Annotated in this window: 51 protein-coding genes and 1 pseudogene (2 of these 52 running past the window's edge); 27 read left to right on the forward strand and 25 right to left on the reverse strand. The window is 63.1% G+C overall.

The features are described 5' to 3' along the window. On the forward strand, positions 1-99 hold the 3' portion of the coding sequence (locus ACH79_RS30415; RefSeq protein WP_161854229.1) for a hypothetical protein. It extends 429 nt beyond the left edge of the window; 99 of the gene's 528 nt are visible here — the last part of the coding sequence; its start codon lies beyond the left edge, outside the window; it ends in the stop codon at positions 97-99. A gap of 20 nt (positions 100-119) precedes the next feature. Here the strand turns inward: ACH79_RS30415 and ACH79_RS30420 are convergent, their stop codons facing one another. From ACH79_RS30420 to ACH79_RS30425, 3 genes are all read right to left on the reverse strand, one after another. Further along, positions 120-1,982 carry an ABC-F family ATP-binding cassette domain-containing protein gene (locus tag ACH79_RS30420; RefSeq protein ID WP_161854230.1) on the reverse strand — a complete coding sequence of 621 codons (1,863 nt, stop codon included), beginning with the start codon at positions 1,980-1,982 and terminating at the stop codon, positions 120-122. Between the two features lie 70 nt (positions 1,983-2,052). Then, positions 2,053-2,196, reverse strand: coding sequence for a hypothetical protein (locus tag ACH79_RS43245; protein WP_202639371.1), 144 nt, complete (start codon positions 2,194-2,196; stop codon positions 2,053-2,055). 236 nt (positions 2,197-2,432) lie between these two features. Beyond that, a complete protein-coding gene (locus tag ACH79_RS30425) occupies positions 2,433-2,687 on the reverse strand; it encodes a sulfur globule protein precursor (protein WP_161854231.1) in 255 nt (84 codons plus the stop codon). Positions 2,688-3,008: 321 nt separating this feature from the next. Here ACH79_RS30425 and ndk point away from each other — a divergent pair, with 321 nt between their 5' ends. Beyond that, positions 3,009-3,431, forward strand: coding sequence for a nucleoside-diphosphate kinase (ndk, locus tag ACH79_RS30430; RefSeq protein WP_161854232.1), 423 nt, complete (start codon positions 3,009-3,011; stop codon positions 3,429-3,431). 64 nt (positions 3,432-3,495) lie between these two features. Continuing rightward, positions 3,496-4,335: a TerC family protein gene (locus ACH79_RS30435; protein WP_161854233.1), complete on the forward strand. Its 840-nt coding sequence runs from the start codon at positions 3,496-3,498 to the stop codon at positions 4,333-4,335. 134 nt (positions 4,336-4,469) lie between these two features. Here the strand turns inward: ACH79_RS30435 and ACH79_RS45215 are convergent. Continuing rightward, positions 4,470-4,586 (reverse strand): annotated as a pseudogene (locus ACH79_RS45215) (PEPxxWA-CTERM sorting domain-containing protein); the annotation flags it as partial. 1,492 nt (positions 4,587-6,078) lie between these two features. On the opposite strand from ACH79_RS45215, the gene ACH79_RS30445 reads away from it, so the two are divergent. Continuing rightward, positions 6,079-8,427 (forward strand): xanthine dehydrogenase family protein molybdopterin-binding subunit, encoded by a 2,349-nt coding sequence (locus tag ACH79_RS30445; protein ID WP_161854235.1) that lies wholly within the window; start codon positions 6,079-6,081, stop codon positions 8,425-8,427. Positions 8,428-8,456: 29 nt separating this feature from the next. Here ACH79_RS30445 and ACH79_RS30450 read toward each other — a convergent pair whose 3' ends face one another. Together ACH79_RS30450 and ACH79_RS30455 are read right to left on the reverse strand one after the other, a co-directional pair. Then, on the reverse strand, positions 8,457-9,725 hold the full coding sequence (locus ACH79_RS30450) for a DUF892 family protein (RefSeq protein WP_161854236.1): 1,269 nt from the start codon (positions 9,723-9,725) through the stop codon (positions 8,457-8,459). An 809-nt stretch (positions 9,726-10,534) separates the two neighbouring features. After that, complete coding sequence (locus ACH79_RS30455; RefSeq protein ID WP_161854237.1) at positions 10,535-11,512, reverse strand: LysR family transcriptional regulator; 978 nt, start codon at positions 11,510-11,512, stop codon at positions 10,535-10,537. A 121-nt stretch (positions 11,513-11,633) separates the two neighbouring features. Here ACH79_RS30455 and ACH79_RS30460 point away from each other — a divergent pair, with 121 nt between their 5' ends. From ACH79_RS30460 to ACH79_RS30475, 4 genes are all read left to right on the forward strand, one after another. Next, positions 11,634-12,590, forward strand: a complete 957-nt coding sequence (locus ACH79_RS30460) for a hydroxymethylglutaryl-CoA lyase (protein WP_161854238.1) — start codon at positions 11,634-11,636, stop codon at positions 12,588-12,590. Next, on the forward strand, positions 12,587-13,804 hold the full coding sequence (locus ACH79_RS30465) for a CaiB/BaiF CoA-transferase family protein (RefSeq protein WP_161854239.1): 1,218 nt from the start codon (positions 12,587-12,589) through the stop codon (positions 13,802-13,804). The genes ACH79_RS30460 and ACH79_RS30465 overlap by 4 nt, the downstream gene beginning before the upstream one ends. Before the next feature lie 64 nt (positions 13,805-13,868). After that, on the forward strand, positions 13,869-14,855 hold the full coding sequence (locus ACH79_RS30470) for a tripartite tricarboxylate transporter substrate binding protein (protein ID WP_161854240.1): 987 nt from the start codon (positions 13,869-13,871) through the stop codon (positions 14,853-14,855). Between the two features lie 14 nt (positions 14,856-14,869). Continuing rightward, on the forward strand, positions 14,870-16,828 hold the full coding sequence (locus ACH79_RS30475) for an aconitase family protein (RefSeq protein WP_202639067.1): 1,959 nt from the start codon (positions 14,870-14,872) through the stop codon (positions 16,826-16,828). Positions 16,829-16,849: 21 nt separating this feature from the next. Here ACH79_RS30475 and ACH79_RS30480 read toward each other — a convergent pair whose 3' ends face one another. The 5 genes from ACH79_RS30480 to ACH79_RS30500 are packed head-to-tail and all read right to left on the reverse strand — an operon-like array spanning position 16,850 to position 18,830. After that, positions 16,850-17,299 (reverse strand): DUF1801 domain-containing protein, encoded by a 450-nt coding sequence (locus ACH79_RS30480; RefSeq protein WP_161854241.1) that lies wholly within the window; start codon positions 17,297-17,299, stop codon positions 16,850-16,852. Positions 17,300-17,316: 17 nt separating this feature from the next. Beyond that, entirely contained in the window at positions 17,317-17,802 is a 486-nt protein-coding gene (locus tag ACH79_RS30485; protein ID WP_161854242.1) for a DUF1801 domain-containing protein, read from the reverse strand. Positions 17,803-17,825: 23 nt separating this feature from the next. Further along, positions 17,826-18,032: a hypothetical protein gene (locus ACH79_RS30490; RefSeq protein ID WP_161854243.1), complete on the reverse strand. Its 207-nt coding sequence runs from the start codon at positions 18,030-18,032 to the stop codon at positions 17,826-17,828. A 43-nt stretch (positions 18,033-18,075) separates the two neighbouring features. Beyond that, complete coding sequence (locus ACH79_RS30495) at positions 18,076-18,510, reverse strand: SRPBCC domain-containing protein (protein WP_161854244.1); 435 nt, start codon at positions 18,508-18,510, stop codon at positions 18,076-18,078. Further along, positions 18,507-18,830: a helix-turn-helix transcriptional regulator gene (locus ACH79_RS30500; protein ID WP_161854245.1), complete on the reverse strand. Its 324-nt coding sequence runs from the start codon at positions 18,828-18,830 to the stop codon at positions 18,507-18,509. Before ACH79_RS30500 ends, ACH79_RS30495 begins: the two co-directional genes overlap by 4 nt. Positions 18,831-19,070: 240 nt before the next feature. Here ACH79_RS30500 and ACH79_RS30505 point away from each other — a divergent pair, with 240 nt between their 5' ends. After that, positions 19,071-19,706: a trans-aconitate 2-methyltransferase gene (locus tag ACH79_RS30505; protein WP_161854246.1), complete on the forward strand. Its 636-nt coding sequence runs from the start codon at positions 19,071-19,073 to the stop codon at positions 19,704-19,706. A gap of 19 nt (positions 19,707-19,725) precedes the next feature. Here the strand turns inward: ACH79_RS30505 and ACH79_RS30510 are convergent, their stop codons facing one another. Next, a complete protein-coding gene (locus ACH79_RS30510; RefSeq protein ID WP_161854247.1) occupies positions 19,726-20,130 on the reverse strand; it encodes a four-helix bundle copper-binding protein in 405 nt (134 codons plus the stop codon). Positions 20,131-20,346: 216 nt separating this feature from the next. Between ACH79_RS30510 and ACH79_RS30515 the strand changes: the two genes are divergently transcribed. The 11 genes from ACH79_RS30515 to ACH79_RS30565 all read left to right on the forward strand — a co-directional run bounded on the left by ACH79_RS30515 (position 20,347) and on the right by ACH79_RS30565 (position 32,917). Continuing rightward, complete coding sequence (locus ACH79_RS30515) at positions 20,347-20,718, forward strand: hypothetical protein (protein ID WP_161854248.1); 372 nt, start codon at positions 20,347-20,349, stop codon at positions 20,716-20,718. 80 nt (positions 20,719-20,798) lie between these two features. Continuing rightward, positions 20,799-21,206, forward strand: coding sequence for a FixH family protein (locus ACH79_RS30520; protein ID WP_161854249.1), 408 nt, complete (start codon positions 20,799-20,801; stop codon positions 21,204-21,206). Further along, positions 21,203-22,606, forward strand: coding sequence for an efflux RND transporter periplasmic adaptor subunit (locus tag ACH79_RS30525; protein WP_161854250.1), 1,404 nt, complete (start codon positions 21,203-21,205; stop codon positions 22,604-22,606). Before ACH79_RS30520 ends, ACH79_RS30525 begins: the two co-directional genes overlap by 4 nt. Further along, positions 22,603-25,764: an efflux RND transporter permease subunit gene (locus ACH79_RS30530; RefSeq protein ID WP_161854251.1), complete on the forward strand. Its 3,162-nt coding sequence runs from the start codon at positions 22,603-22,605 to the stop codon at positions 25,762-25,764. Before ACH79_RS30525 ends, ACH79_RS30530 begins: the two co-directional genes overlap by 4 nt. A 254-nt stretch (positions 25,765-26,018) precedes the next feature. Continuing rightward, entirely contained in the window at positions 26,019-27,299 is a 1,281-nt protein-coding gene (locus tag ACH79_RS30535) for an NAD(P)/FAD-dependent oxidoreductase (RefSeq protein WP_161854252.1), read from the forward strand. 22 nt (positions 27,300-27,321) lie between these two features. Then, complete coding sequence (locus ACH79_RS30540; protein WP_161854253.1) at positions 27,322-28,275, forward strand: alpha/beta fold hydrolase; 954 nt, start codon at positions 27,322-27,324, stop codon at positions 28,273-28,275. Positions 28,276-28,597: 322 nt separating this feature from the next. Then, positions 28,598-29,704, forward strand: a complete 1,107-nt coding sequence (locus ACH79_RS30545) for a TRAP transporter substrate-binding protein (RefSeq protein WP_161854254.1) — start codon at positions 28,598-28,600, stop codon at positions 29,702-29,704. 104 nt (positions 29,705-29,808) lie between these two features. Continuing rightward, positions 29,809-30,372 (forward strand): TRAP transporter small permease subunit, encoded by a 564-nt coding sequence (locus ACH79_RS30550; protein WP_161854255.1) that lies wholly within the window; start codon positions 29,809-29,811, stop codon positions 30,370-30,372. Continuing rightward, on the forward strand, positions 30,369-31,793 hold the full coding sequence (locus ACH79_RS30555; RefSeq protein ID WP_161854256.1) for a TRAP transporter large permease subunit: 1,425 nt from the start codon (positions 30,369-30,371) through the stop codon (positions 31,791-31,793). The genes ACH79_RS30550 and ACH79_RS30555 overlap by 4 nt, the downstream gene beginning before the upstream one ends. A gap of 378 nt (positions 31,794-32,171) precedes the next feature. After that, positions 32,172-32,630 carry a YidB family protein gene (locus tag ACH79_RS30560; RefSeq protein ID WP_161854257.1) on the forward strand — a complete coding sequence of 153 codons (459 nt, stop codon included), beginning with the start codon at positions 32,172-32,174 and terminating at the stop codon, positions 32,628-32,630. A gap of 26 nt (positions 32,631-32,656) precedes the next feature. Further along, positions 32,657-32,917, forward strand: a complete 261-nt coding sequence (locus ACH79_RS30565) for a GlsB/YeaQ/YmgE family stress response membrane protein (protein WP_161854258.1) — start codon at positions 32,657-32,659, stop codon at positions 32,915-32,917. Between the two features lie 51 nt (positions 32,918-32,968). Here ACH79_RS30565 and ppx read toward each other — a convergent pair whose 3' ends face one another. From ppx to ACH79_RS30585, 4 genes are all read right to left on the reverse strand, one after another. Then, entirely contained in the window at positions 32,969-34,468 is a 1,500-nt protein-coding gene (gene ppx, locus ACH79_RS30570; protein ID WP_161854259.1) for an exopolyphosphatase, read from the reverse strand. A 12-nt stretch (positions 34,469-34,480) separates the two neighbouring features. Beyond that, a complete protein-coding gene (locus tag ACH79_RS30575; RefSeq protein WP_161854260.1) occupies positions 34,481-36,679 on the reverse strand; it encodes an RNA degradosome polyphosphate kinase in 2,199 nt (732 codons plus the stop codon). 151 nt (positions 36,680-36,830) lie between these two features. Further along, positions 36,831-37,508, reverse strand: a complete 678-nt coding sequence (locus ACH79_RS30580) for a DnaA ATPase domain-containing protein (RefSeq protein ID WP_161854261.1) — start codon at positions 37,506-37,508, stop codon at positions 36,831-36,833. Positions 37,509-37,605: 97 nt separating this feature from the next. Then, complete coding sequence (locus ACH79_RS30585; RefSeq protein WP_057839971.1) at positions 37,606-38,148, reverse strand: CDP-alcohol phosphatidyltransferase family protein; 543 nt, start codon at positions 38,146-38,148, stop codon at positions 37,606-37,608. A gap of 150 nt (positions 38,149-38,298) precedes the next feature. Here ACH79_RS30585 and purM point away from each other — a divergent pair, with 150 nt between their 5' ends. The 3 genes from purM (at position 38,299) to ACH79_RS30600 (ending at position 40,819) form a co-directional block, all read left to right on the forward strand. Further along, on the forward strand, positions 38,299-39,372 hold the full coding sequence (gene purM, locus ACH79_RS30590; protein ID WP_161854262.1) for a phosphoribosylformylglycinamidine cyclo-ligase: 1,074 nt from the start codon (positions 38,299-38,301) through the stop codon (positions 39,370-39,372). Continuing rightward, complete coding sequence (gene purN / locus ACH79_RS30595) at positions 39,369-40,022, forward strand: phosphoribosylglycinamide formyltransferase (RefSeq protein WP_161854263.1); 654 nt, start codon at positions 39,369-39,371, stop codon at positions 40,020-40,022. Before purM ends, purN begins: the two co-directional genes overlap by 4 nt. A 65-nt stretch (positions 40,023-40,087) precedes the next feature. After that, positions 40,088-40,819, forward strand: coding sequence for a glutathione S-transferase family protein (locus ACH79_RS30600; protein ID WP_161854264.1), 732 nt, complete (start codon positions 40,088-40,090; stop codon positions 40,817-40,819). 59 nt (positions 40,820-40,878) lie between these two features. On the opposite strand, the gene ACH79_RS30605 is transcribed toward ACH79_RS30600, so the two are convergent. Beyond that, positions 40,879-41,082 carry a cold-shock protein gene (locus ACH79_RS30605; protein ID WP_057857829.1) on the reverse strand — a complete coding sequence of 68 codons (204 nt, stop codon included), beginning with the start codon at positions 41,080-41,082 and terminating at the stop codon, positions 40,879-40,881. A 373-nt stretch (positions 41,083-41,455) separates the two neighbouring features. Here ACH79_RS30605 and ACH79_RS30610 point away from each other — a divergent pair, with 373 nt between their 5' ends. Beyond that, positions 41,456-42,595, forward strand: coding sequence for an autotransporter outer membrane beta-barrel domain-containing protein (locus ACH79_RS30610; RefSeq protein WP_161854265.1), 1,140 nt, complete (start codon positions 41,456-41,458; stop codon positions 42,593-42,595). 47 nt (positions 42,596-42,642) lie between these two features. On the opposite strand, the gene rnd is transcribed toward ACH79_RS30610, so the two are convergent. After that, positions 42,643-43,791, reverse strand: coding sequence for a ribonuclease D (gene rnd, locus ACH79_RS30615; RefSeq protein ID WP_161854266.1), 1,149 nt, complete (start codon positions 43,789-43,791; stop codon positions 42,643-42,645). A gap of 534 nt (positions 43,792-44,325) precedes the next feature. After that, positions 44,326-45,798, reverse strand: coding sequence for a YdiU family protein (locus ACH79_RS30620; RefSeq protein WP_161854267.1), 1,473 nt, complete (start codon positions 45,796-45,798; stop codon positions 44,326-44,328). A gap of 192 nt (positions 45,799-45,990) precedes the next feature. Between ACH79_RS30620 and aspS the strand changes: the two genes are divergently transcribed. Then, positions 45,991-47,763 (forward strand): aspartate--tRNA ligase, encoded by a 1,773-nt coding sequence (gene aspS, locus ACH79_RS30625; RefSeq protein ID WP_161854268.1) that lies wholly within the window; start codon positions 45,991-45,993, stop codon positions 47,761-47,763. Position 47,764: 1 nt separating this feature from the next. On the opposite strand, the gene ACH79_RS30630 is transcribed toward aspS, so the two are convergent. After that, on the reverse strand, positions 47,765-49,747 hold the full coding sequence (locus tag ACH79_RS30630) for a hypothetical protein (protein WP_161854269.1): 1,983 nt from the start codon (positions 49,745-49,747) through the stop codon (positions 47,765-47,767). Positions 49,748-50,007: 260 nt separating this feature from the next. On the opposite strand from ACH79_RS30630, the gene ACH79_RS30635 reads away from it, so the two are divergent. Both ACH79_RS30635 and ACH79_RS30640 read left to right on the forward strand, forming a co-directional pair. Beyond that, positions 50,008-52,317, forward strand: coding sequence for an NADP-dependent malic enzyme (locus ACH79_RS30635; protein WP_161854270.1), 2,310 nt, complete (start codon positions 50,008-50,010; stop codon positions 52,315-52,317). A gap of 290 nt (positions 52,318-52,607) precedes the next feature. Next, a complete protein-coding gene (locus ACH79_RS30640; RefSeq protein ID WP_161854271.1) occupies positions 52,608-53,060 on the forward strand; it encodes a DoxX family protein in 453 nt (150 codons plus the stop codon). A gap of 7 nt (positions 53,061-53,067) precedes the next feature. Here the strand turns inward: ACH79_RS30640 and ACH79_RS30645 are convergent, their stop codons facing one another. The 5 genes from ACH79_RS30645 to ACH79_RS30665 form a co-directional block, all read right to left on the reverse strand. Further along, complete coding sequence (locus ACH79_RS30645) at positions 53,068-54,486, reverse strand: TRAP transporter large permease subunit (RefSeq protein ID WP_161854272.1); 1,419 nt, start codon at positions 54,484-54,486, stop codon at positions 53,068-53,070. After that, positions 54,483-55,076, reverse strand: coding sequence for a TRAP transporter small permease subunit (locus ACH79_RS30650; protein ID WP_161854273.1), 594 nt, complete (start codon positions 55,074-55,076; stop codon positions 54,483-54,485). The genes ACH79_RS30645 and ACH79_RS30650 overlap by 4 nt, the downstream gene beginning before the upstream one ends. A 73-nt stretch (positions 55,077-55,149) precedes the next feature. Beyond that, on the reverse strand, positions 55,150-56,271 hold the full coding sequence (locus ACH79_RS30655) for a TRAP transporter substrate-binding protein (RefSeq protein WP_371419297.1): 1,122 nt from the start codon (positions 56,269-56,271) through the stop codon (positions 55,150-55,152). Between the two features lie 125 nt (positions 56,272-56,396). Beyond that, positions 56,397-56,906 (reverse strand): dihydrofolate reductase, encoded by a 510-nt coding sequence (locus tag ACH79_RS30660; RefSeq protein WP_161856651.1) that lies wholly within the window; start codon positions 56,904-56,906, stop codon positions 56,397-56,399. 63 nt (positions 56,907-56,969) lie between these two features. Then, positions 56,970-57,050 carry the final stretch of a polysaccharide deacetylase family protein gene (locus ACH79_RS30665; protein ID WP_161854275.1) on the reverse strand. It continues 876 nt past the right edge of the window, so only the last 81 of its 957 coding nucleotides appear in the window; its start codon lies beyond the right edge, outside the window; it ends in the stop codon at positions 56,970-56,972.

The following is a 57,050-nucleotide window of genomic DNA, read 5'->3' on the forward strand; positions in this document are numbered from 1 at the left end:
TACACCTTCACCGCGGGACGCCTGACGTCGATCGAGCGTGCACCGGAAGCGGCGGCGCCGGCAAAGGGCGCCAAGCCGAAGAAGAAGCCGGCGGCGTAGCTCGCCGGCATCGACTGATTTCAACCCGCCGCTTCGTCGAATTCCGAACTGGCTTCCAGCCAAGCTTCCTCGGCGCGCCGCAGCGCGCTTTCGGCGCCGGCGCGGGCCTTGCTTAGTTGTGCGGCCTGCTTGGGATCGCGCGTAAAGATATCCGGCAAGGCGAGGGCAGTGTCGATCTTGGCGATGATGCCGTTGATGCGCTCGATTTCGGCCTCGGCTTCGGCGATCCGCTGCTTCACCGGCGTTCGTCTCTCGCTTCTGGCGCGCTCGGACTTTGCGGTCTCTTTGGATCGCTCGCGCGAACCGTTGCGCGTATCGCCGATCGACAACACCAGTCGCCGGTAATCGTCGAGGTCACCGTCGTAACTCGTCACGGTCTGATTGGCGACGACCCACAATTGGTCGGCGCAGGCTTCGATCAGATAGCGGTCGTGCGAGACCATGATGACGGCGCCGGGAAAGTCGTTGATCGCCTCGGCGAGCGCCGCGCGGCTGTCGATGTCGAGATGGTTGGTCGGCTCGTCGAGGATGATCATGTTCGGGGCGAAGAAGGTGGCGAGCCCGAGCAACAGCCGCGCCTTCTCGCCGCCCGAAAGACTCTTGACCAGCGTGTCACCGGCCTTGCCGGAAAACCCGATCGCGCCGGTGCGGCCGCGCACCTTGGTTTCGGGCGCGTCCGCCATCAGCCTGCGGACGTGATCGTAGGGCGATGCATCGAGGTTGAGTTCGTCGACCTGATGCTGCGCGAAATAGCCGACCGAGAGTTTTTCCGCGCGCGTGACCCGGCCGGAAAAAGGCTGCAGCTTGCCCGCCAGCAGCTTGACCAGCGTCGATTTGCCGTTGCCGTTGGAGCCGAGCAGGGCGATGCGGTCGTCGGTATCGACGCGCAGCGTCACGCGATGGAGCACCGGCTTTTCCGGATCGTAGCCGACCGAGACGTCATCGACGGCGATGATCGGCGGCGACAGCATTTTCTCTGGCGTCGGGAACGTGATTTCGCGCACGTCCTGGGTCACCAGCGCCGTGACCGGCTTCATCCGTTCCAGCATTTTCACGCGGGATTGTGCCTGGCGCGCCTTGGAAGCCTTCGCCTTGAAGCGGTCGACGAAGGCCTGTAGCCGCTTGCGCTCGTCGGCCTGGCGCTTGGCATGCTTGGCGTCCAGCATTTCGCGCATGGCGCGCTGTTCCTCGAACGAGGAATAGGTTCCCTTGTAGAGCGTCAGCTTGCCGCGATCGAGGTGGAGGATCTGGTCGACCGAGGTATCGAGCAGGTCGCGGTCATGACTGATGACGATGACGGTGCGTGGATAGTTCGCCAGATGGTCTTCCAGCCACAGCGTGCCTTCGAGATCGAGATAGTTGGTCGGCTCGTCCAGCAGCAACAGATCGGGCGCGGAAAACAGCGTCGCCGCCAGCGCCACCCGCATGCGCCAGCCGCCGGAGAAATCCGAACACGGCCGCGTCTGGTCCGCAGCGGAAAATCCGAGGCCGCTCAGGATCGCCGCGGCGCGCGCCGGCGCCGAGTGCGCGTCGATGTCCACAAGGCGGGTCTGGATTTCAGCGATCCGGTGTGGATCGGTGGCGGTTTCCGCTTCGTGGAGCAGCGCGTCGCGCTCCAGGTCCGCCTTCAGCACGACATTGATGAGGCTCTCCGGTCCATCAGGCGCTTCCTGCGCCAGGCTGCCAATGCGCCACCGCGGCGGTAGGGTAATGCTACCGGACTCGGTTGGGAGGTCGCCGCGAATCGCATGAAACAGCGTCGATTTGCCGACGCCGTTGCGGCCGACGAAGCCGACGCGCGCGCCGGGCACGATCTGCACCGTGCTATCGTCGATCAGGAGCCGCCCGGCAATCCGGACCGAAATATCCGTGATGGAAAGCATGCGGCCTTGTCACCGGAGCGGCCGCTAAACGCAACTCCTTTATCGGTAAAATTCGGCTGTGCAGCGGCCCTCAATGCAACTCGTTGTCGCGGCGGCTCAGCTCGTCGACGAGCTCCCGCAGACGCGGTGGCAGTTCGGTTTCGGTACGCATGCTTTGCTGCAACCGTTCACCAATGGCGTCGCAGATCGACACGCAGGTTTTGTGATCGATCAATTCGGAATCGTTATTGATTCGTACATTCATGGGCGGCCTCTGCCGAGTTCCACCTCGCAGTGCTCGCAAGGCTTGAGTTATATTTGATGGATCAAGTCACAACGGCGAAATTGGTTTCCCGTGCAGATCCCCATGCGTTCGCGTGAAAGTAGTCGAATCACCGAAGGGCTGTTGGTTCCGCATAAAAAAGCCCCGGCGCGGCGGCCGGGGCTCAGTCAGGGGGAGCTCAAATCAGGTCAGTAGCAGCGGTTCACCAGCCGCCAGCGCGGGCCCCAGGGGGTCGGAACCAGACGCCGCACGTAACAGCCGCCATAGCCGCCGGCGTAATAGGCCGGGCCGCCGATGAAGACGCGGGGGCCACCCCAACCGTGATGATGATGATGATGCCAGCCGCCATGGTGCCAGCCGCCGGCCGATGCCGCTGTCGGCGCCAGCGCGGCTGCACCCAGCGACGCCGCGGCCGCTGCAACGAGCAAGAGTTTGCGTAACATGATCGTCTCCTCAAAGTTTCGGCGCCAGTTGGCACCATCAGTGAGATCGGGTCCCGCGACGCCCGGGGCCGGCGGATGCGCGTGCCCTGCGTTCGATCGTCGGTAAGTCTATGGCCGCGAAGCTGAATGAAGGTGCCACAACCGTTTCAGACAGGGTTCACCTCCATGAAATTGCAGCAATCTTTGCCCCACGGGGCGAAGTGCCGCACAAAAAGGCGCCCAAAAGGGGTGGCAGGCGCGTCACCGGTCGCTTGCCGTCGTGAGGTGGCGCCGATATAAGCCCCGCAACCCACTTATCAGCGTTTTGTAAGGACGTAAGCAATGGCGATTGAACGCACTTTCTCGATCATCAAACCGGACGCGACCGCGCGCAATCTGACCGGCGCGGTCAACGCGCTGATCGAGAAGGCTGGCCTGCGGATCGTCGCCCAGAAGCGCATTCGCATGACCCGCGACCAGGCGGAAACCTTCTATGCCGTCCACAAGGCGCGTCCGTTCTTCGGCGAACTGGTCGACTTCATGACCTCGGGGCCGGTCGTGGTGCAGGTGCTGGAAGGCGAGGGCGCCATCGCCAAATACCGCGACGTGATGGGAGCCACCGATCCGTCGAAGGCGGCGGACGGCACGATCCGCAAGGTCCATGCGAAATCGATCGGCGAGAACTCGGTGCATGGTTCGGACGCGCCGGAGACCGCCGCGATCGAAATCGCGCAGTTCTTTTCCGGCAACGAAATCGTCGGCTGATTTTATCGAAACGGCGGCCGCAATAGCCGCGAGCAACGGCTGAAGAGGCCGAGGGGGGAACGCTGTGAACTGGCTGTGGCAAATCTTCGATCCTGCGACGATCTCGGCATTCTTCACCCAGTTCAATGCCGAGATGCAGACGCCGGCCTTCTGGGTCGCGCTCGGCAAGATCATGTGGATCAACATCCTGCTGTCGGGTGACAACGCGCTTGTCATCGCGATGGCGTGCCGCAGCCTGCCGCCACGCCAGAAGTTCTGGGGCATGATCCTCGGCGCCGGCGTCGCCGTTCTCTTGCGCATCATCTTCACCGGCATCGTCGTCACCTTGATGGGGCTGCCGTTCCTCAAGCTGGTCGGCGGTCTGGCGCTGCTCTTCATCGCAGCGAAGCTGCTGGTGCCTGAACACGAGGGCGAGGGCGATGTCGACGCGGCGGCGCATCTATGGGCGGCCGTGCAGATCGTGGCGATTGCCGACATCGTCATGAGCCTCGACAACGTCATCGCGGTCGCCGCCGCCGCCAATGGCAGCATTCCGCTGCTGGTCATCGGGCTTGCGATCAGCGTTCCCTTGATCGTCGCAGGCGCAGCGTTGATCATGGCGCTGCTCTCGCGTCTGCCCGCTTTGGTATGGGCCGGCGCCGCCTTGCTTGGCTGGATCGCGGGCGAGGTGATGGCGACCGACCCTGTCATCCAGCCGTCGATGCACGCGTTCTTCAACGGCCCGGTCGGTGTCGGACTCGATGGCGTGCTCAAATCGATCGGCATCGGGCCGCAGTTCACCAATGGCGGACACGGCGGCGAGATCGTGCTCGGGCTCGTCGGCATCGCCGTCGTGCTGGTCGTGGGATCGATCTGGCGCAAGCGCAAGCTCGAGGGTGCGGCCGAGCATTCTGCTGCGGCATAACGCAACCGCTTCGATTGCAGATAGCGGCGCGGCAGGAGCCCGCGCTCGCGGCGCCCGAAGCGACAGCTCAGCTAAAAAAGGTCCCAGCGTTGCCGCTGGGGCCTCTTCTATGGGTTTCTCAGTGAGATTTAGATTTAGGCAGTCGCAAGCGCGGCTGCCCGGTTGCGGCGGCGATAGGCCAGGAAGCCGATCCCGGCAAAGCCCAGGATCATCATGGCCCAGGTGGAGGGCTCGGGAACGGCAGTAATTGCCGTCATCGTGCCTGTGAAAAGACCGTCGCCGGTGAAGGTCACCTTGGTCACAAACGCCGTCGAGTTGTTGGGATCGAGTCCCAGGCTTTCGTCGATACCCAGGACTTTGAACTTGCTGACGCCGCCCGGGCCGAAATCGTACAGCGTGTTTGCCAGAAGATCGGCTGCGTGGACGTAGGTGCTCCCGTTCCAGATGTAGAGGCCGTAGGGGTGCCCCAGGCCCAATTCCGGTAATATCACGCTCGCGAAATTCGGACCGGTCGCGCCGACCGAAAAGATGTAACCCAGCGCGGCGGCCGGATCCAAATTGTAGGACTGGCCGTGAGTGACGTCGATATGGAAGCTGTAGACCGTCTCACCCACAGCATTCAAAGACGAGACCGGCACGTAAACCGGACCATTGAACTGTGAAATCGCGGTAGGATGAAAATCGAAGAAGCTGTGCGAGCTGGCGCCGGTGGTCGCGTTGCTTTGGATCCGGTAGTCGTCCCGGATCACGATGCCATAATGACCGTTAGCCGAGAGGTTGGCCGCCGCCGGAATGGTGTAGCTGGTCTGGCTCGACGGCAGGTCCGCCCTCCAGATCGTCTGCTTGTTGTTGTTGAGATCGACAATGAAGATTCTGGTCGCCTGATTGTAGCCGCTCGGCGGGGTGAAGGCCGGCGCGTTCCAGGTAATCGTCGGAGTCGTTGTCGCATTCGAGGCGCCGCTGATCGCAATTCCCGTGATGAAGGGAGGCGCTCCGATGTTGGGATTGATGGCGGCTGTATTAACGACGAGCGGCGAGTTGCTGTAGTTCGGGTTGGTGACGGTGAGCTGCCACGATCCGAGAAGGTTCGGATTATAGGCAATCCTTCGGTCAAAAAGATTGGGGTCGGGGATCGAATTGCCAGCGGGGACATTAAACGTGACGCCGTTCTGCGTTGCAGTGACGGTGGTGCTGGCCAGGAAGGCTGCATCTGCATTCGATCCCTGCGGATGAAACCGTCCGCCGAACTCCAAGAATTTGGATGCAACGGGCTGTCCGAATGCCACGTTCGAGGAATTGTATCCGATGAAGTTGAAGGTGCCGGGGAAACCGGTCACCCCGGTGTTCTGTACGATGACGTCTGCTCGGGCGGCAGCCGGAGCGGCGATCGCAACGGCCACTGCAAGGATCTTCGGATTGTGGAATAGCTTCCCAAGCGGTGATTTAAATAGCCGCATAACATCCCCCATGATATAAATTTTATTAAAACTTAATCAGGCTAACACGCGCATTTAGAATTTGCCAAGCCGCATTTTAATGCTCGATGGTCGTGCGGTACGTTGTCACCGGCATAAGCATTCACGTAGCGATGACAACTTTTGGTAGCGGCCTCTGGCGCGCCTCCTTGTAGGCGCCGGTCAGGCGGCTTTACTCGGCGGGGCGCTTCAACCAGCGACGGGACGCCCAGTGCACTGACGCGGCTAGCGATTGCCTTTGCCGCCGCCCGGCTCCATACAGTTTCACATGACCGAACCGTTATTGGGGCGCAGCATCGACCGCCTTGAAGACGCGCGCTTCGTGCAGGGGCGCGGGCGCTATGTCGCCGATCTCGCGGCGCCAAATGCACTTCATGGCGTCGTCGTTCGCTCGCCGCACGCCCATGCCCGCATCGCCGCGATCGGCGCCGAGGCGGCGCGGAAGATGCCGGACGTTGCCGCCGTGCTGACGGGGGCCGAACTGGCCGCCGACAAGATCGGCCCAATGCCGTGCGCGGTGACGGCCATCCCGATGACGACGCCGCTGTTGGTGCCGCCCTATCACGCGCTCGCGCAGGGCGTCGTTCGCTACGTCGGCGAGCCGGTTGCGTTCGTGGTCGCGGCAAGCGCGGAAGCCGCGCGCGATGCCGCCGAGGCCGTGGTCGTCGATTATGAGCCGCTGCCGCCGGTCGTCGCGATCGCAGATGCCATCTCGCCGGACGCGCCGTCGATCTGGCCGGAGGCAAGCGGCAATTTCGCGTTCCAGTTCAACCGTGGCGAGATCGGCCCGGTGCAAACGGCGCTCCGCGACGCCGCCCACGTCGTCGAATGCGAACTGATCAACAACCGCGTCGTCGCTGCGCCGATGGAGACACGCGGCGCGATCGGGGAATTCGACGCCGCGAGCGGCCGGCTGCATCTGACCGCCTCGGCCGCCGGCGCACATGCGATCCGCGACCTGCTTGCCCACGGTGTCTTTCGCATCGATAGAGAAAAGCTTCGCGTCAGCATTCCCGACGTCGGCGGCGGCTTCGGCATGAAGAACGTGCTCTATCCGGAATGGGTGCTGGTGCTGTGGGCGGCGCGTCGCCTCGGCCGTCCCGTCAGGTGGATCGGCGACCGCAGCGAGGATTTCACCGGCTCTGCACATGGCCGCGACAGCCTGATCCGCGTTCGCCTTGGGCTTGATCGCGACGGCCGCTTGCTGGCACTCGAGACAAAAGTGTTCGCCAATCTCGGCGCCTATGTCTCCACGGTTGCGCCGGCCGTGCCGACCATGGCGATGGCAAGCGCGATGGGCGGAGTCTACGACATTCCGCTGATCGCATTCGAGACCAGGGGCGTGTTCACCAACACGACGCCGGTCGACGCCTATCGCGGCGCCGGCAAGCCGGAGGCGAACTATCTGATCGAGCGCTGCATCGACATCGCAGCTCACCAGCTCGGGATGGATGCGCTGAAGCTGCGGCGCAAGAACATCATGCGGCGTTTTCCTTACGCGAGCGCGATGGGACTTAACGTCGAGCAGGGCAGCTTTGCCCACGCGATCGATCACGCGGCCACGGCTGCGGAGGGCTTCAAGGCGCGCGCGAGAAGTTCGCGCAAGCAGGGGCGGCTGCGCGGTCTTGGGCTTGCCTGCTTTCTTGAAACGGCGCGCGGCCAGCCCAATGAAGTGGCGAAGGTAGGTTTTGGCGAGGACGGGCTGATCGACCTGAAAGTTGGCACGCATTCGAGCGGCCAGGGGCACGAGACCACTTACGCCCAGATCGCGGCCGATGCGCTCGGCCTGCCGCTGGATCGCTTCCGGTTTCGCCAGGGCGATACCAACGATCTCGATTCCGGTGGCGGCCATGGCGGGGCGCGCTCGATGCACCAGGGCGGCACGGCGCTGTTGATGGCGGCGGAAGGGTTGATCGACAATGCGCGGCGCCTTGCCGCCCGCCTGCTGCAGGCCGGCGTGGATGCGATTCAATACCAGGCAGGAATGTTGCGCGTGGCCGCGACGGGGCAGGAGATCAGCCTTGACGAGGTGGCGCGCGCCTCCTTTCAGTCGGCCGGCGACGACGTTGCGCCCGGCCTGGCGCACAAGGCGACGCATCTATGCGACCGCTACACCTTTCCCAACGGCTGCCATGTCGCCGAAGTCGAGATCGATCCGGCGACCGGCGAGGTCAGGCTCGATCGTTATGTCATCTTTGATGATTACGGTCGCCTGCTCGATCCGCGCCAGACGCTGGGACAGGTCCATGGCGGCGTCGTACAGGGCATCGGCCAGGCCTTGTTTGAGCAGGCGCTGTTCGATGCCGAGACGGGGCAGATCCTATCGGGCTCGCTGATGGATTATGCGCTGCCGCGCGCCGGCGATCTCCCCGCGTTCGAGGGCGATCTCACGCCTGATTTTCCGAGCCGCGCCAACCGCCTCGGGGTCAAGGGAAGCGGTCAGGCCGGCGCTATCGCAGCACCCGCGACCATCATGAACGCCGTGATGAACGCACTGGCGCCGCTCGGCGTGCAGCATCTCGACATGCCGGCCACGCCCTCCCGCATCTGGCACGCGATCCAGACGGCGGCGCGCTCACCGAAAGCCAGAGTGGATGCGGCCGCGTCGGCGGACTGACGTGATGTCCGCCGAGCTCTTGCGGACAGTTAGACCCGCTCGATCGCAGCAGGCATCCTGGCGACCGACATCAGCGACCGCGCCACCTGATTGAGAAGCTGGTCGGCGTTTTCTTCTTCCGCCAGCGATTTCGACAGCAAGGCGACGATGGCGCTGTGGCGTAATTGCTGGGCCAGATTCTTCGCCGTCGTATATCCCGACATCTCGTAATGCTCGACGCGTTGCGCGGCGCCGATCAATGCGAGATCGGCGGCGGCATCTTCCTTCTCTTCGCCTTCGGCCATGATCTCCCGGCCTTCCTCGACCAAACCCATCATGCCCTTGCAGGGCTTGGCGCGGGCGGTCTTGCCGAGCAGCTCGAAGCACTCGTTGATGCGCTCGATCTGATTTTCCGTCTCGACCAGATGCTGCTCGAACAGTTCGCGCAGTTGATCGAACCGTGCCGCCTCTGCCATCTTGGGCAATGCCTTGGTGAGCTGTTTTTCCGCATGCAGGATGTCGCGCAATTCGTCGATGAGCAGCTCATTGAGTCCGGCTTCATCGACCGGCGGCGAGCTTTCGGTGACGATCGCGGTCGCTGCTCCCGGGTCGCCAGCCTGGATGGCCGGAGATTCCGTGAATACCCAGCCGTTGCCTTCGTTCCAGGGGCCACGCGTGTCGATCTCGCCGTGTTCTCCGGTTCCTGTGGAATCGTTGAAGAACTGCTCGACAAGGCCGGGCGTCGGCGCGATGCGTCCGATGCTGAAGGCCGGCTTGCTCATGCTTTCGAGCGCCAGCGCAAACGCTTTCATATGGGTGATTTCACGCGTCATCAGGAATTGCAGGGCATCCTTTGAGCCGGCGTCGTCGCAGAAATTGATCAGGCGCTCATAGACGATCTTGGCTCGTGCCTCGGCCGCGATGTTGCTGCGGAGATCGACGTCCAGCTCCCCGGTGATCTTGAGATAATCGGCGGTCCAGGGATTGCCTTGCGAGTTGAACAGGTTAACTCCGCCTCCGCCGGCGATGGCGATCAGCGGATCAGCTTCGGCGGCCTGACGGTCGAACTTGGAAGGCTTGAGGTGCATGCGCGCGAGGCAGCCGACGACTTCGAGATGGCTTAGTTCCTCGGTGCCGATGTCCATCAACAGATCCTTGCGGGCGGGATCCTCGCAATTAAGGCCCTGTATCGAATATTGCATCGCGGCCGCCAACTCGCCATTGGCGCCGCCGAACTGCTCGAGCAGCATGTTGCCAAAACGAGGATCGGGTTCGTCGACTCGAACGGTGAACATCAGTTTCTTGACATGGTGGTACATGGGAGAGCCTCGCGAGGTTGAGAGATCTCGAACGGCACGCCATGTGGTTTGTTCCTAATTCGCGTGCTGGCTCGTCGCGTCGGACCAGAACAGAGAAAGAGCTCGGGCTCTTACAGCGCGGTCGGTGGGGCATCCTGCCGCAAGGCACAGAAGGCCGACAGTTTCGGCGTCAAAGTCGACGATGCATCTCGAAATCATCTGGCCGATCGGCGCGATGACTATCACTGTGGTCGGGTATGGCCGGCAGTGGGCAGATGATTGTCGGAAGGGCGTCCATCCAGGGCAACAGAACCGACGATGTTTGTATCGGCTGGGGCGAGCCCTGTTCTTGCGCCAATGGCTATGTTTGCTGCATTTGAGCCGATCGTTATCCGTTCCCCGAAGGCGCGGCATTACGCGCAATTAAAGGTGTACGGCTAAGTAATCCACCGGACAGACCGTACGATTATGGCTGATACCGTTTTGTCGTCGCCGCGCGGCCCCTGAGGACAATCGGTGATGAGAACGCCCGATGCGCTCTCGCTGTCCTCCAACCGGAAACGAGCGGATCATGCAAAAGCGGCGCCGTTTTAAACAGACAACCACTCTCGAAGAGCGCCTGGCCGAAGAAGCCAAGCAGTTGCGCGCGGAAGCAGGGATGCTGCCGCCAGGTCCCGTTCGGGACGGGTTGTTGCGGAGAGCCCGTCAGGACGAGACGGCCGCGCATATGACCGAGTGGTTGAACTCGCGGGGTTTGCAGCCCCCAAGAGGTTAATGCTGTTCAAGCGAACGGCTTTGCGTACCGTTGCAGCACTTACGACGCCCGCAGATCAATGGCGGGGCCGGTGGGCTCGCGTCGCCGCCTGTTGGTCGCGCCGTCCGTCTGCTTTTGTCGGCCATCGCTTGTCGCTGATGGCGGCATGGACGACCTCGATCATGGTCTTGCGCACCTCGAGGAAAGCTTTTGTCAGTGGCCGGTCCGCCAGCGAAACCAGCGCGAGTGCGCGCGTCAGCGGCGGATCGATAATGCGGCGCGCGTGATATTTCTCCGCTTCGAGGTCGGCAAGCACGCTGGCGCGGGCGAGGATGGCGCAGCCTAATCCGGCCTCCAGCGCCATGCGCAGCGCAGACAGGGAACCGACTTCGAGCGTGTCGCTCGGGATGATTTGATTGCGCAGAACCTGGGTCTGGATGATGGCGCGCGAAGCCGGCATCGGCGCCAGTCCGAGCACGCTTCGTTGCGGAATGGCGGAGAAGGCGACCGGACCGGATGATCGGCCGATCAGACTCGGATGCCCGACGAGATAGAGGTCTTCTTCCCCGAGCAACTCGACGTCCAGGCGGGCGTCCCTCGGCGGGTTATAGGCGAGCGCGAGATCGACGGTCCCTGAGAATACGCGCTCGATCAGCGCCGGCGACAGCGCCTCGACGACCGTCAGGTGCACGCCCGGAGATTTCGTTCGCACCGCCTTCATGACATCGAGCGCGACCATGGAGATCGCGGTGTGGCTGAGGCCGATGCAGACCGGACCGGCCGCGGCCTCGTTATAGGTCCGCACATCCTCTTCGGCCTTGCCGAGCGCCGACAGCACGGCGCTGGCGTGCTCGTAAAGCCGCCGGCCGGCCGCAGTCAGTGCGATGCCGCGCGGCCGTCGCTCCAGCAGCTTGACGCCAAGATCGGTTTCGAGCGCGGCGATGTGGTGGCTTAGCGCCGATTGGGCGACATTGAGCGCCTCCGCGGCGCGCGACAATACGCCGGCGTCGGCGATGGCGATGAAATAGCGAAGCTGCCGCAATCCGAGCGCCATTGAACCGCTCCTGCCATCGAATTATCAGAACAGAATGATCTTCATATTATATTTGTCAGATGTCTAGGCGCGCGGCAAGCTGGCCGGCAACCAAAGGGACTTTCAGGAGGAGCGCCGGCACATGGATCTGCCCGATAGTGTCGTGATCACCGAGGAGGGGCCCCGCGAAGGCTTTCAGATCGAGCCCGGCCCGGTGGCCACCGCCGACAAGATCGCGCTGATCGACGCGCTCTCCGCCTGCGGGCTTCGCCGGATCCAGGCCGGCTCCTTCGTCAATCCTAAGCACGTTCCGGGCTGGGCCGACGCCGAGGCTGTGATGGAAGGATTCACTCCGCGTGAAGGCGTCGAATACTCCGCGCTGTGGTTCAACGAGAGCGGACTGCAGCGCGCGCTTGCCTTCAGGAGGAAGCTGACCCTTGCCGGCTTCATTTCGCTGAGCGCATCCGAACCGTTCGCAATCAGAAACCTCAACCGCGACCGCGCCGGACAAATTGAGGCGATGCGCAACTATGTGCGAGTGCACCGGGAAGCCGATGTACCGATTGCCAAAATCATCATTATGGCCGCGTTCGGCTGCAATTTTGCGGGCGACGTCTCGCCGGCGAAGGTCGTCGAGACGGTGGCGGACGGGCTTGCGATTGCGCGCGAAGCCGGCGTGGACGTGCGGGACATTTCGCTTGCGGACTCCATGGGCTGGGCCACGCCCTGGCGTGTAGCTGCCGCCATTGGCGCCGTTCGCGAGCGCTGGGGCGATATGCGGATCGCGCTGCACCTCCACGACACCCGCGGGCAGGGCATCGCCTGCGCTTACGAAGGCCTGCGGCTCGGCGTGACTGCATTCGACGCGGCGGTGGCCGGGCTCGGCGGGTGTCCGTTTGCCGGCCAGCCAGGCGCGCCGGGCAACATCGCCACCGAAGAACTGGCCTTGCTCTGCGAGGAGATGGGCATCTCCACGGGCCTCGACATCGAGGCGCTGATCGAGGCCGGGCGGCTTGCCGAGCGGATCGTCGGACACCGACTGCCGAGCGCCGCGTTGCGATCGGGAACGCTCGCCGCATTCAGGAGACGGGCTGCATGACGACGTCCTCCAGGCCGCTTGCGGGGCTGAAAGTGCTCGATTTCGGCCACACCATCATGGGGCCGTGCGCCGGCGTCCTGTTCGCCGATCTCGGCGCCGACGTCGTCAAGATCGAGCCGGCCGACGGCGATCCGACGCGGCGGTTGCCGGGCTTTGCCGCCGGTTTCTTCGCGACCTACAACCGCAACAAGCGCTCGATCGCGATCGACCTGAAGCGGCCGGAGGGGCAGGCGGTTGTGCATCGGCTGGTCAGAGATGCCGATGTCGTGCTGGAGAATTTCGGTCCAGGCACCATCGAACGTCTCAAATGCAGTTGGGAGGATCTGCGTCAGATCAATCCGCGCCTCGTCTATCTCTCGATGAAAGGTTTTCTGAAGGGACCGTACGAGAACCGTGGTGCGCTGGATGAAGTGGTGCAGATGCAGTCCGGGCTCGCCTACATGACCGGCCCTCCCGGCCGGCCGTTGCGCGCCGGCGCGCCTGTGATCGACATTCTCGGCGGCGTGTTCGGCGTCGTGGCCGCGTTGTCGGCGCTACGCGAGCGCGACGTCACCGGCATCGGGCAAAAGGTTGCGAGTTCGCTGTTTGAAAGCGCAACTTTCATGCTCGGCGCGGTCGTCGTCGGCAGCGCGGTGACGGGCGGGCCGATGCCGCCGATGCCGGCACGGAAAAATGCCTGGGGCGTGTATGACGTTTTCACCGCCTCCGACGGCGGTCAGGTCTTCATCGGCTGCACCTCGGATGGTCACTGGCAGCGCTTTTGCGATGCGTTCGGCTTCGACGAATGGCGCGACGATCCGAGGCTTACCGGCAACGCCAACCGCTGCGAGGCGCGGGAGTGGATGCTGCCCGAACTGGAGCGGCGGATCAGCAAACTGCCGCTGAACGAAATCCTCCAAAAGTGCGAGGCGGCCCGCGTCGCCTATTCGCGGGTGGGGCGGCCCGATGAACTGTCGATCGATCCGCATCTGCTCGCCAATGGCGGGCTGCTTGCGACCGCCGTATCGGCATTCGGTGGCGGACCGCTGGTTGGAATTCCGGCCTTGCCTGTTGAATTCGGCGAGGCGCGCGAAAGGCCGGGGCTCGTGCGGCAGCCACCGCGGGTCGGCGAGCACGCCGACGAAATTCTGCAGGCGGCCGGATATTCGGAGCGTGAAATTGCGGACTTGCGCTCGGCCGGTGTGCTGGGGGCGGTCGTGAGCGTGCCGGCATAGCGGCGACTAAAAAGAGCGGTTCAACCGCCTTCGCGAAACAAAATAGTCAGGGAGGAGACGGAACATGATTTCCGACAGCCTGCTTCGAGCGAAAGCACCCATTCTCCGCGTCGCGATGGCGCTGGTTGCGATGGCGCCAATTGCCAACGCGCAGCCATACCCATCGCGGTCGATTACCATGCTCGTCGGCTATTCCGCGGGCGGGCAGGCCGATGCGCTGGCCAGGATCATCGGCAAGCAGCTCGGCGAGAACCTCAAGGTATCCGTCGTCATTGAGAACAAGACGGGCGCCAACGGCATGATCGCGGCGCAGGCGGCAGCACGGTCCGAGCCCGACGGATACACCGTCCTGATGGTGACGGATGCGATGGTCACCATCGATCCGCACCTCGCCACCAGCAACCATTTCGACCTTTCGACGGCGATGGAGCCGGTCGTCAACGTGGCGTGGTCGCCGCTTCTGCTGGCCGCGGCCAACAATGTGCCGGCGAATTCGGTGGCCGAGCTGGTCGCGCTCGGCAAGCAGAAGACGCAGAATTTGAGTTTCGGCAGTCCGGGCAGCTCGACGCCGCACCGTCTCGCCGGCGAGATGCTACAGAAGTATGGCGGCTTCACCATGACCCATATTCCCTACAAGGGAACGGCGGCCTCGGTGAACGACCTCCTGGGCGGGCAGATCCCGCTGCTGTTCGGCGCGCCCACGGCGGTGGAGCCGCTGGCGACCGCGGGGAAGATCAAGGTGCTCGGCGTCACCTCGGAGAAGCGCCATCCGCTGCTGCCCAACGTGCCCGCGATCAGCGAGACGTTCCCAGGGTTCAAGACCATCAGCTATATCGGCTTCATGCTGCCGAAGAAGACCCCGGCGCCCGTGATCGCGACCCTGAACAAGGAAGTGAACCAGATACTTGCATCAGACACGATGCGCGCCTGGCTGGACAAGCAGGGCATGGTCGCCGTCGGCGGCACGCCTGATGATTTCAAGCGCCAGATCGCGGTCGACTATCAGGCGCGCGGTGAACTGGTCCGCGCTCTCGGTATTACCGCCGAGTGAGAAAGGGTGGCATCGTGGCGACCGCATCGAACGAACAGGTCCGGTTTGACGGCCGCATCCTGTTTCTTTCTGAGAACGCCGACATGGTTGAGCGCCAATTGCATGGAGCGGATATTTCGCTGGCTGACGCGTTGCCGTTGCGCAGCGACGTGTCGACCGACGAAATCACGCCGGCCGCGATCTGCTACTATTACGACGAGAAACTCGGGGATTATCCCTATCACGGCCTGAAATGCGGTCAGCGCCTGCCGGTGTCGGTGGGCAGCGTCAAGGCTGGCGGATTCGGTGTGACGGTGGCTGGACGCCGCTATGGCAAGGGCTCTTCGCGCGAGGCCAGCCCTTATGCCGAGTGGTGCGCCGGCATCCGGCTGGTGATTGCGGAAAGTTTTGAGCGCATCTATCGGCAGAACTGCCGTAATCTCGGCATCTACACCTCGACCGACTTCGGGTTGGTCGAACGCATCCGCCGCGGCGAGAGCATTCCGATCAGCGAGTTTACGCACGGGGAGGACGAACTCACCGCGGAGCTCATTCGCCGGGGAGGGCTGTTCAAGCTGACACGGGCACGAAAAGACGGATGGTCGCCGGCGGCGCACGTTACCGCATCGCGGCCGATGACCTATGCCGAAAAGATCATCGCGCGCGCTTCCACCGGCAATCGCGATGCGGTCTGTCCCGGCCAGGCCATCTTCGCGACGGCCGACTGGCGCTATGCCCATGAATACGTGACGCCGATGTGCGTCAGCTTTCTCGAGCGGGAAATGGGCGATCAGATTGCGTTGCACGACCGCGCGAGCATCGTCTGCTTCGGCGATCACTTGCCTTTCATTCATCGGAGCATGTCACCGGAGCGGCGTGCGCGGGGGCTGCTTGAAGCGGCGCAGGCCCTGGCCAAGGTCCAGCAGCAATTCTGCGAGACGCACGGGCTGCGCTTGCACGGCTACCTCGTGGACCGCGATGGTTCGGAAGGCATCAGCCACTCGATCATGGCCGAGCGCTACGTGAAACCGGGCCAATTGGTCGTCGGCACCGACTCCCATACGCCCCATTGCGGTGCCTTGGGCGCATTGGCGTTCGGCATCGGTACGACCGAGATGGCGAATGCCTGGGTGACGGGAGAGGTGCGCGTCGAAGTGCCTCGGACCTGCCGCGTGCGGCTCAATGGCCGGATACCGGCAGGCGTCGAGGCAAAGGATATCGTCCTGCATTTGCTGCGCTTGCCGTACGTTCGCGGGGGAAAGGCGATCGGTCAGGTGATCGAGTATTGCGGCGAAGCGCTATCGAGCCTGTCCACCGACGAACGCGCAACCCTGACCAACATGGTGGCGGAGATAGGTGGTTTCAGCGGGATTGTGGTCCCCGACGAGGAGACGTGCCGATTTGTCAGGGAGCGCCGCGGTATCGAGCTGCAGCTTGAGCCGTGGATGTGTAGCGACGACGAGGCTGAGTTCGCGCAGCTCATCGACGTTGAATGCGACCGGCTAGAGCCGATGCTGGCGAGGCCCGGCGATCCCGGATACGGCGTCGCCATATCGGAGTTGGCTGAGACGGTGGGAATCGATATCGCCTATGGCGGCTCATGCACCGGCGGCAAGCGTGAGGATCTCTTGCATTACCATGCCGTGCTCGAATGGGCTGCAAAGCATGGCATGCGCGTTGCCTCGGGAACGCGGTTCTTCCTTCAGTTCGGCAGCCAGGATGTTCGCGACTATTGCCTGCAGCGCGGAATGCTCGACGTGTTCGAACGCGCCGGCGTCGAATTGATCGAGCCGGGATGTGGCGCCTGCGTGAATGCTGGTCCCGGTGTCTCGGAGCGCGCCGATCAGGTGACGGTGAGTGCGATCAATCGCAATTTCCCGGGACGCTCCGGACCGGGACAGGTCTGGCTGGCAAGCCCGTCGACGGTCGCGGCCAGCGCGATCGCCGGCCGGATCGTGAGCTTTGAGCAACTGCGTGCCCAGTTATCGTCCTGAAAGGCTGTCGCCTCAGGCGCTCTACGATTTCTTCCGAGCGCGCGAGGTCGCTCTCGCTGATGTATTCAGCGCGGCGGCCTCGCGGATCAGCGCCTTCAACGCCTTCTCATCGATCTTGTCGCCCTGATGGAAATCGATGGCGCGTCGGGTGTTGCCTTCGAGGCTGGAGTTGAAGAGGTCCGTCGGGTCGTCCAGCGAGGCGCCCTTGGCGAAGGTCATCTTCACGACCGCCTTGTAGGTCTCGCCGGTGCAGATGATTCCGTCGTGCTCCCACACCGGAACGCCGCGCCACTTCCACTCTTCGACCACGTCGGGAACGGCCCGCTTGATGATGCTTCTGATCCGCGCGAGCATCTCGCCTCGCCAATCGCCCAGCTCCTTGATACGCGCATCGATATTCTGAGAGGGAGAGCTTCCGCCTTTTGCTTCGCTCGCGCCGCTCTTCGTCATGCTTGTCGTCGCCTTCTTCATAGCTGTTGTCGTTCCGCTCACAATTGTTCGCCAGGCAGTTGGCTTGCCTGCTTCACCCAGGCAACGAACTGCGCTTCGTCAAGGGCGCCCTCATGGATGTCGAGATAACGCACTTCATTATGCTTGGATTCGCCTGAAGGGACAGGGCGCAGCGATGTACCGCGGAAGAATGTCACTTTGACGTACTTGGTGAAGCAATGAAAGCTGAGGAACCAGGGGCCCTGTTCCTCGACACCATAAAACGGCGAATTCCATTTGATCGCCTTGTGCACGCCGGGGACGGTGCGCACGATCAGCGCGTCGAGCTGGCGCCCGAGGTCGCGCTTCCAGCCCGGCATGGCCGCGATGTAGGCCTGCACGGGGGCGTCGCCGTACCCCTTGGCGATCTGAGGGTTGCCGCCCGAGAGCAACACAGGCTTTGTGGCGGGCTGCTTGGCAACGGCCTTCTTGGCAGCGACCTTCTTGGCCGCCTTCGCCGGCCGTTTCGACGTCGTTTGCGCCATGGCGTTCACTCCCGTCCGGTGCTTCAGCCGCTACGCCATTTGGCGGCATAGGGCAATGCGAACATGTAGAGGCCGGTGACGAGGAGCAAGATGAGCGGAAGCAGCGCCAGCATGCCTACCCAGACGGCTGGTTGCCCTTGCATCATGGCGACGACGTTGACGATGACAGCTACCGTGAAGGCAATGGATAGCCAACGGTGGATCTGCCGTATCCGATTGTTCCAGTTCAATGAGACCTCCCTTTGAAGACGAGCATAAGGGCAACGCGGCGGTTCAGTCCGCCCGCGCCACCAGCTGTTCCAGCTTCTCGAAGAACTGCTTCCATCCGGCGTGGGCGCCGCCATAGGCCTGCTTCTGATCCGGTCGGAAGCCGGTCTGCTCAACGCGAAGCAGCGTGCCTGCGCGCGTCGGCGTCAGCGTGAACGTCACCACGCTCTGCAGCGCGAAGGCCGCATCGTCATGGTTGAAATTCCACGTGTAGGACAGCGCCTTGTTCGGCTCGATGGCGAGAACCTCGCAGTCGAGCACGCCGCCCCATTCGCCGCGAAGATTGAACTGGTGGCCGACGACCGGCTTGAAGTCGTTCTTCATCAGCCACTCCTCCATCAAGTGCGGTTGGGTGAGCGCCCGCCAGAGCTTTTCCGGCGGATGAGGCATCTCGCGTTCGACGACGACGGAACGTGTTTCGGTCGCAGCACTATTGGTCATTGGTCCATCCGTTTGAGCAGGTCTTCGAGATCGTCGAACCGCCGCTGCCAGAACCCGGCCATCTCGCTGGTCCAGTCGATCAGCGGGGCGAGGGCACCGAGCTGTGCGCTGTAATGGGTCTGCCGGCCTTGATGACGGTCGCGCACCAGCCCGGCCTGCTTCAGCACGCCGAGATGTTTTGAGACAGCCGGCTGCGAGATGCCGGCCCGGGCCGTCAGCGCCCCCACGGTCTGCTCGCCTTCGCGGCACAGGCGCTCGAAGATCGCCCGACGGGTCGGATCGGCGAGTGTTTTGAAGAGCACGTCGTGGGTGTTGGGCATCGGAGATCGATAACTTGCGGGTTATTGATTGTCTATAACTACCGAGCTATGGGTCAGTCAAGCATGGAAACGCGTTTGCGCACCGCAGCCCCTTGCGCTGCGAAAATTGCGATTTGGCAGGGTTCCATCCGCGGCTAGCGGGGCACACCCGCTGGTTATGGATCATTTGCGGAATCTGATGCTCCGTTGTGCAGGACCGGGACGCTCATATATTGAACCTCCGCGATTGGGAGAGTTTCGATGGACGCGGCCGGCCGCAAGGCCCATTGGGAGAACGTCTACACGACGAAGGGCGAGAGCGAGGTCAGCTGGTTTCAGCAAAGCGCGGCACCTTCGCTCGACCTGATCGTGCAGGCGGGCGCAACGCGTGAGTCCGCCATCATCGACATCGGCGGCGGCGCTTCGCGGCTGGTCGACAGTCTCGTCGAGCAGGGCTTTGAGGATGTCACGGTGCTCGATCTGTCCGCCGCAGCTTTGACCGTCGCGCGCAGCCGGCTTGAGAGTCATCTCGGCGCCAGCGCAGAGAAGGTCGGGTGGATCGTCGCTGATGTGACGACCTGGAAGCCGGCGCGGGCCTACGATATCTGGCATGACCGGGCGGCCTTCCACTTCCTCACCGACGCCAGCGATCGCGAAGCCTACATCGCCTGCCTCGGGTCTGGCCTGAGGATCGGCGGTCACGCCATCATCGCCACGTTCGCGCCCGACGGCCCGGAGAAATGCAGCGGCCTGCCGGTCTCGCGCTACGACAGCGCGAGCCTCGGCCAAACCCTCGGCGCAGCGTTCCAGCTGGTTGATACGCAGCGGCACGAGCATTCCACGCCCTGGGGCGCGCGGCAGGCCTTTCAGTTCAGCATATTCCGGCGCGAGGGCTGATCCGCGCCCGCGCCGCGCCCTAATGCGCCATGCCGCGCGCCAACTCCTGGCAGGCCTCCATGCAGCGGCGGCAGCTTTCGGCGCAGATGCGGCAATGTTCATGCATGGCGGCGTGCTTCTGGCATTCCTCTGCGCAGAGCCGGCAGGCGGCGGCGCAGACACTGAGCATGCGGCGCATCACTTCGTCGTCGGAGCCGGTCCGGCGGGTCATGATGCGGCCGGTGATGTTGCAGATGTCGGCGCAATCGAGATCCAGCCGGATGCACTGGGTCAGCTCCTGCACCATGCGCTCGGACAGGCAGGCATCCGCGCAGGAAGTGCAGATCTGGGCGCAGGAGTAGCATTCCTCGATGCAGCGGATCAGGGCGTCGTTGACCTGGCCCTGGACGGCCGGGTGGGTGCCGATCATTTCGCGGGCATGCATGGCTGGGCTCCTTGGCTGCGGGGCAGACCGCTAGCGGGGCGGTCACCCCTTCAAGTCGCGGCATCGAAAAATGTTCTGTCGGCGCTGAATTCCGGCCGCGGCTGGTTGATTCATCGCGAATGCGACCTTCCACCGCCAGGATGTGTTAAGGAAACCCGCGACTTCGTGATGGAACTTCGCTTTCCATCGTGGGTCCTGATGTGCGAAACTGGCGCCGTGAAACGTTCGATCCATTTTAGCCGGCTGTTGGCGGTCCTCGTGATCGTTGGTCTCGTCATTGCCCCGCTCACGGCGCGGGCGAATACGAGTGGTATGGCGATGGCGATGACGTCGATGGCCGATGACGCGGCCGCCATGGCCGACGACATGCCGTGCTGCCCGGATAAGTCGGCGCCCGCCGATTGCGACCAGTGCCCGTTGATGGCGCTGTGCGTGTCGACGACGTTGCAGGCGCCGCTGCCGGCCGCTGTCACCGAAATCCGGCCCGTGACGCTTCGCATGCTGCTCCCCGGCAGCGATCCCGAAACGGAAGGCGTTGGATACTCACCTCCGCCAAAACCTCCCCGATCCCTGGTCCTTTCGGCGTAACGCCGAATCGTGCGCGGCGCCTTGCGGCGTGCGTGCCCATGCCGCCATGGCGGCTGGCCCAAGAGATCGAGGATACAATGATGAAAGCTCTTCCGTTTTCGCGCGGCCTGCGGGTCGCGCTGACCGGCGTTGCCCTGAGCTGCGCCGTCACCGTCGCGTTTGCCGACATCAAGGATTACGAATTCAAACTGGTCGAGCCGACCGTCAAGGTCGGTCCCGGCCAGACGATCGCGGTCAAGCTGGAAGACAAGCGGACGGGCAAGGCCATTCCCGACGCAGTGATCTTTGCGACGCGTCTCGATATGGCGCCGGATGCCATGCAGGAAATGGTGAGCGAGTTGACGCCGCTGCCGGGATCGGAGCCGGGCACCTACCGCTTCAAGGCCGACTTCACCATGTCCGGCCGGTGGCAATTGTCGCTCGGTGCCAAAGTGCAGGGTGAAACCGGCACCGTCGACAACAAGCTCGTCATTCAGGCCGACAAATGAAGCCGTCAGCTCAGATTGCGATTGCTGCTGCCGTGACGGCGGCCGTGGTCGCCGGCGTTATCGCGCGCCCCTATCTCTGGCCGGGCGGAGAGACGAAGCATGCGCATGTCGTGGGCCAGGCGAGCGCTCCGGCGGGCCCCGCGATCTACTATCAGGATCCGGACGGCAAGCCGTTCTACTCGCTGACACCGAAGAAGACGGCGGATGGCCGCGATTACCGTGCCGTCCCTCGGGGCGCTGACATCAGTTTTGACGATCCCGAGGAGAGCGCGGCGGCGGCACCCACCGGCCGCAAGATCAAGTACTACCGCAATCCGATGGGTCTGCCGGATGTCTCTTCGACGCCGAAGAAGGATTCGATGGGGATGGATTACATCCCCGTCTATGAGGGCGAGGACAGCGACGACGGATCGGTCAAGGTCTCGCCGGGCAAGATCCAGCGCACCGGAGTCAAGTCGGAGCCGGCCGCCCGTCGCGTGATCCGTACGACAGTTCGCGCCCCCGGCACCATCCAGCTCGATGAGCGCCGCGTCTCCGTGATCGCGATGCGCGCCGAAAGCTATGTCCAAAAGGTCGCTGATGTCACGACCGGCGCGCATGTCGTCAAGGGTCAGCCGCTGATGGAGATCTACAGTCCTGCGATATCGTCTGCTGCGGCGGAATACATCTCGACGCTCAATTCCAAGGTCACCGGCGGAGGTGAAGGAGCCTACGGCAGGGGATCGCGCCAGCGGCTGATGAATCTCGACGTGCCGGAAGCGGCCATCGTTACCATCGAGAAAGGCCGCAACGTTCCGATCGGGATCGAATGGACCTCGCCGCGCGACGGCATCGTGCTTGAACGCAACGTGGTCGAGGGCATGCGCGCCCAACCGGGCGAGACTTTATTCCGAATTGCCGATCACTCGGTGATGTGGGCGATCATCGACGTCGCCGAGCGCGATCTCGGGGCCATGGCCGTCGGCCAGCGCGTCGTGGTGCGCGCACGAAGTTTTCCGGGCCGGGAGTTCTCGGGCAAGATCAGTGTGATCTATCCGCAGATCATCAAGGAGACGCGGACGGCGCGCGTGCGCGTCGAACTCTCCAATCCGGAGCTGCTGCTGATCCACGACATGTATGTCGACGCCGAAATCGAGACCGGCAGCGGGGCGGCCGTGCTGGCCGTTCCGGAAAGCGCGGTCATGGATACCGGCAGCCGGCAGGCGGTGCTGGTCGACAAGGGGGAAGGGCGGTTCGAGCCGCGCGAGGTCAAGCTCGGCCATCGCGGCGAGGGCTATGTGGAGATCCGCGAGGGGCTTGCCGATAACGATCCGGTGGTGACGTCGGCCAACTTCCTGATCGATGCCGAAAGCAATCTGAAGGCGGCGCTGAAAGGCTTTGCCGAGGGGACCCAGCCATGATCGCCCGTCTCATCGCGTGGTCGGCGCGCAACATTGTGCTGGTGTTCTTCGGCACCGGCTTTGCTGCCGCCGCCGGTCTCTACGCGCTCGCGCATCTGCCGCTCGACGCCATTCCTGATCTCTCGGATACCCAGGTGATTGTCTACACCGAATATCCGGGCCAGGCGCCGCAGGTGATCGAGGACCAGGTCACCTATCCCCTGACCACGGCGATGCTCACGGTGCCGCGCTCCAAGGTGGTGCGCGGGTTTTCGTTCTTCGGCGTGTCGTTCGTCTATGTCATCTTCGAGGACGGCACCGACATCTACTGGGCGCGCTCGCGCGTGCTGGAATTCCTCAACGGCGCGGCCTCGCGGCTGCCGGCCGGCGTGACGCCGACCATCGGCCCCGATGCCACCGGTGTCGGCTGGGTCTACCAATATGCCGTGATATCGAAGGAGCTGAACCTCTCCGACACGCGCGCCATCCAGGACTGGAACCTGAAATTCGCGCTGGCGAAAGCGGAAGGCGTCGCCGAGGTCGCGAGCGTCGGCGGCTTCGTGCGGCAATACAACGTCGTGCTCGATCCGCAGCGGATGCGGGATCTCGGCATCACCATGCAGAAGATGCGCGATGCGATCCGCGCCAGCAACGCCGATGTCGGCGGCCGCACCGTCGAACTCTCCGAATTCGAATACGTCATCCGCGGCAAAGGCTATCTGAAGGGAATCAACGATCTCGGCAATATCGTGCTCAAGGCCAGTAACGGCACGCCGGTGCTGCTCAAGGACATCGCCCGCGTCGAGCTCGGGCCGGACGAGCGCCGCGGCGTAGGCGAACTCAACGGCGAGGGCGAAGCGGCCAGCGGCATCGTGCTGCAGCGTTTTGGCGTCAATGCGCTGGATGTGATTCACAACGTCAAGAAGCGGTTTGCGGAGATCGCAAGCAGCCTGCCGAAATCGGTCGAGATCGTGCCGGTCTATGATCGCTCCAACCTGATCAATGCGGCCATTGCCACGCTCAAGAACACGTTGCTGGAGGAGTGCATCATCGTCGCATTGGTATGCATTGTGTTCCTGCTGCACGTCCGCAGCGCGCTGGTCGCGATCCTGATGCTGCCGGTCGGTGTGCTGATGGCGTTCGGCGCGATGAAGCTGCTCGGCATCGGTTCCAACATCATGAGCCTGGGCGGGATCGCAATTGCGATCGGCGCAATGGTCGATGCTGCCATCGTCATGATCGAGAATGCCCACAAGCATCTGGAGCGGGCGGAACCCGGCCAATCCCGCGTGACAATCCTGATCGAGGCGGCATCGCAGGTCGGGCCGGCGCTGTTCTTCAGCCTGTTGATCATCACCGTCTCGTTCATGCCGATCTTCACGCTGGAGTCGCAGGAGGGGCGGCTGTTCAGCCCGCTCGCCTTCACCAAGACCTTTGCGATGGCGGCGGCGGCGCTGTTGTCGGTGACGCTGGTGCCGGCGCTGATGGTGCTGTTCGTGCGCGGCAAGATCATTCCGGAGCACCGAAATCCGATCAACCGTTTCCTGATCTGGATCTATCGTCCGGTCATCAAGGGCGTGATGCGCGCGAAAATACTGGTGATCCTGATCGCGGTCGGCATTCTGGCCGCAACGGTGTGGCCGGCCCGGCAGCTCGGCACCGAGTTCATGCCGAACCTGAACGAGGGCACGCTGCTCTATATGCCGACCACGCTGCCCGGCCTTTCCGTCACCAAGGCCAGCGAATTGCTGCAGGTGCAGGACCGGATCATCCGCAGCTTTCCGGAGGTGGACTCGGTGTACGGCAAGGCCGGCCGTGCCGCGACTGCGACCGATCCGGCGCCGACCGAGATGTTCGAGACCATCATCAACCTGAAACCGAAATCCGAATGGCGGGCAGGGCTGACGCTGGAAAGCCTGACGGCGGAGATGGACAAGGCGTTGCAGTTTCCCGGCGTCTCCAACGCCTGGACGCAGCCGATCAAGGCGCGCATCGACATGCTCTCGACCGGTATCCGCACCCCGATCGGCGTCAAGGTGATCGGCACTGATCTGGTCGAGATCGACCGCCTGGCCAAACAGGTCGAGCAGGTGCTGCGGACGGTGCCGGGCACATCATCGGCCTATGCCGAACGCGGCATCGGCGGCTACTATCTCGATATCGTGCCGGACCGCGCGGCGCTGGCGCGTTACGGCATCATGGTGCAGGACGTGCAGGATGTCATCGCCACCGCGCTCGGCGGCCAGACCGTGACGACCACGGTCGAGGGCCGGCAACGCTTCTCCGTTAACATGCGCTATCCCCGCGACCTGCGCAGCGATCCCACCGCCATCGCGCGCGACGTCCTGGTGCCGATGCCCGCAGGCGGCGCGGTGCCGCTTGGCGAGGTCGCAAAAGTCTCGCCCGCGCGCGGGCCGACCTCGATCCGGACCGAGAACGGCCAGCTCGCGGTCTATGTCTATGTCGATATCAGGGATCGCGATATCGGCGGTTATGTCGCGGATGCGCAGGCGGCGGTGAAGACCAGCATCGAGTTTCCGCCCGGTGCCTACGTCATGTGGAGCGGGCAATACGAATATCTGGAGCGGGCCACGGCGCGGCTCAAGATCGTGGTGCCCGTGACGCTCGCGATCATCTTCCTCTTACTCTATCTCAACTTTCGCTCGCTGACGGAAACGTTGATCGTGATGCTGTCGCTGCCGTTCGCGCTGGTCGGCGGCCTCTGGCTGATGTGGTGGCTCGGCTTCAATCTGTCGGTCGCTGTCGTGGTCGGCTTCATCGCGCTGGCCGGCGTTGCCGCCGAGACCGGTGTGGTGATGCTGATCTACCTCGACCAGGCGCTCGACCAGCGACGGGCGCGCAAGGCGGCCGAAGGCGGTGCGCTGACGCGCGCCGATCTCTACGACGCCATCATGGAGGGCGCGGTGGAGCGGGTGCGTCCGAAGATGATGACGGTGGTCGCCATCATGGCGGGCCTGTTGCCGATCATGTGGAGCACCGGCGCCGGCTCGGAGATCATGCAGCGCATCGCCGTGCCGATGATCGGCGGCATGATTTCGTCGACGCTGCTGACGCTGATCGTGATCCCCGCGATCTACGCGCTGGTCAAAGGGGCGGGGATCGGAAAGGTGTCTGTAACGAAAGTTGAGCCCGGACAAGCAGGAGCCGCTGTAACCTAGGCGCTGTTTGCAGCGTGGCGATGACCTTTTGGCGGGATTCCCGCCCCAAACCTGTGATGCGTTTCACCATCGCCGCAAAAAAGATCGGATAGGCTCGGCTACCCGGCTGGGCCGGGCGTACGCGTCCGTTGATCCATTTTGGATCGCATCCATTCTGGGGTCCCATCCATTTTGGGTCCCATTTGCATACTGCGTTCCGGGAGGAAAATGTGCCAGATGCTGCAAGAAGTCATGCCGTGGTTATTGGGGCCGGCATGGCTGGCCTTACGGCCGCTCAGGCGATCTCCAGGCATTTCGGAAAGGTCACGGTCATCGAGCGGGACGTGCTTCCCGCCGAGGCCGAGCCGCGGAGGGGGACACCGCAATGCCAGCACGCCCACATGCTGCTCGCGGGTGGGCTGAAGGCGCTGCAGACGCTGTTTCCGGGGTTTGAGAACGATCTAGCGGAAGCTGGCGCGGTGAAGATCCGTGCCGGGAAGGACCTCCGCTTCGAACGCCCCGGCTTCGATCCATTCCCCATTCGCGATCTCGGCTTCGATATTTTCAGCATGTCACGCCCGCTGCTCGAAGCCGTTACGCGGCGACGGGTCCTACAGGCCCCGAACATAGGCATTTGCATGCGCTCCCGCGTGACCGGACTTGTCGCCGCGCGCGATGCGACTCGGATCGAGGCGATCCGTTATGAAAGCGGGGATGGTCCTGCTGTAACTGTTGAAGCCGACCTGGTGGTTGAGGCCTCCGGCCGCTGCGGCCTGACGCTGCAACTGCTCGAGGAGCTCTCTCTCAAGAGGCCCGAAGAAACCGAGATCGGCATTGATCAAGCGTATGCGAGCACGATCGTCGAGCGGCCGCTCGATCGCAATGCCGACTGGCTCGGCAATATCGTCCTGCCGTCCGCACCCGACAGCAGCCGCGGGGCGTTCCTGTTTCCGATCGAGAAGCAGCGATGGCTGCTTTCCATCGGAGGCAATCATGGCGATGCGCCTCCGGACGACCGCGCGGGATTTATGGATTTCGTCAGGAGCCTGCGCACTTCGACGATCTATGACGCGGTCAAAGACGCGCGTCCGCTGACGGATATCGTCCGCTACCAGTTGCCGTGCAGCATACGGCGCCATTTCGAGCGGCTGGAGTCGTTCCCGGCAGGATTGCTTGCGATTGGCGATTCCGTTTGCCGCTTTAATCCGGTTTTCGGCCAGGGCATGAGCGTGGCGGCGCAGGAAGCCGTGATCCTGGGCCGGTTGCTGGCGGAAGATGTCCCGATAGACCGGCTGGCGCGCGACTTCTTTGCCGCCATCCAGGACACCATCGCAACGCCGTGGGGCGTTGCCGTCTCCGATTTCGTCTACCCCGCCACGCGCGGCGTTCGGCCCGCCGATCTAGCGCAGCGCTTGCAATACGGTATGGCCCTGACCAAACTCGCCGCTGACGATCCCGAGGTACACCGGCTGACGACGGAAGTCTCGCAATTGCTCAAGCCGCAGGCCGCCTTGCGCGAGCCGGCGCTCGCGGCGCGCGTGATGTCGCTGATGTGACGGGCAAGGGTGGGGGACCGTGATGGACTTTGTCACCGTGAAGAACGGAGCGATCGAACTTAATGTAGCCGTCAGCGGCTCGGGCCCGCTGATCGTCTGCGTCCACGGTTTCCCGGAACTCTGGTACTCCTGGCGGCACCAGATCGCGCACTTCGCGGCACGGGGGTTTCGGGTGGCAGCCCTCGACGTGCGTGGCTATGGGCGAAGCTCGAAGCCAGTAGAAATTGCGGCCTATACGCTGCGTCATCTCGCATCCGACGTCGTTGCCGTGATTGAGCACATCGGAGATGGCCCGGCCGTTCTGTTCGGCCACGACTGGGGGGCGCCCATCGTGTGGCACACCGCACTGCTTCACCCCGACAAGATCAGGGCGGTAGCTGGCCTTAGCGTCCCGTACCGGCCGCGCGGACCTGCGCCTTTCATCGAGCTCGCGCGATCCGTCTACAAGGGACAATTCTTCTATCAGATCTACTTCCAGGAAGAGGGCGTCGCGGAAGCCGAACTGGAGGCCGACATCGCAGGCGCCCTGCGCAAGGTGTATTTCGCGCTGTCTGGGGCGGCGCCTTACAACAAGTGGCTCGAGCCGAAGCCTCCGGAGGCAAAGGTGCTCGATGGGCTCGTCGATCCGGAGTCTTTTCCAGGCTGGATGGATGAGGCCGATATGGCCGTCTATGTCGATGCCTTCAGGGCCGGTGGCTTCCGCGGTCCGCTCAACCGGTACCGCGCGCAAACAATCGACTTCGCCGAACTGGCCGAATTGAGCGGGCGCAATGTTGCGCAGCCGTCGGTCTTCATCGCCGGCGAACGCGACCCCGTGCGCGCCTTCGTCCCGGGCGTCGACCTTTACGCCGACCCCGGAATCGCTTGCTCAGATTTTCGCGGGTCCACCATCATCCCAGGTATCGGACATTGGGTGCAGCAGGAAGCGCCAAGAGAAACTAACGCGGCGCTCGAAGCGTTTGTGCGCGGACTGTAGCGCAGGCGGCGCCTTGCGCGACAAGTTTCGCCGAGCGTGGATGTCGGATCTAGAGAGATATCGTCTAACGCTTCTCGCCACACGTTCCACGTGCTGGCGTCGGCAGGATCGACGCCGTCAACAGCAGCGGTAACTCCGTTGGCGTACCCCGCGCAAAGAGCACAACGCAGCCTGCCGGCGCTTGCTGCGGCCAGAAAGCAAGATGACAACTTGAGGCGATGGTGGCAGAATGGTGGCAGACGTGGTTTGAAGACCAGGCGACTAAGAACAACGAAGAAAAAGCGATCGCCGAAGTCACGTCGTCCAAGGGAGGAGATAGCTCATGAAACGCTTGTTTCTGGGGTTGATCGCCGTTGCCCTGATCGCTTCGGCGTTTGTCGTATCTACCACTGCAGTCATGGCGCAGACGAAGGTGCTGAAGATGCAGGCCTCATGGCCGGCATCGCTCACGCTCTATGATAACTTCACCTACTTCGCCGAGCGGGTGAACAAACTGTCCGCCGGCACGCTGAAGATCGACGCGATGCCCGCCGGCCAGGTCGTGCCGGCCTTCGAGGTGCTGGACGCGACCCACAAGAAGGTGCTCGACGGCTCGCATGCGTGGGCCGGTTACTGGACCGGCAAGAACAAGACCGCGATCCTTTTCACCGGTGGTCCCGGCGGCACCTTCGGCATGGACTACATGGACGTGATGGGCTGGTTCTATCATGGCGGCGGGCTCGAGCTTTACAACGACTTTTATCAGAAGGAGCTCAAGCTCAACGTCGTCGTGTTCCCCATCCTGCCTGCAGGGCCGCAGGCGTTCGGCTGGTTCAAGAAGCCGATCCAGACGGTCGAGGACATGAAGGGAATGAAATGCCGCCAGACCGGCATGGCCGGCGAAGTCTGGCAGGCGCTCGGCTTTACGGTGGTCAACATGCCGGGCGGCGAGATCATTCCCTCCGCGCAGCGCGGCGTGATCGATTGTGCGGAATGGGTCGGCGGCATCGAGGACATGCAGCTCGGCTTCCACAACGTCTGGAAGTACCACTATTCGCCCGGCCTGCACGAGAACGTGACGGTCGGCGAAATCGTGATCAATGGCGACGTGTGGAAGGAGCTCAGCCCGCAGCACCAGGAGATCATCAAGTCGGCGGCCAACGAGACATTTCTCGTCTGGTGGACCAAGTGGCAGCGTCAGAACGCCGATGCGCTGATTGAGATGCAGCAGAAGCACGGCGTACAGATCCTGCGCACGCCGACCGAGATCCTGCTGGTCTTCATCAAGAAGTGGGACGAGATCGCGGCGGCCGAGGGCGCCAAGAACCCGTTCTTCAAGAAAGTGCACGACTCGCAAAAGGCCTATGCCAGCGCTGTGGTGCCGTACAAGCGGTCCTATTTCCCGCCATACTCCTTCATGGCGAACTACTACTTCCCGGTCGAGAAATAGGGCTTCGTCCGAGGGCGGCCGGTGGGCCGCCCTCCATTCGCGCGCGGGCGGCCTGCGTCACGCCGCCGTGCGCGCCGCACGAACGATCGGCGGTAGGGGGAGGGATGGCTGAGGCAACAGACAGGCAGTCGCCGGCGCTGCTGGCCATGATCCGGATCATCGACGGCTTCACGGATCGGACCGGCACGATCATCTCGTGGCTGGCGGTGCCGCTGGTTCTGGCCGTCGCCTACGAGGTTGGCGCGCGCTACCTGTTCAACGCTCCGACCGTATGGGCCTACGACGCAACCTACATGCTCTACGGCTCGCTGTTCATGCTCGGCGCCGCTTACGCGCTGCACAAGGGCGCTCACATCCGCACCGACTTCTTCTGGGAGAAGTTCTCCATCCGCAGGAAGGGTTTTATCGACACGATCTCCTATATCGTTTTCTTCTTCCCAAGCCTGATCATGCTGTTGCTGATCAGCTGGAACGAGTTTCATTACTCCTGGCAGATCAACGAGATGTCAGACCAGACACCGTGGCGGCCGGTGCTGTGGCCGTTCAAGTTCGTCGTGCCGCTCGCCTGCCTGTTGCTGCTGATCCAGGGCGTGTCCGAATTGATCAAGAGCATCTACATGGTGCGCACCGGCGTCGAGCTCGAGCACAAGGAGAAGGTCGAGATATGACCGCGGAAGCGCTCATCGGCCTCATCATGCTCCTGGTGCTGCTCGGAGCGATTTTCATCGGCGTGCCGATCTCGTTCACGCTGCTGTTTCTCGCGTTTGCGTTCGGCTACCTTGGCATAGGCGCGACGGTCTTCGACCTTGCCTACTTCCAGACCATCGGCCTGATGAAGGAGGAACTGCTGGCCGCCGTGCCGCTATTCATCTTCATGGGTTTCATCACCGAACAGGCGGGGCTGATGGAGCGCCTGTTCACGGCGTTCCGCATGCTGCTTGCGCCGGTGCGCGGCGCACTCTTCCTCGTCGTCATCCTGACCTCGACCGTGTTCGCGATGGCGACGGGCATCGTCGGAGCAGCCGTCACCGTTCTTGGCATCATGGCCTCGCCGATCATGACGAAGGCGGGTTATGACGCCAAGCTTTCAGCGGGCACCATCACTGCGGGCGGCACGCTCGGCATTCTCATCCCCCCGTCGGTCATGCTGATCGTGATGGGGCCGGTGCTCGGGGTGTCGGTCGCCGATCTCTATGCTGCAGCTTTCGGGCCGGGCTTCCTGCTGGCCGGCCTCTACATCGTCTATCTGATGGGCCGCGCCTTCATGAACCCTAAACTCGGGCCGCCGGTGCCAAAGGACGAGCGGATCTACTCGGCGGGGTACATTGCGCGCGAGGTGATCGTCGGCACGCTGCCCCTGATCGGGCTCATTACTGCGACGCTCGGCTCGATCATCGGGGGTCTTGCGACGCCGACGGAGGCCGCCGGCATCGGCAGCGTCGGCGCGGTGATCCTGGCCATCGCATATCGCAGGTTCTCGCTCGGCGGACTGCAACGAGCGCTGATCTCGACGATGGCGACGTCGAGCATGGTCCTGCTGCTGGCGGTCACGTCGAACATTTTCGGTGCAGTGTTCGCCCGCCTCGGCTCGGCGAACTGGATCACCGAGACGATGCTCGGCCTCCAGTTGCCGCCAAGCCTCATGCTGATTGTCGTGCTGTTCCTCATTTTCCTGCTGGGTTGGCCGTTTGAGTGGCCAGCCATTATCCTGGTGTTCCTGCCGATCTTCTACCCCGTCGTGAAGGGCATGGGCATCGACCTCATATGGTTCGGCGCATTGGTTGCGGTGGTGCTGCAGACTGCCTTCCTGTCGCCGCCGGTCGCCATGTCAGCGTACTATCTCAAGCAGGTGGTCAAGGGCTGGAGTCTCGCGACGATTTACGCCGGCATGTTCCAGTTCATGATCCTGCAAGTGATCTGCGTCGGGCTGATGATCGCCTTCCCGGGCATTGCGACCTGGTTTCCGCATACACTGCACGAGGCATCGCGCAGTCAGGTGATCCCTGAGGAGCACAGGAAAATCCTGGAACAGCAGAAGCGGGCGCCGTCCCTGGAAGACGACGACTGGCTGACGCCAAAAAAGAAGTAGCCGGGCGTTGTGCGTACCGGGTGACGCCCGCACGGCTCCAAAAGCCGGCTGTGGCGAAAAGGGCGACGAACGGAAGCGGTATTGCGACCAATCGATCGGATCGTAATGCAGTCGACGACGATCCATTTTCCTCCAATCCTGGCCAGGTCGGAGAAGGACGATCGGGTGGTTCCGCCAGCCATGTTGACCTAGATCAAACTTCGCGTCGCGGTCCAGGCGTTCGCTGCCGGCATGACCGCTGAGCCTACGGCCGGCTTGGCGGCATGCAGCTCGGCGAGGCTGAGAATGCGGCCTTGGCCGAACATTCCGGCGCTCCCGGGGTTTAACAGGCCTGATCGGCCAAACACCGACTGAAACACAGATGTCACGGAGGCCAAAATGAGCCGCGGAATGCCATCGATGACTGCACTCCTTGGGATGCTTGCCCTTGCGGGATATCAAAATCGCGACAAGCTCGCGGAAATATTCAACAGCGCTGTGGGATCCCCTTCCAAACCCGAAGGCGGCAAACAGCCGCCGGGGCAAAGTGATGTGCTGAGTAACATGCTGGGCGGTGCGGGTATCGGAGGCCTGCTTGGTGGCGGTCTCGGCGAATTATTCGAACAATTCAAGAAGAACGGTCAAGGCGAGGCTGCGGAATCGTGGATCGGCCACGGCCCCAATAAGGAGATTTCGCCTCCCGAGCTCAAGCAAGCCATCGGTCAGGATGTTTTGGCGACGTTGACGCAGCAGACGGGGCTTTCGCAAGAAGAAATTCTCGACCGACTTTCGCGAGAACTGCCAACAGCCGTCGACAAATACACGCCGGACGGTCGTCTACCTCCGCGCGACGCTTAATTCATCGAGCACAGGGAAATGGTAGGATGAGCATAATCTGGACCATCATTATCGGATTTTTGGCGGGTGTCGTTGCAAAGTTTATCATGCCCGGAAACAATGAGCCGTCAGGGTTCATTATGACGACCATTCTGGGCATCGTAGGCGCGTTCGTCGCCTCCTATCTCGGGCAAGCTCTCGGTTGGTACAACACGGGCGAGGGGGCCGGTTTCATTGGTGCTGTCGTCGGGGCGATCATCGTGCTGCTGATATATGGGTTCTTTGCTGGGAGGCAGCGAGCGGTTTGAGCGCTCTGCTCAATTGGATGCCGCGTTATCGACGCGAGAGACCAACGTTCACTACCGCACGATCGATCCGGCGCGCCCGACCAGGCGCGCCAATTGCTTGAAGCGGCTGCCGACGCGGTCGGCGACGAGGTCGACCATGCGATGCTCGAACACCAGCATCAGCTTGCGGCCCTGGGTGCGGAAGTGGGTCGCGGGCAACACGCCGGTGCGCGCCGCCGAGATCAGGTGCGCGACGCGGAAGGCGGCGCCGAGAATGCGAGCGCGTTCGTCCATCGCCGGCGGCACCAGCTCGCGGATGCGCTCCGGCGGCTCGTTTTCCTCGCTGAGGCCTGCGTAGCGATAAAACACTGACAGCGCGACGAAGGCGCGGCCCTGATGGCTGATCGAGCCGAAATTGCCGTTGGTGATCAGGCTCAGCGTCTCCTCGCCGCGATGATCGGGATGCACGCGCCAGCCGATGTCGGAAAGCAGGCAGGCGGCATGGCGCAGCCTTCGGTCTTCGTCGGTCTCACGCAGCCTCACCACGCGCACCAGCCGATCGGTCCAGCCGACCAGTTCTTCGGCGTGGCGGGCCGAGCGCGACAGCAGCCCGTTCAGGGTTTGGGCGGCACAGATAAAACCGTCCTTGGCGCGCTCCTGTTGCGGGAGCATTTCATAGAGCAGGCCTTCACGGACGCCGAAGGTCGAGAACACGATCGTCTTCGGCCGGCCGACAAGGATGATGTATTCGAGAACCAGCGCCGCGTAGGTCAGCAGCGGCCGCCGCGCATCGGCGACTACCTCGATATCGGCGAGCATGTTGGCGGCCGCGAGCCGGCGCAAGCGTCGGGCGAAATCAAGCGCGTCGGCGGCGGGTATCGAATAGCCGTGCATCACGCGCAGCGGATAGCCGCTTTGGACGATGTGGATGCGCGCCAGTGCGCGCCAGGTGCCGCCGACGGCGTAAAAGGTGCGGCCGCGGGCGGCCTTGAGCTGGGCAACACCGGACAGATCGTCGCGCACGATGCGTTCGGCGCGCTTCAACGATTTGTCGGACAGGTCCTGCAGCGCAAGGCTTCCGAGCGGCAACGTGACGCCGCTGTGAACCCGGCTTTTCTGCACGTCGATCAATTCAAGCGAGCCGCCGCCGAGGTCGCCGACGATGCCGTCGGGATTGTGGATTCCAGAGACGACACCGAGCGCGGAAAGCTTTGCTTCGCGCGGTCCCGATAGGATTTGAATCGGTGTGCCGCAGATACGCTCGGCCTTGGCGATGAAGTCAGGACCGTTCTTGGCGTCGCGGCAGGCGGCAGTCGCAATGGCGAAGACGCGTCCCACCTGCTGGATACGGCACAGCGCCCGGAATCGCCTGAGCGCCGTCAGCGCCCTGGCAACGGCATCCTCGGCCATCAGACCGGTGCTCTGCACCTCGCGGCCGAGCCCGCACAGCGCCTTCTCATTGAAGATGGTGACAAGGCTGCGCGCCATCGTCTCATAGACGACGAGACGAACCGAGTTCGAACCGATGTCGATGACGGCGACGCTGGAAGCGCGCTTTCGCGGCCGCTTCACAGCCGCGGCCCCTTATGACGATGGTTGGCGCTCGTTACGGCGCGTGAGCCGGCGCGGCGAAGATTCCTTGAGAGACTTTCCACGACCAGACAGGCTCGGATTCGTCATGAAGTAATTGTGCAAGTTGAACGGCTCTTCGCCTTTCGCGGCCTTCATACGCGTTGAGGACCCATCCGGCAACAACTGCCAGCTCTGCTCGGTATCCTTCAGGTTCGCGACCATGATCTGTTCGAGAACCTGCTGATGTACCGTGGGATTTTGCAGTGGACAGAGCACTTCGACGCGGCGGTCGAGGTTCCGCGGCATCATGTCGGCGGACGAGATATACACAGCCGACTTCGGGCCGGGCAGGCCTTGCCCCATACCAAAGCAGTAGATTCGGCCGTGCTCAAGGAAGCGGCCGATGATCGATTTGACCCGAATGTTCTCGGAAAATCCGGGAATGCCCGGCCGCAGGCAGCAGATGCCACGCACCACCAGGTCGATCGACACGCCGGCCTGCGACGCTTCGTACAGCGCGTCGATGACATCGGGGTCGACCAGCGAGTTCATCTTCATCCAGATCGCTCCCGGCTTGCCGTGTCGGGCGTGATTGGTCTCGCCTTTGATATGTTCGATGATGCGCTTGCGCAGCGTCAGCGGCGACACCGCCATCCGCTCGATGTCGCTCGGCTCGGCATAGCCGGTGATGTAGTTGAACACCCGCGCCGCATCGCGGCCGATGATGGGGTCCGAGGTGAAGTAGGAGAGGTCGGTATAGATGCGTGCGGTGACCGGATGATAATTGCCGGTGCCGGTATGCACATAGGTCGTGAGGTTACCACCCTCGCGCCGCACCACCATCGAAAGCTTCGCGTGCGTCTTCAGTTCGAGGAAGCCGTACACGACCTGCACGCCGGCGCGTTCGAGGTCGCGCGCCCAGCGGATATTGGCCTCCTCGTCGAACCGCGCCTTCAACTCGATCAGCGCCGTCACCGACTTGCCGGCCTCGGCGGCCTCGGCCAGCGCGCGCACGATCGGTGAATTGTTCGAGGTGCGATAGAGCGTCTGCTTGATGGCGACGACGTCAGGATCGCGCGCCGCCTGCTGCAGGAACTGCACGACGACGTCGAAGGATTCATAGGGGTGATGGACGATCAGGTCCTTTTGCCGGATCGCCGCGAAGATGTCGCCGCCATGGTCGCGCACCCGCTCGGGATGCCGCGGCACATAGGGTGTGAATTCGAGGTCGGGCCGGTCGAGCCGCGTGAGCTGCGAGAGCTCGTTCATCGCCAGCACGCCATCGACCAGAAACACTTCGTCGTCCGCCGCCGAAAGCGCTTGCCGCACAAAGGCGCACAGCTCTTCGGGCATCTTGGCTTCCATCTCCAGCCGGATCACCGAGCCGCGCCGCCGCCGCTTCAACGCGGTCTCGAACAGGCGGACCAGGTCTTCGGCCTCTTCCTCGATTTCGAGTTCGGAGTCTCTGATGATGCGGAAAGCGCCTTGGCCCTTCACGGTGTAGCCGGGGAACAGGCGGCCGATGAACAGGCCGGTGGCCTGCTCCAGCGGGATCAGATGCACGGCGCCATCGCCGGTCGGAGGCATGCGGATGAAGCGGTCGATCTTGCCGGGCATGCGGATCAGCGCGTTCATCGCCTTGCCGTCGGAAGTCCGCGCCAATTGCAGCGCGATGGTGAAGCCGAGGCTCGGGATGAAGGGGAAGGGGTGCGCCGGATCGATCGCCAGCGGCGTCAGCAGCGGGAAGATGTTACGGAGGAAGTGATCCTCGAGCCAGCCGCGCTCCGTCTTGGTGAAGTCGTGGCCGTCGACCAGCTTGATGCCGGCATCCGAAAGCATGGCGCGCAGATCGCGCCAGATCGCCTGCTGGTCGGAAGCGAGCTCCGAAACCGTCTTGTTGATGAGGGAGAGCTGCTCGGACGGCGTGAGCCCGTCGGGGCTGCGTTCGGCAATGCCTTCGCGGACCTGTGCCTTGATACCGGCGACGCGGACCATGAAGAACTCATCAAGGTTATTGGCGGAAATCGACAGGAACCGCACCCGCTCCAGCGCGGGATGGCCGGGATTGACCGATTCCTCGAGCACCCGACGGTTGAAATGCAGCCAGGATAGTTCCCGGTTGATGAACCGCTCGGGGCTGGTGGCAATCGCGGGAGGCGCCTCGGCAATTTGTTCTTTTTCTTTGATATCAATAACTTGGGCCGATTCCATGAGGCTTTGATCCATCTCGGGCTGGGGCGCCGGCATTTATTTAAGCGAATGCCGCCCAAACCATGTGATATTCCGATGACGTTTCAATGACATTGATGTTCCGCCCAATGCCGCCGTCAAGGCGACAGGACGCAGCACGCACCCTCGCCCTTCAGGCGTTCCGCAGCAGTTCTGCGGCCAGGGCCCGGGTCACGGGCCGGCCGAGCCGCAGCGCCTCGGTATCCAGAAGCTCGATCGCCCGGCGGGCGGCGGCATAGGAGCGCTCGATCCGGCTGGCGAGATAGCTCACAACCGTCTCGTCGATGCTCAACTGGCGGTCGGCGCAGAATTTGACGATCAGGCCGCGAAACAACAGGTCGTCGGGCGGCAACAGCGACACGGCGGGTGCGGCGCGCAGCCGCGACCTGAGATCGCGCAATTCGAGCTCGAACGAAGCCGGCGGAACGCGAGCCGTGATCAGGATGAAAGCCCCGTCCTCGCGCGCCAGATTCAGGAGGTGAAACATTGCGCGCTCATCGAAGTCGGCCGGCTTCAGGTCTTCGACCACCAATGCCCCGGTTGTGAGCGCACCGGGGACGGAAGCGGGGGTAAGCGCGTGTGCCGATATCGAGCGCGCGCCGGCCTGTTCGGCCCAGATCGCGGCGAGGTGGCTCTTGCCGGAGCCCTCCGGTCCCATCAGCACCATCACGCGGTTCGGCCAGTCCGGCCAGCTTTCGATCAGCGCGAGCGCGGCTTCATTGGCAGGCCCTTCCAGGAAATTGTCGCGGGTCAGGCTCTCCGCATGCGGCAGCGAGAAAGCAAGCTGACGAGGTTGAACGCGAACTGCCACGCAAGTCTCCAGGCCGGGATTCCAGGGCATTCATAGCGTTTTCAAGCGAAATGGCTACGGGTTCGCGTGAGGAAAACGCATCAAATAAAGGAAGAAGCTAGCGCGCTTCGATCGTGCTCATGTGCCGAACCCACTCGACGAGATAGAGCGAGACCGAAACCAAAGTAAAGACTGTAACAAAACCCATCAGGATCACGTCATAGGGCGCCGGCTTGAAATTGAAACCGAGCGAGGCCAGCACCAGCGCTGCGAACGCCACCTGCGCCACCGTGTTGAGCTTCGACACCATCAGGGGTTTCATTGGGATCGGCTTGTCGAACAGCCATGACACGATCACCGCCGTGACGATCATGATGTCGCGCGACACCACCAGGATGACGAGCCAGCGCGGAACCGCGCCCCAGATGCCGAGCGCCACGAAGATCGAAACCAGGAGCGCCTTGTCGGCGAGCGGGTCGAGCAGGGCGCCGAGCTCGCTCGACATGTTGAAGCGCTTGGCGAGAAAGCCATCGACGGCGTCGCTGACGCCTGCAACGACGAAGATCGCAAACGCAATTTCCATCTGGCTGGAAACGATCGCCCAGACGATGACCGGGACCAGAATGATGCGCCCCAGCGTAATGATGTTCGGAATACTCAACTCGGTCGCTTCCCGGCTCCCGGCCTTAGATCCGGCCCCTGGCGGGTTCAGCCGGCTCTTATCTACATAGTATATGCGCCAAGCGCTTGCGAGCCATTGCAGGATCGCGGAATTCCTCGTAACCAGCGGTCATCATACTGGAATTTGGGCATGAACGACCGCAAAAACGGGCTGACTTACGCGGATTCGGGGGTCGATATCGACGCAGGCAACCGCCTGGTCGACCTCATCAAGCCGATGGTGCGCGCCACCGCCCGGGCCGGCGCCGACGCCGAAATCGGCGGATTCGGCGGGCTGTTCGACCTCAAGGCGGCGGGGTTCAAGGACCCCGTCCTGGTGGCGGCGACCGACGGCGTCGGCACCAAGGTCAAGATCGCGATCGAGACCGGGCTGCATGGCGGCATCGGCATCGACCTGGTGGCGATGTCGGTCAACGACCTCGTGGTGCAGGGCGCGGAACCGCTGTTCTTCCTCGACTATTTTGCCTGCGGCAAGCTCGACCCCGAGGCCGCGGCGGCCATCGTGGCCGGCGTCGCCGAGGGCTGCCGGGAGTCCGGTTGCGCCCTGATCGGCGGCGAGACCGCCGAGATGCCGGGCCTCTACAAGGACGGCGATTACGACCTCGCGGGCTTTGCGGTCGGGGCTGCCGAGCGCGGCACGCTGTTGCCGAGCGCGGATATCGCGGTGGGCGACGCCGTGATCGGACTGGCCTCGTCGGGCGTTCACTCCAACGGCTTTTCGCTGGTCCGCAAGATCGTGGAAAACTCCGGCCTCGGCTTCGGTGCGCCGGCGCCGTTCTCGCCGGTCATGACGCTGGGCGGCGCGCTGCTGGCGCCGACGCGGCTCTATGTGAAATCGTGCCTGCGCGCGATCCGCGAGACCGGCGCGATCAAAGGCCTCGCCCACATCACCGGCGGCGGCTTCACCGACAACATTCCGCGCGTGCTGCCAAAACATCTCGGCGTCGGCATCGATCTGGCGCGGCTGCCGGTATTGCCGGTGTTCAAATGGCTGGCCGAGCAGGGCGGTATCGCCGAGCTCGAATTGCTGCGCACCTTCAACTGCGGCATCGGCATGATCGCAATCGTCAAGCCGGATGCGGTCGAGAAGGTAACGGAGATCCTCACCGAAAGCGGCGAGACCGTCGCCTTGCTCGGCGAAGTGATCCCGGCGTCGGGCGAACATCGCGTAGTCTATAACGGCCATCTCGATCTCGCCCCATGAAACGCCGTGTCGCCATCCTGATCTCGGGGCGCGGATCGAACATGGCCGCGCTGATCGATGCGGCGAAAGCTGCCGACTTTCCGGCCGAGATCGTCGCCGTCATCTCCAACCGGGGCGATGCGCTGGGGCTAGAGCGGGCGGCTGCGAACGGCGTCCCGACGATCGTCATCGAGAGTAAGCCGTTCGGCAAGGATCGCGCCGGCTTCGAAGCGGTGCTGCAGCGGGCGCTCGAAGAACGGAAGGTCGAACTGATCTGCCTCGGCGGCTTCATGCGCCTGTTCACCGCGGAGTTCGTGCAGCGCTGGTACGGCAAGATGCTCAACATCCATCCCTCGCTGCTGCCGTCCTTTCCGGGCCTCGATCCGCACGGCCAGGCGTTGCAGGCCGGGGTGAAGATCTCGGGCGCCGCCGTGCATTTCGTGATTCCTGAAACCGACGCCGGCCCGATCGTGATGCAGGGCGCGGTTGAAGTGGCCGATGACGATACGCCGGAGGCGCTATCGCAGCGCATCCTTGGCATCGAGCATCGCATCTATCCCGAGGCGCTGCGTTTGCTTGCGAGCGGCAAGCTTCGCCTCGAAGGCGACATCTGCAAGACCGCCGGCGGGTCCGACCGCGACGGCACCCTGATTTCGCCGCGGACGATCTGATATTATCTGCCGATGTGCGCGAACGAGCGCGAGAGCCGCGCCCCGCAAGATACATCGAGGGTTCCATGATCACGCTCTATGGCTCCGGGCCCAATTTTGGCCTTCCCGACGCAAGCCCCTTCGTGACCAAGGCCGAGACCTTGCTGCGGATGTCGAAGCTGCCGTTCGAAAAGGCGCTGATGAGTTTTTCGAAGGCGCCGAAGGGCAAGATTCCCTACATCGAGGATGACGGCCAGTTGCTCGGCGACTCCACCTTGATCCGCTGGCACCTCGAAAAGAAATACGGCATCGATTTCGATCAGGGACTCAGTGCCGAGCAGCTCGCCGTCGCCTGGGCCTTCGAGAAGATGGCGGAGGATAATTTATACTGGGCGAGCGTCTACTTCCGCTGGATGATCGACGACAATTTCCGCAAAGGGCCGGTCAACTTCTTCAAGGGCGTGCCTGCGCCGGTCCGGCCCGTCGTCGTCTCGATGATCCGCCGCCGCCTGCGCAAGACGCTGCACGGGCAGGGGATCGGCCGTCACTCCGCCGACGAGATCACCGCGATTGGAATCCGCTCGATCGATGCGATGGCGGCCTATCTCGGCGACAAGCTGTTCTTCATGGGCAAGGAGCCCACCGGCATCGACGCCACGATATTCGCCTTCGCGGTCAGTGCGATCTGTCCGCTGTTCGAATCGGATTTGCAGCGGGCGGCGGCGGGCCACGCCAATTTGCGGCGCTATGTCAGCCGGATGACTGCGCGATTCTATCCGGAACTCCGAGAGATCGCGGGCTGCGAGGCGGCGGCCTAAGTTCAGGGCAAAAGCAAAATCCCCCGGCGAGGCCGGGGGCAATTTGCGTGGATGGAGTCTTAAGTGACCTTGAGGTTTTCCGCGGACGTCTTGCCGCGGTTTTCGACAAGGTCGTACTCAATGTGCTGGTTCTCGTTGAGAGTGGTGAGTCCCGCGCGCTCGACGGCCGAGATGTGGACGAACACGTCCTTCTCGCCGACCGCCGGCTTGATGAACCCATACCCCTTGGTGGGGTTGAACCACTTGACGCTGCCCTTCTGCATCGCCATCGCCTGTCTCCAAGTTTAGACTAGATACAAAAAAGACGCGGCCACGTTCTCCACGTGCCACGCCACAAACGGGCTCCCCGGTAGCTGCTAGATTTCCTGGTCGCGAAACGCACAGTCGAACGGCCTGAATCCGATTGTGCGTCGGATTGCAACACGAAATTTTGGCGTTCGCAAGAGTTCTGGCGCGCGACGAAACTTGGTCACGATGTCGCGCGAGCTGTGGCAGCCGAACAACAATGACGCGTATTCGGTGACGGGCTGGGGGGCTGACCGATTGACCCTTCGGGTGAACCGGGTGCAAATCGCTGCAGTTGATCGGGATTTTGCGCATTTTCGGGCCGCGCTTCTGCCCTTGGGAATGGATTGCATGCGCTGCTCATGGCGGCTTTCGCGGGCACGAAGAAGGGGGGCCTGTTGCGCGCTCGCGCGGCTGCTTGCGATGGTGGCCGTTCTTGTCGTCGTGATGTCGACAGCGCAGGCGCAATCGCCGACGCCCACGCCCACCCCGACCCCCATGCCTTCGCCGACGCCGAGCCCGACACCGACGGTGATCAACTCGGCGGTCTCGTCCGGCGCGGCGCTGACCAATCTCGGCAGCAATTTCCTGGAGCGGCTGGGCAATCAGTCGAGCAACGGCTTCAACCGCCTGCAGCGGACCAATCCGGGCGGCGGCGGCGCTTCCGAGAGCACGGAAGCGCCGCGCTACCGGACCTGGTTCGAGGCTTATGGGAACTCGACCCGGAACGGCGCGGTCGGCGATTTCGTCGGCGATAACCGAAAGACCTGGGGCGGCGTAGCCGGGATCGGGGCGCGGGTGGCGCCGGGCATCAATATCGGCTTCTCGGTCGATCAGAGCCGATCGTCAATCGACATTCCGCTGGCGCTGCAATCGGCGACGATCGACCTGACCCAGCTTGGTTTCACCGCCTCCGTCGACAGCGGGCCGTGGACCTGGGCCAGCGCGGTGGTGCACGGGTTCGGCAACGTCAACTCGCGCCGCGATACCGGCCTTGGGCTGGCGACCGCCGGATACAATGCGCGGCTCGACGGCGTCCTGAGCGAGATCAGCTATTACTGGTCAAAGGATCAGGGCCGCATCGTGCCGAAGGGCGCGTTCGAATATGTCCGCGCCCAGACCGGGGCGTTGCAGGAGATCGGCGGCCTCGATCCCGTAACGGCGACCGGCGCCACCGTGCAGCGGGCGCGGCTCCTGATCGGCGCCGAGATCGGCCATTACTGGATCCTCGACGGCAAGATTCTCGACCTGTCAGGTTACGGCAAGTTCGTCGACAACCTCGTGCAGAATTTCTCCGATATCACCGTCAGCCAGGGCGTGCAGAGTATTACGTTCCAGGGCATCGGCGAGAGCCGATACGGCGCCGATGCCGGTGCTTCGGCCTCGCTGAGCCTGACCAATACCGCGCGGCTATATGTGAACTACGACGCCAAGGTCCGCGCCGCGATGCAGTCGCATCAGGGCACGGTGGGGCTGGAGTTGAAGTGGTAGTTATTCTCCCTCGCCCCGCTCTTGCGGCGGAGAGGTTAAGAGCCAGCCTACGCCCGATCGACCCTGACGACGCGGCCTTTTTCGATCGCGAGCGCTAGCCTGCCGTGCTTAAGCGCAATCGCGGCTTCGCCGAACAATTCGCGGCGCCATCCGTGCAGGGCCGGAACGTCGGCGTGGTCGTCGGCGGCGATCTGGTCGAGGTCGTCGACGGTGGCGATCACCTTGCTGGCCACGGCGTGCCGCTCCGAGGTCATCCGCAGCAGCACCTTCAACAATTCGACAGTCGCTGCGCCGTTCGAATTGCCGCGCGGCTTTTCGATCTTCGGTAGCGTGTGCGGATCGCGGGCGAGGCCGCGCTGGACGGCTGCGATGATGTCGGTGCCCCATTTCGAGCGGTCAAAGCCCTTCGGTAGCGAGCGCAGGCTGGCGAGACGTTCGAGCGAGGTCGGGGCGTGGGTGGCGATGTCGCCGACCGCATCGTCTTTCATGACGCGTGAGCGCGGCACGTCGCGGCTTTGCGCTTCCTGCTCTCGCCAGGCCGCGACTTCCATCAGCACCGCGAGTTCCTTCGGCTTGCGCACCCGCGTCTTCAGCCGCTCCCAGGCCCGCTCGGGGTGGAAATCGTAGGTCTTGGGCGAGGTCAAAACTTCCATCTCCTCGCTGACCCAGTCGTTGCGGCCGCGCTTCTTCAGATCGGCGTCGAGCGCTGCGAACACATCGCGCAAATGGGTGACGTCAGAGACAGCGTAATGCATCTGCTCGGGCGTCAGCGGGCGGCGCGACCAGTCGGTGAAGCGGTGGGTCTTGTCGGGCCGGTGGCCGGTGACGCGTTCGACGAGCTGGTCATAGGCGATGCTGTCGCCATAGCCCAGCACCATGGCGGCGACCTGGGTATCGAAGATCGGATGTGGAATGGTGCCGGACTGATGCCAGACGATTTCGATGTCCTGGCGGGCGGCGTGGAACACCTTCAGCACCGCTTCGTTCCCCATCAGCTCGAAGAACGGCTTGAGGTCGATGCCGGGCGCCAGCGTGTCAATGACGACGGCTTCGTCCGGGCTCGCCATCTGCACGACGCAGAGCAGGGGATAGTAGGTCGTCTCGCGCAGGAACTCGGTGTCGACCGTGATGACCTTGTGCTGGGCGAGCCGGGAGCAGGCGGCGGCGAGGTCGGGAGTGGTAGTAATCAGATCCATGAACAATCCATGACGCGTCGGGACAGGCGTTCTGCCGAAAACGCTGATATGTCAAGGGTGTCGCGGTGGATTTGAGCCCTGCATTTGAGCCTGGGCATGGCTTTTTTGCGTCCCAACGGGGGCCGGGAGACGTCCTGTAGCCATTCCGGTCGTCAGGCGTCGGCCGGACGGTAAAAACTGCTCACTCGTAACGGATGTGCCGCGACCGGCGTCGGCCCGACGGGATCGCGAGCACAGCGAGACAGAGGGCAATCATCACCATTCCCATGAATGCGAAAGCAAAGGCGTCCACGGCAATTCTCCCGCGATAAACCGTTAGATTTGTGGGGAGCGCGTTGACGGGTTCTTAATTTATGTAACCTGGCGAGGCGTGCATGCGCAGATGGTGGATAGGCGCTTAACGAGTTGGGTTAACGGCAGCCCGTAGGACCGGTAGAGCGAAGCGAAAGCCATCAGCCCCCGCGCGAGACATTGATGGGTTTCGCTTCGCTCTACCCATCCTACAATCCATCTGCGCGAGGAGAAGATCTCGCCTCACGTCCCGCAGAATGTCCGCAGCACGCGCTGATCGGGAAGCGGCGGCTCTGTGTAGGCCGCGAACTCCGGTTGATCCTCATACGGCTTCGACAGCACCGTCAGCAATTCCTCGAATGGCGCGTAGTCGTTGTTGACGGCGGCAGCGATCACGGCTTCGACGCGGTGGTTGCGGGGGATGAAGGCTGGATTGACGGCGCGCATCGCCGCCTGTCGCTCCGTGGCGGATTGTGGCTCCTCGGTCAGGCGCTTGCGCCATCGCACGGCCCATTCGTCGAACGCGGCGGGGTCTGTGAACTGCGCCCTCACGCTGTCGTCGTCGGCATCCGCGGCGGCATCGCTCAGGCGGCGGAAGGTGAGGGTGAAGTCGGCCGCATTCTTTGCCATCGCGTCCAGCAAGTCCTGGATCAACGCTTCATCGCCATCGTGAGTGGTAAAGAGCCCGATCTTTTTGCGCAGGCCCGCCTGATAGGCAGTGGTGAACTTTTCGGCGAAGTCGCCGAGGATGAATTGCGCCTGTTCGATCGCCTTGTCCTGGTCGTCGGAGAACAGCGGCAGCAGGCATTCGGCGAGCCGCGTCAAATTCCACAGCGCGATGCGGGGTTGGTTGGCGTAGGCGTAGCGGCCCAGTTCGTCGATCGAGGAGAACACCTGCGCGGGGTTGTATTCGTCCATGAAGGCGCAGGGGCCGTAATCGATGGTCTCGCCAGAGATCGAAGTGTTGTCGGTGTTCATCACGCCGTGGATGAAGCCGACCAGAAGCCAGCGCGCGACGAGATCGGCCTGGCGGGCGACGACGCCTTCGAGCAGGGCGTGATAGGGACGTTCGGCGTTTGCCACCTCCGGATAGTGCCTGGCGATGACATGATCTGCGAGCGCGCGCACGCCGTCGGTGTCGCCGCGCGCGGCGAAGAACTGGAATGTGCCGACACGGATATGGCTTGCGGCCACACGGGTGAGCACAGCGCCGGGAAGCATGGTCTCGCGCTGCACGCGCTCACCCGAGGTCACGGCAGCCAGCGAGCGGGTGGTGGGAATACCCAATGCAAACATCGCCTCGCTGACGATGTATTCGCGCAGGACCGGGCCGAGCGCGGCGCGGCCATCGCCGCGGCGCGAGAACGGGGTCGGCCCGCTGCCTTTAAGCTGGATGTCGCGGCGAACGCCGTCCTTGTCGATGACCTCGCCGAGCAGGATGGCCCGGCCATCGCCGAGCTGAGGCACGAACTGGCCGAACTGGTGGCCGGCATAGGCCATGGCGATGGGGTCGGCGCCCTCGGGGAGGCGCTTTCCGGCGAGGATTTCCGCGCCCTCAGGGCTGTCCAGCAGGTCCGGATCCAGCCCGAGATGGACGGCCAGCGCCCGGTTCAGCTTGATCAGCCGGGGGCTGGCGACGGGTGTCGGCGCCACCCGTGCGAAAAAGTTCGCTGGCAGGGCAGAATAGGTGTTCTGGAACGGGAAATGGACGGTCATGGCCTAAAGATAGGCGCGGGGAGGGAATAGGCAAACGGTTCGGATACGGTCTTGCCGAAATGGCCGTTTTTGAGCCGAAAACAGCCCCGCCATTGGTTGCCGCCCCCGGCGGTGTCGGGTAAACCCTCCGCAACTTCGGACCGGCTTTGGCCTCCGATTCCTGACCTCCGACATCCTTTTTTTGGGACTTCCATGCATCGCTACCGGTCACATACATGCGGCGCGCTCCGCGACAGCGACATCGGGCAGACCGCCCGCCTTTCCGGCTGGTGCCATCGCATCCGCGACCATGGCGGCGTGCTGTTTATCGACCTGCGCGACCACTACGGCATCACCCAATGCGTGGCCGACCCGGATTCGCCGGCGTTCAAGGAAGTGGAAAAGTTCCGCTCGGAATGGGTGGTGCGGATCGACGGCAAGGTGCGCAAGCGTCCCGAGGGTACCGATAATCCGGAACTGCCGACCGGCGCGGTGGAAGTTTACGTCAGCGAGATCGAGGTGCTGGGACCTGCCGGCGAACTGCCGCTGCCGGTGTTCGGCGAGCAGGAATACCCTGAAGACATCAGGCTCAAGTACCGCTTCCTCGACCTCCGCCGCGAGAAGCTGCACCAGAACATCATGACCCGCGGCGCCATCGTCGATTCCATGCGCAAGCGGATGAAGGAGCAGGGCTTCTTCGAGTTCCAGACCCCGATCCTGACGGCGTCCTCGCCGGAAGGCGCGCGCGACTTCCTGGTGCCGTCGCGCATTCATCCCGGCAAGTTCTATGCGCTGCCGCAGGCGCCGCAGCAGTACAAGCAGCTCCTGATGATGTCGGGCTTCGACCGCTACTTCCAGATCGCGCCCTGCTTCCGCGACGAGGACCCGCGCGCCGACCGCCTGCCGGGCGAGTTCTACCAGCTCGATGTCGAGATGAGCTTCGTCACGCAGGAGGACGTGTTTGCGGCGATGGAGCCTGTTGTCACCGGTGTGTTCGAGGAGTTTGCCAAGGGCAAGCCGGTCACCAAAGGCTGGCCGCGGATTCCGTTTGCGGAAGCCCTGCGCAAATACGGCACCGACAAGCCGGACCTGCGCAACCCGATCGTGATGCAGGACGTCTCCGAGCACTTCCGCGGCTCTGGTTTCAAGGTGTTCGCGCGGATGCTGGAAGACCCGAAGAACCAGGTCTGGGCGATCCCCGGACCTACGGGCGGCAGCCGCGCCTTCTGCGACCGCATGAATTCGTGGGCGCAAGGCGAGGGACAGCCAGGCCTCGGCTACATCATGTGGCGCGAGGGCGGCGAAGGTGCGGGCCCGCTTGCCAACAACATCGGCGCGGAGCGGACGGCGGCGATTCGTGCGCAGCTCGGCTTGAAGGAGGGCGATGCGGCGTTCTTCGTCGCCGGCGATCCGGAAAAATTCTGGAAGTTTTCAGGCCTCGCCCGCACCAAGGTGGGCGAGGAATTGAACCTGATTGACAAGGACCGGTTCGAGCTCGCCTGGATCGTCGACTTCCCGATGTACGAGTACAACGAGGAAGACAAGAAGGTCGACTTCTCGCACAACCCGTTCTCGATGCCGCAGGGTGGCCTCGATGCGCTCAAGGGGCAGGACCCGCTGACCATCAAGGCTTTCCAGTACGACATCACCTGCAACGGCTACGAGATCGCCTCCGGCGGCATCCGCAACCACAAGCCGGAAGCGATGGTGAAGGCGTTCGAGATCGCGGGCTATGGCGAGAAGGATGTCGTCGAGCGTTTCGGCGGCATGTATCGCGCGTTCCAGTACGGCGCCCCGCCGCATGGCGGCATGGCGGCCGGCGTCGACCGCATCGTGATGCTGCTCTGCGGCACCACGAACCTGCGCGAAATCTCGCTGTTCCCGATGAACCAGCAGGCCGTGGACCTGCTGATGGGGGCGCCATCGGAGGTCACCACCAAGCAGCTTCGCGAGCTTCACATCCGGCTCAATCTGCCGGACAAGTAGTTCACAGCGCCGTGGTGCTCTCGATCCGGAACTTCGAGAGCGCATCGAGCGGGTCGGTCTTCAACGCCTGGAAGAGCTGCATTGCCGGCACCTTGCCGAGCGGCGTGAGCTTGAGCGTCAGCGTCGTCCGCGGCGTTTCGATGAAGCGCGCCAGCGCCTCGGCAGCGGCCACGGCATCGGCGTTGCTTGTGCCCGACGTCGCTGCGCTGCTTCTGATGTCCTCAACGATCGCTTGTCGTGCTGCGTCGCGGCTGACGTTCTGCGTCCTTGCATAATGGGCGACCGCGAGATCGACGACGCCCAAATCGCGCACCGTGAGCTCGATGGTGCCCGCCTCAATCAGGGTTGCCACGGCGACTGCCTGAAGCGGATTGATCGAGAACGCCTCGCGCGGCACGTTGGCGAGCGAAATTCTTGCGGACGCTTTCAGCATGCCGCCAAGCTCGACCGTCACAGGCTCCAGCACGAATGAGCGTGATGCTTCGGTCCATGCCGTGCCGAGGTCGAGATCGATCGCCATCTTGTCGAGGCCCGCGGCGATCAGCATTCGCTGGCCGGGATGGGTTGCGTCAAGTGGGCCGGACATCTTGGCGGTCAGCCGAGCCTTGCTCGGGATAGGCCCGACGAACTGCCCCCAGTCCAGACTGACAAGGTCCACGTTGATCGGCCTGCCCGTGTTCTTGTAAGGCGCAGCGAAGCCCTTCAGTTCGGCGCCCTCGAGCAGGGCGATCATGCCGAGCGCCTGGTCGGGCGCCGGCGGTTGCGCTGGGTTCGAAAACAGCGCGGTCATACGCAACAGACCGGCGATATCCACGCTCTTGAGGGCGAAGCGGGCGAGCTTGACGGGACCCTGCGGTGTGCGGCCGTCAAAACCTTCGACCGCAAATTCGCCGGTCTTTCCGTTCTCCAGACTGAAGCGCAGCGAGGCGAGCTTGAAGCCACCCTCCGGCATATCCATCGAAAGGCCGCGCATCTCGGCGCTTCCAATGCGCACGCCCTCATAGATCCTGGCCATCCTCTCCATCATTTCGCGGGCCTGCGCCGGCGTGGGCTGGGCCGTACCTGATGGTATCGTTGCCAGCAGCGCGGCCAGTTGCAGCCGCGAGGGCCGTGCCCCGATATCATCGGCCGTCAGCCCGTCGATACGCACCGCCGGACCTTGCCCTGAGGTGATCGTATAGGCGCCGGCGGTAACCTGCCGGTAGACGCGGTAGTATTGTTCGTCGTTGGAGCGCTGAGGATCGAGGATGGCTGCGGCGGCGACCATATCGACGTCCTGCACCGCGAGATTGGCGAGGTCCCCGGTGACCTTCTCGGGCTTGCCCTTCGGCTGCGAGGTCGCTGTGAAGGTCATTCGGTCGAGAGTGACGGCGGCGATCTTGCCGGCCTTGATGTCGCGCACCGCCAGGTTGGAATAGGCGAATTCGCCGTTCCCCAGTGCCGGGTTTCCGGAGTTCATGGTACCGGCGACACTGGGTGCCGTGATCGAGGAGGCGGTGACTGCACCAAGCTGTTCGATGACCAGCCGATATAGGTCGATCACCGAGGAGGTTGCCGGCGGCCGCGGCAGGTTTGCCGGTCCGGAAAAATCCTTCGCCGTGATCCGCGGCACCTTGTAGGTGACTTGCCAATCTGCCCCTGCAGGCATCCTGGTGTTGAGCTCGAGATCGCTCGCCTCGATGGCATCGGCCGAGAAGCGCGTCGCGTCCGGCTGACCGACACCGAGCGCGGTGAAGCTGCCAATCTTGAGGGTTACCGGCGGCTGCGACGCCGATTCAGTGGTAATGTCGGCAATCCTGAGCGTTCGGCTTTTCAGATCGAACGACACCTTGCCATGGCTTGCCTTGCCGCCGCCGGCTCTGATCTGCTCGAACGCGGTCTCGACCTCGCTGGCAATCCGGTGCTGCGTGTAAAACTCGAAGCCGAAGAAGCCGCCCACCGCGATCACGACCGCGGCGACCAGACCCAGCAGTATCTTTACCATTAGTTGTGCTCCGGACGCCGGCATTCGCTGGAGGCAAAATTGCCACAATGTCAGTCAAGGGGACGGGGTAGGGAGGATATTATGCTACCGGCTTTGACGCGTTGCGTCGATGCCCCCTGTTGATGGGAAAGCTCTCGGATGTTGCATCCAAGCGGTTGCCCGTGCTTCACATCCGGCTCAATCTGCCGCAAAGCTAACGGTTCACATGAAGACCGGCCTCGGCACGTAATTCGGGGTCGTTGAAGCCCGTGGGGGAGTGTATGTCGTCCTATTCTGAAGAGCTCCATTCCGCGGCGCTTGCGTATCACCGGCTGCCGCGCCCCGGCAAACTCGAGATCCAGGCGACCAAGCCGCTCGCCAACCAGCGCGACCTCGCGCTGGCCTATTCGCCCGGGGTTGCGGCCGCCTGCACTGAAATTGCCAACAATCCGGCGGAAGCGGCAGCGCTGACCTCCCGTGCGAATCTGGTGGCCGTGGTTTCCAACGGTACCGCGGTGTTGGGGCTTGGCAACATCGGCCCGCTCGCCTCGAAGCCCGTCATGGAGGGCAAGGCGGTCCTGTTCAAGAAATTCGCTGGGATCGACGTCTTCGACATCGAAATCGCCGCCGACACCATCGAGCGCGTGGTCGAGACGGTGGCCGCGCTGGAGCCGACCTTCGGCGGAATCAACCTCGAGGACATCAAGGGACCGGAATGCTTCGAGATCGAGGCGCAACTCAAGGAGCGCATGAAGATCCCGGTGTTCCATGACGACCAGCATGGCACGGCGATCATCGTGGGAGCCGCCATCGTCAACGGCCTGCTGCTAAACGGCAAGAAGCTATCGGATGTGAAGATCGTCTGCTCCGGCGCCGGGGCTGCGGCGATCGCGTGCCTCAATCTCTTGGTATCGATGGGCGCGCAGCGCAAGAACATCTGGGTCTGCGACATCGACGGCGTCGTGCACGAGGGACGCAACACGCTGATGGATCGCTGGAAGGCGGTCTACGCGCAGAAGACGAGCGCGCGCGTGCTGGCGGACGTGATCGGCGGTGCCGATATTTTCCTGGGGCTTTCGGCGCCGAACGTGCTGAAGCCCGAGATGGTCCAGTCGATGGCCGACAATCCGCTGGTGATGGCGCTGGCCAACCCGGTCCCGGAAATCATGCCGGACGAGGCGCGGAAAGCGCGCCCCGACGCGATGATCTGCACCGGACGCTCCGACTTTCCGAACCAGGTCAACAACGTCCTGTGTTTCCCGTTCATATTCCGCGGAGCGCTCGATGTCGGCGCCACCGGGATCAACGAGGCAATGAAACATGCGGCCGTCGAAGCGATCGCGCAGCTCGCACGCGATCCGCCGTCGGATGCGGTGGCCCAGGGTTTCGACAGCGGCGAGACGCAAGGGTTTGGCCCGGGCTCGCTGATCCCGAGCCCGTTCGATCCGCGGCTGATCCTGCGCATCGCGCCGGCGGTGGCGAGGGCTGCCATGGAATCCGGCGTGGCGACGCGTCCGATCAAGAATTTCGAGGAATATACCGCGCTGCTGGAGCGCTTCGCGTTCCGCTCCGGCCTGACCATGAAGCCGGTGTTCGCCAAGGCGAAGACCCAACCGGTCCGCGTGATCTATGCCGAAGGCGAGGACCAGCGCGTGCTGCGCGCGACGCAAGTGGTGCTGGAAGAGAAACTGGCGCGGCCGATCCTGGTCGGGCGACCTTCCGTGGTCGAAGCGCGGATCAAGCGGTTCGGCCTTTCGATCAAGGCCGGCAAGGACTTCGACCTCGTCAATCCCGAGGACGATCCGCGCTACCGCTCCTATGTGCAGACCTATATCGACGTCGCCGGGCGGCGCGGCGTCACGCCCGAGGCGGCGCGTACCGTGGTTCGCACCAACAACACCGTGATCGCCGCCCTTGCAGTGATGCGCGGCGAGGCCGACGCCATGATATGTGGCGTCGAAGGCCGCTATATGAGCCATCTGCGCCATGTCCGCGAGATCATCGGCTTCCTTCCCGGCGTCAGCGATTTCGCGGCGCTGGCGATGATGATCACCAGCAAGGGTTCCTACTTCATTGCCGATACGCAGGTGCGCCCCAATCCGAGCGCCGAAGAACTCGCGGAGGTCGCCTCGCTGGCTTCGATCCATGTGCAGCGATTCAACATGAAGCCGCGCATCGCGTTCGTGTCACATTCCGACTTCGGAAGTTATGATAGCGACTCCTCGCGCAAGATGCGCCGCGCCACCGCGCTTCTGAAGGAAAAGCATCCGGAGATCGAGGCCGACGGCGAGATGCAGGGCGACACCGCGCTCTCGGCCGCCGCGCGAAAACTCGTGCTGCCGCATTCGAAGCTGGAAGGCGACGCCAATATCCTGATCATGCCGAGCCTCGATACCGCCAACGTCGCCTACCAGATGATCAAGACGCTGGCGGACGCGCTGCCGGTGGGCCCGATCCTGATCGGTCCGGCGCGCCCGGCGCATATCCTCACCCCCGGCGTGACGGCGCGCGGCGTGCTCAACATGACGGCGGTGGCCGCCGTCGAAGCCCAGGAGCGCGCCGGCCGTCAGCAGCCGACCCTGTTCGGGTAGATCCCAATTCAGATTGAATCAAAAATTGGGATTTAGCCTTTTGTTCTGACGCGCTTTCTTCGAGCGAAATCCCGCCGCCCCGGCTCAAGTCCGGGGAGGCATGCGTTGCGCGAAACGCTATCATCAAGAAAGCGCCTTGGTTCTGCTTCTATCGGTAGGTCTGGTGGAGCCGCGCGCAGGTCCCTGCGTGGACGGTTTCGATTTGAGCGTTTGAAAAGCGGACACGAAACGCCCATAATCGTTTCGCGCCGCCTGCTATCTTTTGCAAGCTATTCAGTGAGGCCGATCCCATGCCAGCGTTAGTTACCTTCGGGCGAGTCCTGTTCGCCGTGCTCTTCATGTACACGGGAGCGACCAAGCTTTTCGCGATTCAAGCGACGGCGGACTTCATCGCATCCAAGGTAGCCATTCCGACGGTGCTTGTGCCCTATACCTCGCAGCTCGAAACCATGACCGGCGTGCCGATGCCGCAATTGCTGGCGATGGGCGTCGGCGGCTTCGAGATCCTCGCCGGGCTGATGATCGCAGTCAATTTCGGCGCACGCTTCTTCGCGATCCTGCTGATCTTCTTCGTGATCGCCACGACGTTCTACTTCCATGATTTCTGGAATCAGCCGGCGCCCGAAAATGCCAAGACGCTGATCGAAGCCCTGAAAAACCTGTCGATCATCGGTGCCCTGTTCATGATCGCGGGCTACGGCAAGGGTCCGCGGCCGAATGAGCCGGCCTACGGGGACATCTGAGCCGAGATCAAAAATTCCGGATCGCCACCCGTGAACCGTCGAGCGTCGCGGCCGCATTTTGCGGCGGCGCGACGTACTCGATCTGCGCGGTGCGTGCCGCTATCCGGCGCGCCTGCAGCCAATTCGGGAACCACATCGCGATCGCGGGAAAGATCAGCACCAACGCCACGCAAGCGACCTGCAGCACCATGAAGTCGGCCATGCCACGGTAAATCAGCCGCAGATTCCATTCCTTGACGACCTGCTTGAGATAATAGGCCGACATCGCGACCGGCGGTGACAGGAAGGCGGTCTGCAGCACGACCGCGACGATGCAGCCGAACCAGACCATGTCGTAGCCGAGGCCCTTCGCCACCGGTGCCAGCATCGGCAGGAAAATGAAAACGATGGCGGGCCATTCGAACGGCCAGCCAAGCAGGAATATCAGGGTCAGGAGCAGGGACATCGTGCCCCAGGCAGGCAACGGCGAGGCCAGCAAGGCCTTGGTCATCCAGGTCGCGGTGCCGAGCCATGAGAAGACGGCGCCGAATACGTTGGAGGCGACGGCAAGCAACAGCACCATGCTGGTCGTTGCCAGTGTGGCATAGCAGGCATCCAGCAGCCCGCGCCATGTGAACCGGCCGTAGGCAATGACGAGGAGGATCGCCCCCAGTGCGCCGACCGCCGCTGCTTCCGCGGCGGTCGTGATACCGGCGAGGATGGCGCCGAGGGTCAGAATCGTCAGGACGGTCACCGGCACGAGGCCGACCAAGCACTCCCACAGCACGATCCGCACCGAATCCGGCCGGTCCTCGACAGGCACCGGCGGGCCGAGCTTCGGATTGAAATAACAACGGATCAAGGTATAGGCGATGAACATCGCGGACAGCAGGAAGCCCGGACCGAACGCGGCCGCATAGAGATCGATGATCGAGATATCGAGCACGGGCGCCATCACAACCAGCATCACCGACGGCGGGATCAAGATACCCAGCGTGCCGCCGGCCGCAATGGCGCCGGCCGACATCCGCACATCGTAGCCCGCGCGGATCATCATCGGCCCCGCCATGATGCCGAGCAGCGCGACCGTTGCGCCGACGGTCCCCGCAGCGATCCCGAACAGCGTCGCCGTGAGGATGACAACCACATAGAGCGCGCCATTGAGCGGCGCAAACAGGTCGCGGAACGCTTTGAACAGCCGTTCCATCAGTCCGGCCTGGTCGCAGACAAATCCCATCAGGATGAACATCGGCACCGCGACAAGTTCGTCCTGCTTCATGAGGCCGATGGTCTGCAGGTAGGCGAGATTGAACACGCGCTCGCCCATGCCGACATAGCCGAACGACAGCGCCAGGAACAGCAGCGTGAAGCTGATCGGCAGGCCGATGAAGATCGCCCCCAGCATCACGAGGAGCATGACAACTCCGAGCAGTTCGACTCCGGTCATATCTCGATCTTTTCCTTGTGCTCGAACTCGCGTCCGAATTGGACCTGGTACCAGCACTTAAGTACCTCGGACACGCCCTGGATCATGAGAAGGAGGGCTGCCAGCGGGACCGTGGCCCGGAAGGGCCACATGATCGCGCGCCAAACGCTTTCCTGCGACCGTTCACCGGTGTCATAGGAGTGCAAGGCATCGTCATAGCTGATCAGCATGAACGTGATCATGGCCGGATAGAAAAACAACAGATAGGAGACGAGGTCGACGATACCCTTCTTCCGCTCCGAGTAATTCTCCCAATAGATGTCGGTGCGAACATGCGCGCCCTTCAACAGCGCGTATCCAGATCCGAGCATGAAGGCCGCGCCGTTGACCATGAAGCTGGATTCGTAGACCCAAACTGTTGGCGCGCCGAACCCATAGCGCATGACGACCTCGTAGGAGATCGTCACCACCAGAAACAACATCGACATGGCAATGAGTTTGCCGGTCACATCCGTAAAGCCATCGATCGCCCGAATGATCGAGTAAAAAGCGCGCGGGAATTCGCCGCCCGGATTGCTGGCGACCGAAGCACTGCTGGTGTCCGCGGACATGATCGCTCCTCTTCAGACAGTGCTGGCGTCCGGCGGTTCGGACGCCAGCAGCTTCGCTAGCTGCGAAGAGAGATCACTTCTTGGTCAGGTAGATCTTGTTCTTCCAGTAGTACTCGCCGGCGAAACTGTACGGCGGGAACCAGGAGAGCTTGAACGGCACGATCTGCTCCGCATAGGCCTTCTGGCTGTCGATCACCTTCCGGTAGAAGGGATTCTTTGCCGCGTGCTCGGCCTGAATCTTCTCCCACTCGTCGAGGAAGTTCTTCAGGACTTCGTCGGGCGTGCGATGCATCTGGACGCCTGCCTTGAGCAGTTCCTGGCAAGCGTGCGCCGTTTCGCGGTTGAAGGCGAAGTTGCGCTGCGTCGTTGCATAGACACTCGCCACCTTGATGATTTCCTGCAAGTCGGGCGTGAGCTTCTTCCAGACATCGCCGTTGATCATCAACTGGCCGCCGGTGACGGGCTCATGCATGCCCGGCGTGTAGTAGTGCTTGGCGACCTGGTGCAGACCGAGCTTCTTGTCCTCTTCGCAGTTGATCCATTCGGCGCCTTCGATCACGCCGCGCTCCATTGCGGGCACGATCTCGCCGCCGGGAATGGTGACAACCGAGACGCCGAGCCGGCCGTAGGTTTCCGCACCGATGCCGTAGATGCGGTACTTCAAGCCCTTGAGGTCGGCCAGGCTGTTGATCTCTTTCTTGAACCAGCCCATTCCCTGCGGGTAATCGGTCGGGATCGGGAAACCGACAACATTCAGCTTGAGGACGTCCTTGTAGAACTCATCGAGCAGCTTCATGCCGCCGCCGTCATAATACCAGGCCCAGTAGTCCGAGCCGTCCATGCCGTACAGCGGACCATGCGACATCGGTATCGTCGCGGTGTTGCGACCGAGAATGTAGCCGAAAGGCCCCATGCCGACATCGAGCACGTTCTTGGAGGTGGCGTCGAACACCTCGAACGGAGGCACGATCGCGCCCGCCGGAAGCGTCTCGATCTTGAGACGTCCGGCCGTCATCTTTTCGACGGTCTCCGCCCACAATTTGAAGATGAGATGGAAGTTCGAGGATGCGGGGTGGGTCGACTGACCCTTCAGTACTAGCGGCTTTTCAGTAGTTTGAGCATGAGCCGGCTCAGCCAAAACGGTGACCAATCCAAGAGTCACCGTTGCAAGCATAGTTGAAGCGTACCTCAACATGTTGTGGTCCTCCCGATGATGATAAGTGTTTTTTTCTTTTCAGGGTGGAACCGCGCTCGCGTACTGTCAAGCGATCTCTGGCCGAGGCTGGCTTCGGCGAGGCTGATTGTACGAAAGAATGACGCCTAGGCGCCGCGCCGCCACGGCGTGACGGTCACTTCATGGGCGGCGTCGAGCATCTGGGGCTCGCCGGCACGTAAGCCATGCGCGGCCAGGATATCCTGCGGCGAACGGGCTGGCACGCCTGGGAAGCATGGCTCGCCACCGGGCAGGCGGACATGCGGCGCGGTCGACAGCCAGAACTCGTCGTAGCAGTCCATGAACATGCCGAACACGCCGGGGCCGCCGATCACGGCGACGGTGCCGGTATCCACGCCGGCATGCTGGCAGGCGGCTTCGAAGGACGCGCCCGCGGGATTCCACAGCGTCGCTTTCGGATTGGACGGATCGGGCGCGACCGCAGCTACCGTCCGCGTCAGGATGACCCGTTTGCGCCCCGGCGAATTTGGCTGGTCTTCGTAGGAATTGCGCCCGTGCAGGATCAGGTCGGCGCGGTCGAGGGCGGCGGTGAAAAACGCCTTGTCGCCCTCGAACTTCAATTCGTCAGGCATGACGTTGCGCGCATCCGCCAGCATGCCGTCGGCGGAAACGATGACATAGCCTTCGATGCGCAGCGCCACCTGTGCGTCGCGCCGCTTTTATTCCGAGACCGTCTGCACGACGCTGGAAACCGGGCGCGAGCTCACGGTCGGCAGCTTCAGGTCCTTGACGATCTCTTC

Source organism: Bradyrhizobium sp. CCBAU 051011 (genome assembly GCF_009930815.1).
Lineage (GTDB): Bacteria > Pseudomonadota > Alphaproteobacteria > Rhizobiales > Xanthobacteraceae > Bradyrhizobium.

What these genes read in the sequence shown, in the direction of transcription:
- ACH79_RS30420 (WP_161854230.1), bottom strand. Translation starts at nt 1,982, where the DNA reads ATGCTTTCCATCACGGATATTTCGGTCCGGATTGCCGGGCGGCTCCTG.
- ACH79_RS30425 (WP_161854231.1), bottom strand. Translation starts at nt 2,687, where the DNA reads ATGTTACGCAAACTCTTGCTCGTTGCAGCGGCCGCGGCGTCGCTGGGT.
- ndk (WP_161854232.1), top strand. Translation starts at nt 3,009, where the DNA reads ATGGCGATTGAACGCACTTTCTCGATCATCAAACCGGACGCGACCGCG.
- ACH79_RS30445 (WP_161854235.1), top strand. Translation starts at nt 6,079, where the DNA reads ATGACCGAACCGTTATTGGGGCGCAGCATCGACCGCCTTGAAGACGCG.
- ACH79_RS30450 (WP_161854236.1), bottom strand. Translation starts at nt 9,725, where the DNA reads ATGTACCACCATGTCAAGAAACTGATGTTCACCGTTCGAGTCGACGAA.
- ACH79_RS30455 (WP_161854237.1), bottom strand. Translation starts at nt 11,512, where the DNA reads ATGGCGCTCGGATTGCGGCAGCTTCGCTATTTCATCGCCATCGCCGAC.
- ACH79_RS30460 (WP_161854238.1), top strand. Translation starts at nt 11,634, where the DNA reads ATGGATCTGCCCGATAGTGTCGTGATCACCGAGGAGGGGCCCCGCGAA.
- ACH79_RS30465 (WP_161854239.1), top strand. Translation starts at nt 12,587, where the DNA reads ATGACGACGTCCTCCAGGCCGCTTGCGGGGCTGAAAGTGCTCGATTTC.
- ACH79_RS30470 (WP_161854240.1), top strand. Translation starts at nt 13,869, where the DNA reads ATGATTTCCGACAGCCTGCTTCGAGCGAAAGCACCCATTCTCCGCGTC.
- ACH79_RS30480 (WP_161854241.1), bottom strand. Translation starts at nt 17,299, where the DNA reads ATGAAGAAGGCGACGACAAGCATGACGAAGAGCGGCGCGAGCGAAGCA.
- ACH79_RS30485 (WP_161854242.1), bottom strand. Translation starts at nt 17,802, where the DNA reads ATGGCGCAAACGACGTCGAAACGGCCGGCGAAGGCGGCCAAGAAGGTC.
- ACH79_RS30495 (WP_161854244.1), bottom strand. Translation starts at nt 18,510, where the DNA reads ATGACCAATAGTGCTGCGACCGAAACACGTTCCGTCGTCGTCGAACGC.
- ACH79_RS30500 (WP_161854245.1), bottom strand. Translation starts at nt 18,830, where the DNA reads ATGCCCAACACCCACGACGTGCTCTTCAAAACACTCGCCGATCCGACC.
- ACH79_RS30505 (WP_161854246.1), top strand. Translation starts at nt 19,071, where the DNA reads ATGGACGCGGCCGGCCGCAAGGCCCATTGGGAGAACGTCTACACGACG.
- ACH79_RS30510 (WP_161854247.1), bottom strand. Translation starts at nt 20,130, where the DNA reads ATGCATGCCCGCGAAATGATCGGCACCCACCCGGCCGTCCAGGGCCAG.
- ACH79_RS30520 (WP_161854249.1), top strand. Translation starts at nt 20,799, where the DNA reads ATGAAAGCTCTTCCGTTTTCGCGCGGCCTGCGGGTCGCGCTGACCGGC.
- ACH79_RS30525 (WP_161854250.1), top strand. Translation starts at nt 21,203, where the DNA reads ATGAAGCCGTCAGCTCAGATTGCGATTGCTGCTGCCGTGACGGCGGCC.
- ACH79_RS30530 (WP_161854251.1), top strand. Translation starts at nt 22,603, where the DNA reads ATGATCGCCCGTCTCATCGCGTGGTCGGCGCGCAACATTGTGCTGGTG.
- ACH79_RS30535 (WP_161854252.1), top strand. Translation starts at nt 26,019, where the DNA reads ATGGCTGGCCTTACGGCCGCTCAGGCGATCTCCAGGCATTTCGGAAAG.
- ACH79_RS30540 (WP_161854253.1), top strand. Translation starts at nt 27,322, where the DNA reads ATGGACTTTGTCACCGTGAAGAACGGAGCGATCGAACTTAATGTAGCC.
- ACH79_RS30545 (WP_161854254.1), top strand. Translation starts at nt 28,598, where the DNA reads ATGAAACGCTTGTTTCTGGGGTTGATCGCCGTTGCCCTGATCGCTTCG.
- ACH79_RS30550 (WP_161854255.1), top strand. Translation starts at nt 29,809, where the DNA reads ATGGCTGAGGCAACAGACAGGCAGTCGCCGGCGCTGCTGGCCATGATC.
- ACH79_RS30555 (WP_161854256.1), top strand. Translation starts at nt 30,369, where the DNA reads ATGACCGCGGAAGCGCTCATCGGCCTCATCATGCTCCTGGTGCTGCTC.
- ACH79_RS30560 (WP_161854257.1), top strand. Translation starts at nt 32,172, where the DNA reads ATGAGCCGCGGAATGCCATCGATGACTGCACTCCTTGGGATGCTTGCC.
- ACH79_RS30565 (WP_161854258.1), top strand. Translation starts at nt 32,657, where the DNA reads ATGAGCATAATCTGGACCATCATTATCGGATTTTTGGCGGGTGTCGTT.
- ACH79_RS30575 (WP_161854260.1), bottom strand. Translation starts at nt 36,679, where the DNA reads ATGGAATCGGCCCAAGTTATTGATATCAAAGAAAAAGAACAAATTGCC.
- purM (WP_161854262.1), top strand. Translation starts at nt 38,299, where the DNA reads ATGAACGACCGCAAAAACGGGCTGACTTACGCGGATTCGGGGGTCGAT.
- purN (WP_161854263.1), top strand. Translation starts at nt 39,369, where the DNA reads ATGAAACGCCGTGTCGCCATCCTGATCTCGGGGCGCGGATCGAACATG.
- ACH79_RS30600 (WP_161854264.1), top strand. Translation starts at nt 40,088, where the DNA reads ATGATCACGCTCTATGGCTCCGGGCCCAATTTTGGCCTTCCCGACGCA.
- ACH79_RS30605 (WP_057857829.1), bottom strand. Translation starts at nt 41,082, where the DNA reads ATGCAGAAGGGCAGCGTCAAGTGGTTCAACCCCACCAAGGGGTATGGG.
- ACH79_RS30610 (WP_161854265.1), top strand. Translation starts at nt 41,456, where the DNA reads ATGCGCTGCTCATGGCGGCTTTCGCGGGCACGAAGAAGGGGGGCCTGT.
- rnd (WP_161854266.1), bottom strand. Translation starts at nt 43,791, where the DNA reads ATGGATCTGATTACTACCACTCCCGACCTCGCCGCCGCCTGCTCCCGG.
- ACH79_RS30620 (WP_161854267.1), bottom strand. Translation starts at nt 45,798, where the DNA reads ATGACCGTCCATTTCCCGTTCCAGAACACCTATTCTGCCCTGCCAGCG.
- aspS (WP_161854268.1), top strand. Translation starts at nt 45,991, where the DNA reads ATGCATCGCTACCGGTCACATACATGCGGCGCGCTCCGCGACAGCGAC.
- ACH79_RS30630 (WP_161854269.1), bottom strand. Translation starts at nt 49,747, where the DNA reads ATGGTAAAGATACTGCTGGGTCTGGTCGCCGCGGTCGTGATCGCGGTG.
- ACH79_RS30635 (WP_161854270.1), top strand. Translation starts at nt 50,008, where the DNA reads ATGTCGTCCTATTCTGAAGAGCTCCATTCCGCGGCGCTTGCGTATCAC.
- ACH79_RS30640 (WP_161854271.1), top strand. Translation starts at nt 52,608, where the DNA reads ATGCCAGCGTTAGTTACCTTCGGGCGAGTCCTGTTCGCCGTGCTCTTC.
- ACH79_RS30645 (WP_161854272.1), bottom strand. Translation starts at nt 54,486, where the DNA reads ATGACCGGAGTCGAACTGCTCGGAGTTGTCATGCTCCTCGTGATGCTG.
- ACH79_RS30650 (WP_161854273.1), bottom strand. Translation starts at nt 55,076, where the DNA reads ATGTCCGCGGACACCAGCAGTGCTTCGGTCGCCAGCAATCCGGGCGGC.
- ACH79_RS30655 (WP_371419297.1), bottom strand. Translation starts at nt 56,271, where the DNA reads ATGTTGAGGTACGCTTCAACTATGCTTGCAACGGTGACTCTTGGATTG.
- ACH79_RS30660 (WP_161856651.1), bottom strand. Translation starts at nt 56,906, where the DNA reads ATGCTGGCGGATGCGCGCAACGTCATGCCTGACGAATTGAAGTTCGAG.